Genomic DNA, 46,914 nt, shown 5'->3' with positions numbered 1-46,914 from the left:
TGACAGTTAAAATTTAAAGTTAGAAAATTCTAATTTTAAGCTGTCCTATTTTTAGGGAAGGCTTCAATGTTGTTATTGCAATTTGCTGTTTAAAAATTATGTATCATTCAGCATTTTTAGGAAAAGTAATTAAATCAACATCACAGCTTTTACTTTTTGAAGGCAAATTTATGGATGTCAATATGAAAAGAGAACGAATAATGAAATTTGAAGTATACGCAGCAAAAAGATAAGAAAAGGCAATATGCCCCTGTGATAAATGAAAAAGGAGAAAAAGAAATATGGATTAATTTTTTCTGTAATCATTGGGAAAGCGATGATTGGAAAAAAAGATTTGATGATTGTACACGATGGAGGAAATGGTTATTTTAATCTAAAAGTAAATTTGACAAATAAAACATATTCAGAATTAAGTATTAATGGATATGCTTAACATGAAATTGAAAACCGTTTGGTAACAATGTATAACTACAATTTACTGCCGCCAGTTTGCTACCCTTGTGTTAGCAATTCTACTACCTTTTGATTACACTCAATAGACGTTTCCAAAAATCTATTGATTACTTAGCCTGTTAAGGGGAGCATAATTCGTTTTTAACCAGCACCAAAGGTTTTTTTGTATTTAAATCCTATAGAAATAGTAATCAATAATACAAGCGCATAGATCTCAGGTATAATCTCTTGTAAAGCAAAAAAAGATAGTACTATAAAAAGTAAATTAAAGAATATTACTAACTGCATAACCCTTTTTTTGAATGTTGAACCAGAAACCCATAGTAATATATATAAAGGGTTTGCCCAAAGAATATTAAGGTTGTTTTTAGCGTGTATATGTTCAGAAAAAAACCAAAAAAATAGTATAAAACCAGAAATAGTAAACAGGCAAATAAAAACAGTAGTATAGAGAAAACTATGTATTCTATACTGTTTTACAATACTAATAATCATTAACAAAAAGAAAACCGTAATAACAACCATAGGAGTCGTGAGCCCGTGATACCATTTCAAAGTTTTTCTGTTTGTAATGTCTAATCTGGCAGGTGTATCATTCGTGGTTAAATAGCTGTGATAAAACAATGGTAAAAACAACCTTTCCTTGTAAGAGAGTTTTTTATCTGCCGGCATTCCCAGGGCTATATTCATTAAGAACCTAAGCCATTGCTGGTTGTAAAGGCTTTTGTTTAACCCTTTTCTATAAGTATCTGGTATGTTTTTTCCCGTAAATAAAGTACTATCTACAGAAAATAAGCTAGATATTTTAGTAGTGCAATTGTTAGCAAAGTAATCATACCTGTATATTTTTTTTTCAAGATCAATATTAATGGTAGTAATAAGCCGTCTCTTTTTATTAGGAGCAGTAATATTTAGTTTATTTTCTACCACTTCCCGGCCTTCTTGCCTATACGCATTAATAAACCTTTTAGTATCAGTAATCCCTACACGATAATTTAGTTTTCCTAATAAAAAGTTAGTAAAGAAATTTTCTTCTTCAAATGAAAAAATACCATAATTAACCACAATATCTTCAGCAGGGCTTTTTAATCTAATGGCAGAGTGGCCAAAAATACTGTAAAGTTCTTCTCCGGGAGCACAGGTAAGCAAACTAAACTCATAGTCATTGGGAGTTTGCCCTTTAAGAGAAGTTATTAGGAGTAAGAAAAAGATTGAGAGTCTAAGTTTTTGCATCGCTTTTTAAAAATACAAGTACGAAGATAAAGATTAAAAAAAAGCATATTTAAAAACAATATATTGTTGGCTTACAATGAGTAAAACCACCCAACTGCTCACAGCCAAGATCGTTAAGCTTGTAAAAGGGAGGTACCCTAAGCCTGCCGAAGGGTAACGTGCCAAAAGCTTTTTAGAAAGCTCTCCTTTTCCTCCGGGTAGTACGAGAAAGCGCTGGTGGTACACCAAAAGGAGGAGGTACTCCTTTTGGGCAGTGTTTCGAGTACGGTTTGCGTAGCAAAACCCCTAAGGAAAAGGCGTCCTTTTTCCGTTCCTTTTTAGACGCGTAAAAAGGAACAAAACCTAAAAAAAATCAATATACCCTTTACAGAAAAACAAACAATTATTACTATATTAATAGGATTATTTAGATAACTATCATAATTAAAATATAAATAACCACAATGGGTATATTTTAGTATTGTGTCAAATACAAAAACCATTATGCAATAAATGAACATTAAAACAATCCAAATTGAAGTTGATACGCAATCTATCAACCCAATGTTGAAAATATGGGTAAATTTAGAGTTTGATTATTCCAACGAAATTCCAGTCTCAATATCCGGAAAACTGTGCCACCAAAATGGTCAAATATTATCTGTTCTTTCGGAATACCAATTGAATACTGATAGCAGATATGGGTTAACTCTAAGAACCGAACAACAAAAAGAAGAAAGAGGAAAAAATACAGAAATACATAGTGTACAACTAAGCGCATTGCTCACACCTAAAGCGATTGAATCCATTGAGAAACAGCGTGAAAAGGCACAAAACAAATCAGCTGAATTCTATATGGAATTTGTGTTAAAAACAATGAATATTCCTGTAGATTTTAACAATCTCCAGAACAACCATCTCGTCCGCTTAAACATTGAGAAAAAGAGTGAGAGATATTCAATTGAACAAAGTGATTGGGTTGCTAATTTTTCACCAAAATTGGGAATTGGTAACTTTCTTTTGCTTGAATTAAACATTGCAAAAAACCAAACGTCAGAATCTTGGACTGAACTAATTGATTTGCTAAAGACTAACATCTTAGAAATGGAAAGATGCATAATGCTTGGCGAATGGAAAAAAACTATTGAATATTCGAGGCAATTTTTTGACGGTTTGAATATTAAAAGCTCAGGTAGAACCAACCCAACATTTGAAAATAAATTGAGAGAGGTCTTACTTAATGAGCAGCACAACGAAGAAGGAATTAATGACTTGCTCAAAGGAATAAAATCTCTTTTTGACTTTACATCAAAATACGTCCATCCCAAAGATAGAGCTGGAATATTGAAACCATATCCAAATTCCGGAAAAGAAGATGCATATCTTGTTTATACGTTATCCATTGGGCTGTTTAATTTAGTAACGAGTAAATTACAAAAATGATGTAAAAGTACGAGGCACAACAAAGAGCTATAATTCATTTTGGCAGATTTCTTAAGCGGAAGTTCCTACTGTAAGCTAAAGTTAGTTTTGGGTAAAATATTCATTGTGTGAAGTCCTACCCCTAATCATAACTAAGATTGTTCTTACTCTGAGCTTGCCAAAGGGCACCCTCCCAAAATCTTTTTAGAAAAACACCCCCTTTTCCTCCGGGTAGTACGAGAAAGCACTGGTGGTACACCAAAAGTAGGGGAGTACTCCTTTTGGGCAGTGTTTCCAGTACGGTTTGCATAGCAAAACCCCTAAGGAAAAGGCGTCCTTTTTCCGTTCCTTTTTAAATACTTAAAAACAGAAAAATCTTATTTACAGCATATCGTTATATTTTATTTAAACATATAACCTAAAGAGAAGATGTGTAAGCCTACAACATAAGCGTTCTGCGAGACAGCAATGTTTATTATAAGTACATTATATAAAATATTTCCAGAATTGAAAAACTCAGTTTAAAAAAACAAAAATAGAATACAGAAATAAAAAAGTGGCTTAAAGCCACTAATTTCAAATGATTTCGCGTTAAGTATCAAAGAGTACATCGCCCAAAACTATTAACATAATATGGGTAACGACACTCTCGACCATCACGATCGCTGTCACATCTTGGATCAAAAGATGTATCAGAATCAAAATTTCTACAAAATTCATCATCTAACGTATCCTGCCACCTACCACCAATATTTTTCATCTCTGTAATTGAAAGAGATCTGCCAATAAATAAAATGTTTTTTAACATAATATGTTTTTAAATAGTTAATAATAGAGTAAATATACTAAACCCAGCACGAGGTATTAATGGCGGTACTTTGTAGTATATAAATTACAATTTAGTAAAAATTTACTTAATTAGTAAACAATATAAAAACTATATAGTTGATTAAATAGCTTGATGAAAAAATGTTAGAGTAATCTGGCTGACTCACCATTAGAGCGAAAAAAGATTAAAAAAGCTGAACGTAACAAAAACGAATAATAACATCAGGGCCATCACCATATAAAATCAATTGTGCGGGCTGCTACCCTTTGATCGCACTCAGTATGGGCATCTGAAAACCTATTGAGGGCTTAGCCCGCCCAAGGTACCGTACATAAAGCAAAGCTTAACGGCTTACTCTTTAGCCTCCAACAGCTTTTCAAGCCTGCTAAGGCGTTGTTCCTGCGCTTTTATTTTTTCCTCCTGTTGCAGCGTGTAAAGCGTAAGTTCTTCAATTTTTTCAAGCAGTTGTATATTCATTTCCCCCAGTAGTATGCCGTTTTCTTCCATTTCTTTGGCAGAAGGAATATTGGGTAAATGCCTATGTTTTTTAATATGGTTTTGTACCTCTTCCAGAGATCGTAAAGGGTATTCCGGCTCAAAAACATAATCGGCTCCCGCATCTACCGTTACTTTTACCTCGCGTGATTCTATTTTACCTGCTACAATAATGTTTCCTGTAGAGGTTACTCCCCAAAGCCATTGAGAGTTGCTATTTGTAGCCTTTATAGGAGTAGGGGTAGCATCTGCAGCAGGGCCTTTTATTTGTTGGTACAAATAGCCTGATTTTATAGGGGAATCAGCAGGTAATGAAGCGGCAGTTCCGTGATTGCCAGAAATAACCTCCATAAACATACGGGGAAACCAACCCTGGCTGTAAAAACCATAGCCCTGGTTATTATAATCCAGATAACCCCCATAAACAGAACGGTATGAAAAGTAGTGTGATACCCAGCCAGAATTTCCATTAACATAACTACTCCCTGCAAAAGACCTATATACATTAGAAGTTAAATAATCAGATGAAGTTAAGTTTCCAAAAGAAGTAATTTGAGCAGATTGTACATCTGCAGGGCCCAGTACCTGAAGTTTGGCAATAGGTGTAGTAGTGCCTATACCTACGTTACCGTTAGGGTCTTCGTGAATTTGGCTAAAAGAAGCAGTGCAAACCAGAAGCAGAGTTCCCAAAAATACTTTTTCAATGTTTTGATACATAACTTTGTTTATAAAAGGTTTTAATTTTTAATAGCCTTAAGTAAGATTAGGGCTATTTTATAATTGGTGTATTACGATCAAAAATACTTAAATAACACATAAGAAAATATGCACTAAAATAGTTTAACATTTTTGTTTTTGTATTCTTTTGTAAGAGAGGGTTTTTGCTATTGCTACTCTTTATACAAAGTATTTTAAAAACCTCCCATTTGCCACCGTGTTTAAATATAAAAATTGGCCAAATAAATACGTAAAAGGGTGTTTTACTACGTACTTTTACTCTTTTTATTGTACAAATACTTCCGTATTTTTGTATGAAATACATAAAGGCGTAATCCGAAAAGCCTATAGTAAACAGAGTAGGAATTTTTAAAATATATATGTTATGGCCCATTCATTTGTACCAGGGGGTAGTTACAAAGAAACGAGTAAAGACATACAAAGCAACTTGTTTTGTACAGCTCAAAAGCGAGATCACTCCTGGATTCCCGCCACACTTAATCTAACAGAGCTGGAGACTACCAGCATAAGCAATGAAGACGGTTTTTTAGTAAATAACGGAGATGGTACCACCCCGGTCGGGTATGTGCCACATGGTAGTTATTTAGAAACCTGTAAAGATGTAAGTGTCATACTATCGGCTTCCTGTAAAAAAGAAGATGGTACCTGGCAAATATCTACGCTAGATATTACCGGTTTACGGGAAGACGCTACCATTTCTAATATAGACGGTGTTCTTACCGCAGACTCATAATACTTTATCAAGTATATTATACTCTTAAAAAAGCGGTGGCATACGCTCCACCGTTTTTTTATTGTATTGAATAGCTATCGCAGTTCAGTAACATACATGGGCCCTTTACTGGTTTTAACCCCTTTGAGATACGTACCTTTTCTCACTCCTTCCCCCGTGCCAAAAGTTTCGTCCAGAAACTCGCTCGTAGTGCTTTTAGGGTGTGCCTCTTCATGCAGGTTCACATGTAAGGCCCGCTCAATAAATGCCGTAAGATCCTGAAGCATTTCAGCTACATACCCGCCAACGGCCACGGAAGGATCCGGGCCCTGTTGTTGGGCCCTTTCCTGTATAAGCTGTTGTTTAGCTAGTTGCATGGTAGCCATTCTATCTTGTGCCATCTGTGGATTTTGTTGTATAAGTAGTTGCATACGTGCACCTATTTCCGGTATGGTAGGATCTTGAGGTGGTGGAAGCCGTACATCATTTACAAATTTTTGCCCGGCAGTTTCAAAGACCTGTAAAATAGGTTGCCGTGCCGCAGCCAGTGCTATATGAAAAGCTTCCATATTCTCAGGGTCTTTGAGAAGATGCATTAAAAGGTTCAGAGGGTCGGTTTTTACCCATACGCCCAGCGTTTCCTTTACTTGAGTGGCCATGTTATCCTTTCTTTCATCGTTATCCTGGCGGTGGCGTAAACTGGGAATAGCCAGTACATTAGAAGCATAGCGTGAAAACACGGCAATGGCCTGTTGCACAGCCTCAGCAGGTGCCGGTTCTTCAGGCAGAACCGCCAAAAAGTGTTTACGCACCAGTCGCGCCACATTAGTAGGATACGTAGCCGCTGCCAGTGACACCGCAGGTGGTTCCAGTTTATCCTCACCCCTAAATTTCTCTTCAAGCATAGATCCTATTTCCTCAGGATACAGCGATACATTTTGCTGAGAATATACACCACCCGATTTTTTATTGGTGGTTACAAGGAAATTTTGATAGTCGGGGTTAACTTTCCAGCCAAAACCTATATGCGCTTGTGAAAGTGCTCCAGCCGTTTGAAGTAAGGTATATGAATGCTGACTGGCAGTAATGGCAAGAGTTCCGGTTTCTTTTTCCAGTTCACGACGTATAGCGTACGATTTAGTTTCTCCCTGTTTATTTCTGGAAAATACAAAAGGCGGACTTACCAGCTCAAGAGTATTCTTAGAATCAGATTCCAGTCGCCAGGATAGGCCAAAGTAATTACCTCCTATTGCAGATTGGGCCATGAGTTGGTGTGAAGGAATAATCTCATTTGCTGTATATACACCATCAGGCCCGGTAAAAGAAGCAAACTCAAACTCAAAACCTATACTTTTAAGATCGTCCATACTGCGCATGGCCTGTTGAAAAAGGTGCTGCGCGAGTAAAAACTTGGAGAGGCTCTTTTCTTCCATAACACTATGTATGGATACTTGAGATTGTTTTACCAGAGCTTTACTGATTTTCTGCTCCTGCGGCCCCAAAAGGGCTTTGTGAGGTTGTGGCGTACGTATGGCCGAAAAATTGGTAATATGTATAGAGAGATCGTGTGAGAAATAAAAACTACCCCCGTGCCCCTGGGTAACACCTAACAGATTACCTAAAAAATCAGGATTTAACTGTAAGAATTGTGCCTGCAACTGGCGAAGCGGGGGCTCCTTATCCTCTACATAATCCGGCCCCATCAGTGCAGGTGCCTGCTGTTGCATCAACGTATTTATTACCGTAGTACTGTGGTTTAATGCATGTAGAAAATCTAATTGCTCTTCGCGGGAAAGCTCAAAAAACTGTGGAAATGTACTATATCTGAGTAAAAGCTTCGCTTCGTTGCTAAGTTCTCTATAGGCCTGCCAAACCTCATTGGTTACATTAAGACGGGTAATTTCTACCCGTTGTACCGGGGTAGTGTTGGCAGGAACAGTTTTTGGAGCCCACGCAAAAAGATCACTTTTCACTCTTTGTACGGTTAAAGGGCCCGCAGATAAAAGCGGTTTGTTGCTTTTAAGAGTACCCTTACTTTTCATTTGCAATGCTCTGGCCCACATAACATCCGCTTCTTTTTCTAATGAAACATCGTCATTTACAGGAACCTTACCCTGCAGTTGTGCTGTTGGCTTTACACGCCCCTGCTTTTGTTGTACCACGTGCCATGCTTCATGAGGTAAATGCTTTTCCTGTCCCGAAGCCAGATGAATTTGAGTACCCTGTGCATATGCGTGTGCCTGTAGTTGAGAAGGTTTTGATGAATTGTAATGCACTTTTACATCATCCATACGGTGGCCGGAGAGAGTTTCAATACCTGTTTTCAGGGTATCTGGCAGGCCGGTGGTATTGTGTTTTTTTTGAACAGGGTGTAATTGCCCGGTAAATCCATCAGCCATATATTGTAGCTTGCGCATTTGTAATGCCTCAGGGCGTGTATCCTGAAATTTTGATGCTTTTATAGAATTACTTTCACTGCCACTTTTAGAACCATATAAAGTTTCACGACTCTTTTTAGGGTTTTTTTTTTGATGCGTATGCATATAATAGAATTATAAGGCCTTATCAAATATACAAATATAGATTGATTGAAAACAGCGTGTTTGTATGTAGTCTTTTTACTTCAAAAAACAGGTCTATACAAAAAAAACCCGGGTTGATATCCAGGTTTTTTTTGTATAATAAGTGTTGATCTTCAAGAAACTAGCCATCACTAGGGTTATTTTTTACGGCAACTATTTCTACCTCATCAAGATCACCATCTTCGTCATAATCAAAGCGATAAGAAAAAATAAATTCACTATCTGTTATAGAGACTACCTGAAATGCTATTATAAATCGTTGCGCGGAATAGAAATTTATAAGACCCTGGTTTACTTCCCATTTTAGAGATATACCCCTGGCACCACATTCGTTGTTTACATATATTATTTCTTCATACTCAAAAGGTTTTTCTGTACTGTTGAAAAAGGCAAAGATATCTTTAGGACATCCAGATCTGTGTTCGTATTCAGATTCATTACCATTGAGAGTAATAGTCTGGTAGGTCCAGGTTCCTATCATTTTATCCGTATCAAAAGTAGCATTGAAAATACCACCGATTTCTCGTGTTTCTCCATCGTCATCTCCTGAACAGGCTACCAACAGCAGAGAAATAAGAACGTATAGAATATTTCTTTTCATAAGGTTTGTTTTAAGCTGCTTTTAATCTACAAAAATATAAGTATTTCAATTAAATATATTTGTTAATTGTTTTTGTCAAATTACAACTTTACTTTCAGTAAGTAAGGGTGTGACAAAATTTTCCGGGATGCCAATCACAAGTGTTTCCTTCAAAGAACTATAAAAGAGTTTTTTAACAATCCTTTTATATAAAAAGCTTACAGCACCTTGCTTATATCCACTCTTCCTGATAGGCAAGCTCTATAGGCTGGTAATTAATATATTGTACAATTCTGGGAAGCCGGGAAGTATTTGGGCTACTGCCATGCGGCAGGCACTGGTTCCATATAATGAGATCTCCGGCATTGCCGGCAATAGGTTCTAATACCATTTTGTTAAGCATTGCCACATCTCTGGGGTTAGCATCCTGAGGGAGATTCTCCAGCCAGTGGTCAATTTGATTGTGAAAGCCCGGGACTACCGTAAAAGCGCCTTGATCTTTTAAGGTATCTGATACATACAATAATCCCTGTAGCCCAAATGGAATGGGTCTTTTAAGGCTTACATCCCAATGCAGGTTGGGCCCGGGAAATGTATAATCAGAAGTTTCGGGAGGGTTAAAGCTTACCCTATCCATATCAACCAGCAAATCGGTACGCTGCCACAATTGCTCAAAAGCACCTTTAATACGCGGTGAAAACCGGTTTTTATCAAGTATATCATGTTGAAAAAACTGTACCATGATACCTTGCTTTAAAGGGTGGGGCTTATACCAGGTATCCGGTTCATTAGGGGTTGCCCCGAGTGTCTCATAAATAAGGGCTTTTGTTTTTTCACAATCTTCCTTAGAAATAGCATTTTTTACAATCACATACCCTTTTTCTTCCCAATGGCGCAAATCAACTTCACTTAAAACAGTATGTTGCTTAAAAGCAAGAATACCATCTTTCTTAGAAAGGATCACCGAGTTATAGTTTTTTAGATGCTGTGGAGAAACCCGGCCGTTTTTTAATATCCAGTTTTCAAAGGTTTCAAAATCAGGCGATTTATTCAACAGATATTTAATAGTGGGTTCGGTACCTATACCTAACGTATTAAACAAGGCATTTATGTATTTCCAGGGCACTTTGTTTTTCTCTGCCTCGTGTGCAGATGTTTTAAGACTTAAGTAATAATACCACACACGTTTTAAATAGTAGGCTTCTATTTTCCCGGTTTCCCTAAAATCAACAATAGACATAAATTTTGGTATAAAAGAGATAGGCTATTCTTACAAATCTAACAGATTTTTTGATAGAATGAAAAAGAAATAAAGATTGGAAAAAGATTTTACATTCGGTAACAGAAAATAAAGCATATTACTTCAAAAGCGTTTCAAAACACTATGGCTTGATTATTGTTATATTTACAAAGCAAATACACAACCGTGAATAAAAAATTATCACTTAGAAACCGAATCTTCCTTATGATGATCCTGCTGGTGGTAGTTGCTTTTATTCTTATAGCCGGAGTGACGTTGTATCAATACAAAGAACAGTCTGAAGATTATCACCGCGACCGTCTGGAACGTAAAGAAGAACAGGTTAAGGCCAGTATAGACTATGTGCTCATGAGTACTACCTACCCGGTAGAAACCGAATATCTCGACCTTATATTTAAAGATGAGATCTACCAGATTGCCGATGTTCAAAATGTAAATTTCAATATTTATGATCTTGAAGGAGGGCTTGTAAAGAGTTCCCGCCCTAAGTTTGAAGAAGACAGTATTTCACAATGTTTGAGTGCGCTTGTACTCAATAAGCTTTCCATGAGTGCCGATAAAAGATTTGTTGAGAAAAAAATTGCGGCAGGCGGGCGTTTTCAGTCTTCATATACCTATATCAATGATAACAAGTTTAAGCCCATAGGTATTCTAAACCTTCCATATTTTGAAGACGATACCTTTAATACCATGGAACTGCGGGAGTTCCTCATTCGTTTGGGAGTGGTGTATCTGTTTATGCTTATCATTGCCATTATCCTTGCGTATTTTATCTCTCGCTATATAACACGATCTTTAAAAACCATATCAGATAAAATAGATAAGACACGCCTGAGCCATCGCAACGAAAAAATTATACTCAACGGGGCCAGTAAAGAAATAGAAACCCTGGTAGGTGCTTACAACAGTATGATAGATGAATTGGAGGAAAGTGCAGTGAAACTGGCACGAAGCGAACGGGAACAGGCCTGGAGGGAAATGGCGCGGCAGGTGGCACATGAAATTAAAAACCCTCTTACCCCCATGCGTTTAAGTGTACAGAGTTTTGAACGAAAGTTTGACCCTGATGACCCCAATATTGTTACTAAAGTAAAAGAGTATTCAAATACACTCATACAACAAATAGATACTATGAGCAGTATTGCTTCTGCTTTTTCCAACTTTGCCAAGATGCCGGCGCAACAAAATGAAACACTTAACATTGTGAAAGTAGTAAAGCTGGCACTCGATATTTTTAATGAAAATTATATTTCACTGGTAGCTCAGGAAGAAGAGATCATTGCTAAATTAGATCGCACACAGCTTATACGGGTAGTAACCAATTTGGTAAAAAACGCTATTCAGGCTATGGATGAGACCAGTGAACCTAATATTGTAGTTTCAATAACAACAGAAGAGAACCTCATTAAAATAACAGTTGCCGATAACGGAAAAGGAATTCCGGACGACTTTAAAGATAAAATATTTGAGCCTAAATTCACAACAAAAACCAGTGGTATGGGACTTGGCCTGGGAATGGTGAAAAATATCGTGGAAACCTACCAGGGAAATATTACCTTTACATCTCAAACCGGAAAAGGCACTGTTTTCACGGTTACCTTTCCGAAAGTAAAAACATAACTAACATGAATTACGAAAATATCCTGATCCACAAGGAGAATGCCGTGGCTTTAGTAACCATTAACCGCCCGTCTAAACTCAATGCTCTTAATAAGGCAACTATTGAAGAATTGCACCATGTCATGTGTTATCTGGAAACCGATATTGAAACCAAAGTAGTGATCATTACCGGCAGTGGCGAAAAGGCTTTTGTAGCCGGTGCCGATATCGCAGAATTTGCCGGTTTTTCTGTAAAAGAAGGTGCGCGCCTTGCCCGCAAAGGGCAGGAAAGTCTTTTTAACCTTTTAGAAAACTTTCCCAAACCGGTCATCGCTGCAGTTAATGGTTTTGCTTTGGGAGGTGGTCTTGAGTTAGCCATGGCCTGCCATTTCAGAATTGCCAGTGACAATGCCCGTATGGGGCTGCCGGAAGTATCACTGGGAGTAATACCGGGATACGGGGGCACACAACGCCTTCCGCAATTGGTTGGAAAAGGAAGAGCGCTTGAAATGATTACTACCGCAGGTATGATCGACACAGAAAAAGCATTGCTCTACGGACTCATAAACCAAATGGTAGCCCAGGAAGAGTTGTTACCTACCTGCAGAAAAATAGCAGAGAAAATAACAAGAAACTCTTCAGTAGCCATCGCAAAAGCCATAGAAGCAGTAAATGCCGGATACCAGCAAAATATAGATGGCTTTGAAGCAGAGATCAAAGCATTTGGAGAGTGCTTTGGAACAGAAGATTTTAAAGAAGGCACTACCGCTTTTATGGAAAAACGAAAAGCCGTTTTTCCCGGAAAATAAGAATAAAAAATATACTTTTTCGTTTTGTTAAGGATGAGAACCCCATCACATCCTTTACCGTTGTAACTTAACCTATGCAGCCATGAAGCTATCTTTTTTCCTCATTGCCTTTATTTCGTTTACCTGTACTTTGTACGCCCAATCAATCACAGCTTCTTTTTCAAAAAGTGAAAGTTTGCCTGATAAGCATAAGTTCTCCCGTATTATTGCTATGGAAAATGATCAGGAAGGAGGCGTGGTGATTATAAGAGCCTACTACGGAGGGTTTATTCTTAAACTTAAAGGGTATTATTTAGAACATTACAACAAAGATCTGGAACTCATAAATGAATATACCTATGAGGCTCCCGATGCTGAGGTTATGGGAGTAATTACTGCCGGTAATTACAGTACCATTATAGAGGTACTGTATGATACTGAACAGGAACATTATATGTATCGCGCACAACGTATTGATCTAAAAAACTTTGATTTACAAACAAAGACACTTTTCTCGTTTAAACGCGCACAAGAAAAGAGTATTAATTTTCTCACCAACTATTCGGTACCGTTTAATGACAAATTGTATTCACAATTATTGAAAGACAGTTCAGGTTCCTATTTTGCCATAGCAGTAGATAGTAAAGAAACCGGGAAAGACACACACCAGGTTTGGTTTTTTGATGCCGATTTACATGTACTTCAGCAATACGATCTTAAAAATGAAACTAAAACACGACATTTTGTGTTTGAGAATTTTGAAAGTGATGCATCGGGCAAGACCTTTTATCTCCTGGGAAAAGCCTATGAAAAAGGAAAACGTACCAGATCTGTTTCTTTAAAGTACCGGTATGAACTTTTAAAGATCACTGAAAATGAAGACGCTGTGAGGCAGTATTTTGAGAAAGAAGACGGCTACCCCAGTTCCTTGAAAATGATAATTACCGGAAATACCCTAAAAGCCGTAGGTTTTTATTCAAATACAAGCGATCGTAAGTATCGCGGGTTAGTATATCTGGAACTTGACCCCAAAACACTGGCAATACGGGAGCAGGTTTTCAACCCTTTCTCAAAACAGTTCATGGAAGATAAATACGGAGCCGAAACCGATAAAGAACTGAAAAACCTCGCATTTAGAGGGATCTATCATACCGAAGAAGGTGATATTGTTTTTAATGCAGAAGAAGAGTATGTTACCTCACGATTTAAACATACCTCTTCAGATAACAGAGTACAGGTAAACCAGTATCATTACAATGATATTGTATGTGCACGTCTCAATGCCAGTGGAAAGATGGAATGGGCACGTAACATAAACAAGGCTGAAATAACCCTGGGAGATGAGGCTTTTGTTTCATATCTGTCTGCCGTGCAGGGAGGGCAGGCCTTTTTCTTTATAAACTCAGGAGCAGAGCCTCAGCGCATTTCCGGAGAGCGTATACTCTTTAAAAAAGGATATTCAAAAAACCCCGAAATGTTTATTCTCAATATTGATAAGAAAGGTACACTTTCTTACGCCAAAGTAACCAGTAAACAAGAAGTGAGACTTCCTATAATGGTTTCAAAAGGAGTAGTTTGTAAAGATGGGGCCAATGCTTTTTTTCTAGCAAGACGAGGTAGTAGAAAGCAGCTAATTAAAGTTCATTTTGAAACGGTTAATTAACATTTTTTAGCTGTAATAATTGGATAAATTCCTTAATTTTGGAAAAAATCCAATTGTCAAAAAAGAACTACATACAGGGGAGAGGTGCTCAGAAACAGGCGGTAAATCGCTTTGATGCCTTTCATTATGAAATGCGAGAGGACTTTCTTGAGTACTGCCGACTTGAAGGAGAGGTGGCAGATACCAATAAAACACAATATCTGGAAGTATTTCCCAAAACTATTGTGAACAAAGTGACCAGTCCTGATGTAGGGATGGAATACTCCATGAACCCTTATCAGGGTTGTGAGCACGGGTGTATTTATTGTTATGCCCGTAACACTCATGAATACTGGGGTTACAATGCCGGATTGGATTTTGAGAGAACCATTCTGGTAAAGAAAAATGCGCCAAAATTGCTGGAAGCAAAATTAAAAAGTAAAAACTGGGAGGGGCATACCATAGTACTTTCAGGCAATACAGACTGTTACCAGCCGGCAGAACAGAAATACAGAATAACCAGGGCCTGCCTGGAAATTTTCCTAAACTACAAACACCCTGTAGGCATAATAACAAAAAACGCTTTTATTTTAAGAGATATAGATATCTTAAAAGAACTGGCGGCAAACTGTCTCACCGGAGTAAATATTTCGATCACCTCCCTTTCAGAAGAAACCCGCAGAGTGCTGGAGCCTCGTACCACGACCATAAAAAAAAGATTTGAAACCGTATATACGCTCGCCAAAGCGGGTGTTCCGGTTAATGTTATGATCGCCCCGGTAATTCCCGGAATTAACAGCCATGAAATACTTCCGCTGGCCAAAAGAGCTGCCGATAACGGTGCCTGTTCCATAGGGTTTACCATAGTGCGCCTCAATGGTGCCATAGGTGCTGTTTTTACTGATTGGATACGGAAAACTATGCCGGACAAAGCTGAAAAAGTACTTAATCATATCAAAGCCTGTCACAATGGTAAGCTCAATGAAAGCAGGTTTGGTCTGAGAAACAGGGGAGAGGGTAAAATAGCCGAACATATGCACCACCTGTTCAGGCTCGCTAAAAATCAGTATTTCAAAAACAAAAGTATGCCCAAACTTACGTCATCGTTATACACATTGCAAAAAAACGGGCAATACCCTCTTTTTTAGAATTTCAGGGAATTTTGAAATGAGTAAAGAAGTGTTCTGTTTTTTCCTGCAGAGCCGGCAAAACAGAATCAGGAGCTTCCAGATAGTCATCTGCAAACGACCAGAAAGTAATACGGGGAAGAAATTCCGGGAACGTATCCTGTATCATAGGCAGGTGCTCATCACGATCCATTCCAATAAAATAATGCGCTTGGCTAAAATGAATAGCTTCCAGAGTTTGGGGATTGCGGGGAGTACCCATCGGGATACCCATTTTTTCAAAATAAGAAAGTGTATGAGGAGATAAAGGGCCTTTGTTTCTGTCAGAAAGTCGCAATCCTTTTGAAAATGCCCTCACATTTACCTGTTCTTTCTCTGCCAGATGATTAAAATACAACTCTGCAAAGCGGCTCCGGTAATAATTACCGGTACAAAAAAATAAAACCGAATAAGGAAGCATTTATTACTATTTTAAAAGTTATACCTCTCCGTTCCACTCTTTGTAAAACTGAGCTAAAAAAGACTCCATAAACTCATGTCGTTTTTGGGCCAGTTTTTTACCGGTTTTTGTATTCATAAGGTCTTTTAACAATAAAAGTTTTTCGTAAAAATGGTTAATCGTAGGAGCCTTTGATTTTTTATAGTCTTCGGGAGACATTCCTGGTTTTGGGGGTATTTGCGGATCATACAGAGCCCTGTTTTTAAAGCCTCCGTAATTAAAAGTCCTTGCTATGCCAATAGCTCCCATAGCGTCAAGCCGGTCGGCATCCTGAACTACCTCCAACTCTTTTGAAGTAAAAGTTACCCGTTTTTGTCCGCCGCGAAACGAAATATGTTTTATAATATTAACCACATGTTCAATGACAGGGCTTTCTAAAGGTAGGGAAGAAAGAAAGTCATGGGCCATTTGAGGGCCCACCGTTTCATCTCCATCGTGAAATTTTGCATCGGCAATGTCGTGTAAAAGAGCTCCCAAAGCAACAATAAAGGGGTCACATTTTTCATCCTTGGCAATAAGAAGCGCATTATTAAATACACGTTGCGTATGGAACCAGTCGTGCCCGCCTTCAGCATTTTTAAGAGTTTCTTTTACAAAAAGAACAGTTTCATCTATAATGTCGCTTGTATTCATGTATTATGAACAGATGAGGTTATTGCAGTTTCTATTTTTTTAATAAGCTCTTCTGTCGAATGCTCGCTCACTTTTAAAGGGGCATGGGTTTTTAAGGTTACGTGTGCACCAATTCCCATGGGAAATTTTCCATAGCGGAGTAATTTCCATGAATTGTTAATGGTTAAAGGTATGACAACGCCGTCTGGAATATGTTTAAAAAGTGTTTTAAGGCCTTTTGTGGCAAATTTTTTAGGAACACCTGTTCTGCTTCGCGTACCTTCCGGGAAAATAACTGCGGCGCGTTTGGTTTCCTGAATGTATTCGGCAAATTTTTGAAGGGCAGGAAGGGCCTGGGACGGATCTTTACGATCTATAAGTACCGAGCCTCCATGCCTGAGATTAAAAGAAACGCTGGGAATTCCTCTCCCCAGCTCTATTTTACTAATAAACTTAGGGTGGTATTTGCGCATGTACCATATAATAGGAGGAATATCATACATACTTTGATGATTGGAGACTATAATTATGGGGTATCCTTCCGGTATATGGGTTTCATTCTTAAAGGTATATCGGGTACCTAAAAGGCCCGTACATGCCATGATCATTAAATTAAGCACACTCACACTGCTTTTGTGTGCTTTATAGCCTAATACACGTAAACAAAACCACTGTATAGGGTGAAAAAAAAGAAGCAATATTAAAAAAGTAATGGCGTAAAGTAAGGTTAGCGGATATGCCAGTAGTTTTCTCATGCACCAAAAATATAAAACCCCTTTGAGAATCTAAGACCTTTTTATGTACTTTCCTTACCTAATCTTCATAAACCGGTACACATTCGTTCTCAACGCATTCAATTCTGGTTGGTGGCAGTACCATCTCACAATCTGAAACAAGATTCCATTGTATATTAAATGCTTTTTCCCGGGCATTATACGAACGCACCATTTGTTCCAAGCGATCTGTATTTATAGAAGCAGAATACACCAGATACGACCACGGCCCCCCACAGGGTTTACTACCAAAAGCAATACTACGACATTGTGAGACACCATCACATCTGGAAACCCTGGCCATAGCTTCTATTTCCTGTGCAAAGGCATTGAGTTCTGCCTGTTGTTCCTGAAAGGTTTCATTATTGTCATCGCATGCATATAACGAGAGAAATAATGCGATACATACCAAAAAAAATACGTTGTTTTTCATCCTGTTGCTTTTCTATAGGATGCACAACAAGTTAAATGGTTGCAGAAATCAAAAAAAGCCATGGGAAACCATGACTTTTTAAAAATGAAATATGTAATGTTAACAATGCTCGTTATACGCCTCCTTAAGGTTTTCTGCAATAATCTCTGCAGGTCTTCCTTCAATATGGTGACGCTCAAGCATATGTACCAGTTCTCCGTCTTTAAAAAGTGCGATACTTGGAGAAGAAGGAGGGAAAGGAACCATATAGCCCCTTGCCTTATCGGTGGCATCTTTATCTACTCCTGCAAAAACCGTTAACAGGTGATCTGGCTTTTTGTCATTTTGAAGGGACAGGCGTGCTCCCGGACGCGCATTGGCCGCGGCACAGCCACAAACTGAATTCACCATTACCAGAGTGGTACCTTCCTTGGTCATAGCAGTATCTACTTCATCTGCGGTATGTAATTCATGAAAACCTATTTTCGTAAGGTCTTCTCTCATGGGCTTTACTAATTCTGCTGGATACATAACAACTTTTTTTTTCTAAACATGAATTAAAGGACAAAGATACATAATTATTTATCGAAATGGTATGAGAATAACTCTGGAGCCATGTACGTTTTTATGTAAAAATGTATCCTCTCTTTTTGTTAAAATAATATAAACATGAGTTTTTATTCTAAATAAGATACTAATTTTCTTATATTTATGTACAATATTTTACGATAATGTAAGTTATTAAATCTAAAATAAAGCATCATGAAAAAAAGATATTTAAAAAAGCTAAACTTAAACAAGACCAGTATTAGTAACCTTGAAAAAAGTGTAGTAAAAGGAGGGCTGACTCCTGACTTTACAGGTGACAGAACTTGCCCGCAACCTTTGGTGGAAACCATAAATATTACCTTCTGTTGGGGTGGTATGATTTGCGAAATACGAGATAATGGATGTTAAGTATAGTATTTGGTTACCTTTAATTTAACAGTACCATTTTTTTATGAATGAATGTAAAAGCCGGGCTTTGCTCTTTGATACGATAAATAAAAGTTAAAAAGTAGTAAAAAGACTACTTTTTTAGTATCTTTAAAAATGTAAGAAACATTAAAAACCGTCATGTTATGAAAAAAAAGAATTTAAAAAAACTTTCGCTTAATAAGAAGCGAATCAGCCAGTTTAGTGTAAGCATTAGTCTGGGAGGAATAAGAAGAACTGTTGGAGAATTCTCTTGTGTTCAGGGGGGTACCTGCTTGCCTACCCAAATGATTACCATTTGTTTTACTACGTGTGCAAGGCCTGATCCTTCAGGGTGTAATGCAATACCTTAAATATTTAAGATATAAAGTATAATTTTAAAATTAGAAAACATGAAGAAAAAACATATAAGCAGACTTTCACTTAATAAGAAGTGTATCAGCAATTTGGTAAAGGAAGTTAATGGAGGTAATAATTCTAACTCTCCTACCTGTACCATAAATATAACTCTTGAATACACAATATGTTATACCAATTGCAATTTTAGACCTTGCAGGCCTTTTATTCCATAGAGACTTTCATATCAAATCATAAAAGCCCGGCTAAAAACCGGGCTTTGTTGTAAAATATCTTGTTAAAATACAGAAAAACGTATGTTAAAGTAGGTTTTTTAACACAATAAAAATAGGCTTTTTTGTAAATTACCTTGCCTTACATTCTAAAATGGTTTTAAAGGTTGAACCGTAAAGCTTTTTTAAGGCATTTGAAATAACAGAATGTAAGAACAAGTGATGTGTTAATTAAACTGAATTATGAAAAAGCCATCATTTAAAAAATTAAAGCTGACTACTGTAAAAATCAGTAACCTGAAGAAAGCAGGCCTTTTAGGTGGCGGTAATTACACAGACGGCTGCTCTACAGAGTGGCGTTGCGATACATTTGCATATACTGAATGCCAGAGAATATGCCTGAAGAAAGATTATAGCAATACTGTTTATTAATAGAGGAAAAAAGTAAATTTTTCAAGCAATACTTTTTAGGCAATATAAAAAGCTCACAAACCATGAAAAAAAAACATCTAAGAAAGCTAAACTTTAACAAAACCAGTATTTGCAGAGCAGACCAGAAAGCTGTTAATGGTGGGAACCATCGTGATTTTGGTAACCAGGTGGTTTCTGTTTACTGTACTATATGTTTTAACGAGGGTTTATGTATTCCTTGTCCGTTAACTGATACAGAAACGTAAGGCTTATATATCAATGCTTCTGTTGTATAACAAGCGTAATTTAAATGGTTTTGTTTATTGAAAGAAGCATCCATCTTAAAAGTATAGGGCCTTAAAGCTAATGATACTGCATTCTATACACCAATTGAAATACAAAAAGCTATGAAAAAACGTAAGAAAGCTAAACTTAGCCCAAAAGCATATTAGTGCCCTGGAGCAGAATGCAATTACAGGGGGGTAATCGCGGTACTCTTATTGCCACTTTAGAGGTAACTATTTAGACACACCGCCTGTTATGGAAATCTTTATTACCAGGCTTACCAGATCAATAGATTACTAGGCAGATTCATAAGGTATGATCCATGCATTTTGCTAACCACGAATAACAAAAACATTTATTAATATATAAAACCTGTTAAATCATGAAAAAAAAGAATTTAAAAAAATTAGCTCTTAGAAAAACCTGTATTAGTGCTTTGGAGAAAAGTGCGGTAAACGGAGGTATTGATCTTACCACTATACAGACAGAAACCATTGAGTTCACTGCCTGTTACGGAGCACAACAATGTCAGTTCTTTCAAACAGCAGAAGACTGTGGAGGTGGAACCCGCAGATGTTAAAATAATCATTTCAAAGGTTTTTCAGGATCTTATTTGAAAAGCCCTGTTTAGCTAAATTATTAATCCTGTATAAATGTAAAACGATGAAAAAACAACAAATTAAAAAACTGAGTTTACAAAAATCACGTATTAGTGATCTAAAGCAAAGCAATGTAAAAGGGGGTGATTTTACCTGTCCCACATTTGAGGAAACAGTCTGTTTTACTTTTTGTTTTCCGGGTCAGGCCTGTCAGTTTCCTGCTGGGTGCTAATAAATTTCTAAAGACTTTTAACCTCAAAGGTTAAAAGTCTTTTCTAAATTAACAATAATCCAAATATATTCAGGATCATGAAAAAAAAGAATTTAAAAAAATTGGCTCTTAGAAAAACCTGTATTAGTGCTTTGGAGAAAAGTGCAGTGAACGGAGGTATTGATCTTACCATTCAGGAAACTATTGATTTCACTGCCTGCTATGGTGATCAACTATGTCAGCTATATCAAACCGCAGAAGACTGCGGAGGTGGAACCCGCAGATGTTAATTGAGTGTTTTCGGAGGCTATACCTTCGGTGGATCACAAAAAAAACTTATTAACTTTTAAAATTTAAAAATCATGAAAAAAAAGCAAATCAAAAAGCTGAGTTTACAAAAAACACGTATTAGTGTTTTAGAGCAAAGAGCTGTAAGTGGAGGGAACAATTTTACAAATGATTGTGTAACGTTTCAGGAAACTATATGCTTTACCCGTTGTTACGGAGAGCAAAATTGTCAGCTCTATCAAACCGAGCTCGATTGCACAGGTACAAGCAGAGCATGCTAAACCATGAAATTTTGAAGGCTTATCAAGCACAAAACCTGGTAGGCCTTCTCTTATTGCTATACCCCTTATACATTTTTAAACATCATGAAAAAAAGAGTTTAAAAAAATTAGCTCTTAGAAAAGTACGTATTAGTGCTTTAGAAAAAAGTGCGCTAAACGGAGGTATTGATCTTACCACCATCCCGACAGAAACCATTCAGTTTACGGCTTGCTATGGAAATCAGCAATGTCAGTTCTATGAAACGGGTTTAGATTGTCAGGACAGAACCCGCAGATGTTAAAATAATCACTTCAAAGGTTTTTCAGGATCTTATTTGAAAAGCCCTGTTTAGCTAAATTATTAACCCTGTATAAATATAAAACGATGAAAAAAAAACAAATTAAAAAACTGAGTTTACAAAAAACACGAATTAGTGATTTGGAACAAAGAGCTATGCATGGAGGAAACATATTTACCAATGATTGCGGTGCAACTCTCCAAATAACTGTTTGCCAAACTATATGTGGCGGACTTCAGTACTGCCGCTTTACTATCGGTATTGATTGCAGATAAGATGAGATATGACATAACTATTTAAGGGTTTTAAATCTTTGATGTATAAACACAAGATTCTATCATGGTAATTCTAAAACATAAAAACGATGAAAAAAAAGCAAATTAAAAAGCTAAGCTTACAAAAAACACGCATTAGTGATCTAAAACAAAATAATGCAAGGGGAGGACTGGATTTTAGTCTCGATTGTCCCACGGTAGTAGAAACTATATGTTTTACCTTTTGTTTTCCAAACAAGCCGTGTAATATTTTTCAAACTAATGAAGATTGTCATTAAAAAATAATATAAAGATGAAAAAAAAGACCATTAAAAAATTAATGCTTTCTAAAGCATGTATAAGTAAACTTCAAACTCAAAACGCAGTTAAAGGCGGTAATGACACCAACAACCGGCTTTGTTTTGTAACTATTCAATTTACCGATTGTTTTGGTAATGGTGATTGCAGTGTATTAACACGTCCTTGTCCGTAAATATTAAAAAAATATATTATGAAAAAAGCACATTTAGAAAAACTTACATTAAAAAAGAAACGTATTAGTAGCCTTACCGGGAACAAAGTAAAAGGCGGAAATCCTACACTTACTACTTTTCAACCGGAATGCCAGCCTACTAGAGAGCTTACTTGTTTTGAGACTATTTATTTTACTGATTGTTTTGGTAACGGACGTTGTGAGTTTGGAAATCAACCTTAGTCATACTCCGTAACTTTTGACCAATAAATTCAATAAGTTTAGTAATCAAGACTGAAATCATGAAAAAACAAGAATTTAAAAATCTAGTTTTTAACAAAACCAGTATTAGCAGACTGGCCCAGAAGGAAATACACGGAGGAAACGGCCCCGAAGATAGTAATCTTTCAGGTTGTTGTACCGCCTGTTTCGATGAGCAGGGGCTCTGTATATTTTGTTTTCCCAATCAACCTTAATGAAAAATCCCGGTAGCAACTACCGGGATTCTTTTTTTGTTATTTGAAATACTTTCTATTTGTTGACCGCTATGGAATTGGAATTGCTCCATTTCGTAACGCCTACAATTCTGCTATCCCGGTAATCAACTTCATTTAGTTGACCACCACTCCAAAAAAACCATTTTCCGATTTTTTTTCCTGTATCGTATTCACCTATGGCTACTTTTTTTCCATTAGCATCATAACCAATCCATTCACCGTGTGGTTTACCTTCTTTATAAAATCCTGTTTGGGCTATCTGCCCGTTATCGTGAAAGAAGGTGGCTTTTGTAAGGCCGTTATCCTGACTCTCCATAACTGGCTTTATTTCCTGAGCGGTTAAGGTGAAGGAGAAGAGTATCGCTAAAGCTAAAATTACATTCTTCATGTTCAATATATTTTTGGGTTATTACTTCTTATTGTTATACTGGCTATACAAAGATACATAAAATTTACGTTAATCAAACATTGAGATAACATTTAATTTACATTAAATTAACATAAGAGATTTATGTAATTGATTTTCATATAGTTATATAAATGTGTATGCTTGCTTAAATCATTTTATGACACTTTACTATAGTTTTCAATACTTTCGGTGCGCTTTAACCTGCATTAACTTTCTTACCTTTGCACTTTTAAACAAAATACCATTATGTACAGAAGCCATAATTGTGGACAACTTACCATAAACAATATACATTCAGAAGTACTTCTCGCCGGCTGGGTGCAAAAAGTAAGGAATAAGGGTTTTATGATATGGATCGATCTCCGTGATCGATACGGTGTGACCCAACTTATTTTTGATGAAGAGAGAACACCCGATACCATTTTTGAACTGGCTGGTGAATTGGGAAGAGAATTTGTTATCAAAGTAAAAGGAACGGTTATTGAAAGAGAGTCAAAAAACCCTTCCATTGCTACAGGAGAGATCGAAATACTGGTCTCAGAAATGGAGATCCTCAATGAATCGCAGCTTCCTCCTTTCACTATAGAAGATGTTACTGATGGAGGAGAAGATCTCCGGATGAAGTATCGCTATCTGGATATACGTCGTAACCCTTTGAAGAACAACCTCATATTTCGTCATCAGGTAGCTATCGAAGTTCGCAATTACTTATCAAAAGAAGGTTTTATAGAGGTCGAGACCCCTTACCTTATTAAATCTACCCCCGAAGGAGCCAGAGACTTTGTGGTGCCTTCCCGTATGAATGAAGGGCAATTTTATGCATTGCCTCAATCGCCGCAAACCTTTAAGCAATTATTAATGGTCGGGGGGCTTGACAAGTACTTCCAGATCGTGAAATGTTTTAGGGATGAAGACCTCAGAGCAGATAGGCAACCCGAGTTTACTCAAATTGATTGCGAGATGTCGTTTGTTAATCAGGAAGACGTACTCCATACATTTGAAGGGCTTACCCGATACCTGCTCTCAACACTTAAAGGTGCAGAAACAGGTAATTTTCCCAGAATGACGTATGATGAGGCCATGCGTACCTATGGAAACGATAAACCCGATATTCGCTTTGGAATGAAGTTTGGTGAACTCAATGAAGCAGCCCAACATAAAGATTTTAGTGTTTTTAACAATTCAGAGCTAGTAGTAGGAATAGCAGTTCCCGGTGCCGCTTCCTATACACGTAAACAAATAGATGCACTTATAGACTGGGTAAAACGCCCTCAAATAGGTGCTTCGGGAATGGTATATGTAAAATGCCTGGAAGAAGGTACTTATAAATCATCAGTAGATAAATTTTATGATCAGGAAGATCTGGCGCGATGGGCCGCTATAACCCATGCTACACCAGGCGATCTTATTCTTATTCTCTCCGGGCCGGCAGATAAAACCAGAACCCGCCTTAGTGCCTTGCGCATGGAAATGGCAGAACGCCTGGAACTGCGTAAGCCTGATGAGTTTGCACCGCTATGGGTAGTTGATTTTCCTTTGTTGGAATGGGATGAGGAAACCAAACGGTACCATGCCATGCATCACCCGTTTACATCGCCTAAACCAGAAGATATTGAATTACTGGAGACCCAACCCGGTAAAGTTCGGGCAAATGCATATGACCTTGTACTTAACGGTAACGAGATTGGAGGAGGTTCTGTTAGGATCTATGACAAAAAATTACAGGCACGCATGTTTAATTTGCTGGGCTTTACTCAGGAACAGGCAGAGGCCCAATTTGGCTTTCTTATGAATGCCTTTGAATATGGAGCACCTCCTCATGCAGGTATCGCGTTTGGTTTTGACAGACTTGTGGCTATTTTGGGTGGACAGGAGACCATACGTGATTTCATTGCATTTCCAAAAAACAATTCGGGCAGAGATGTAATGATAGATGCACCATCACCCATAGATGCCGAACAACTGGAAGAACTTCATATATCAGTTCGTTCAGGAGAAACCTCATAACAGGTTATTGTTTAATCCGGAGTAAAGGCGTAAAATTATGAAACGCCCCCTGTTAATAGCGCTATTTTTAGTATTTTCGTTTAAACAATCAACAGCTATGATATCTACTACAATTGAAGCAGCGTTAAATAAACAAATAAAAATGGAAGCAGAAGCCTCCATGCATTATCTGGGTATGGCCGGTTGGGCAGAAGCTAACGGATTTAATGGTGTAGCCCAGTTTTTTTACCAACAGGCAGAAGAAGAGCGTATGCATATGGTGAAGCTTTTAAAATTTGTAAATGAAAGAGGAGGAAAAGCCAAAGTGCCTGCAGTAAAAGAAGTTCCCGAAGAATATGAATCTGTTCACATTTTGTTTTCTGCTTTCCTTGAAAGCGAAGAGAAAGTTACCGAGCATGTAAATGAGATCGTTTTCCTTTGTTTGGAAGCCAAAGATTATAATGTTCATAATTTTATGCAGTGGTACGTTGCAGAACAATTGGAAGAAGAAGCTTTGGCAAGAACGCTTATCGATAAACTCACTATAATAGGTGACGATAAAGGAGGCCTTTATCTGTTTGATCGTGATCTCAATCAATACGAAGGAGATACCAATCAAGCATAGCTGTTTTTCAGCTCTGAAAATACTATAAACTCAAAATATCCTGCCCGGGCGGGATTTTTTAAATTTTAGACCATGCCCTATCAGAAAAAATCACTTATTACCCGTTTTCTGATCTGGAGAGCCAAGCATATCTCCCAAAGGCAGTTTGTTTATATATTAAGTATATTAATTGGGTTTATAGCAGGTATTGGGGCCCTTATTATTAAAAACTTCACCCATATTATACAACACCTGCTCGAAGGCAGGCTGGTGCAATACTATTATCATGTTTTTTACTTTGTTTTCCCCATAATAGGTTTTGCTTTAGTATATCTGTGTATAAAATATGTGGTGAGAAACAAAGTAAGTCACGGTATTCCCTCTACACTATATGCTATTTCCAAACGAAAGGGTATCATGAAGCGTTTTCAGATGTTTGGATCTTTACTTACGGCGCCCATCACCGTTGGTTTTGGAGGGTCTGTAGGGCTGGAGGGCCCTACGGTGGCTACAGGGGCCGCAGTGAGTTCCAATATCGCGCGAATGTTTCATATGAATCAGACCACACGTACCCTTTTAATAGGGTGTGCGGCTGCCGGTGCGATGTCTTCCATTTTTAAAGCACCCGTAGCAGCTATCATTTTTGCGGTTGAGGTATTTAGTCTCGATCTTACATTCGCATCTTTGCTCCCTCTTTTACTGGCTTCGGTTTCAGCTATTATTACATCCTATTTTTTCTTCGGATCAGATATTCTGCTGCCTTTCCGCATTGAAGATAAATTTGTAATTGCAGATATTCCCTTTTATTTATTATTAGGAGCTATAGCTGCTCTTGTTTCTATTTATTTTGCATTTGTATATGAGCGTATTCAATCTTTTTTTGATAAAATAAAGTCGCCCGTAAAAAGACTGGTTATTGGTGGGTTGGGTATTGGCCTGCTTGTATTTTTGATCCCTCCTCTTTACGGTGAAGGCTTTGATGTGATCAATGCACTTATAAAAGGGCATCCTGAAGAAGCGCTGAACACTAATTTTTTGGACCCTCAACTTTCCAGTGCCTGGGTAATAATTGCCCTACTGGCAGGCCTTGTATTTTTTAAGGTTATTGCCAGTTGTCTCACATTTGGTGCCGGGGGAGTAGGAGGTATTTTTGCCCCGGTACTTTTTATGGGGAGCATGATGGGGAATTGTGTGGCTAAAATACTTAATACAATAGGCCTGGGAATCGAGGTTTCTGAAAGCAATTTTACCCTTGTGGGTATGGCAGGGCTTATGGCCGGAGTGCTCCATGCCCCATTAACGGCTATTTTCCTTATTGCTGAATTAACCGGGGGGTATGAACTTTTTATACCGCTTATGATTACCGCAGCCCTTTCATTTGCCATTACCAAGTATTTTTCTCCCCATTCAGTTTATGCAATGGAACTGGGAAGACGGGGAGAACTCATCACTCACAATAAAGATCATGCGGTACTTACCCTAATGAATATTGAAAGAGTTATTGAAACCAATTTTACACCCGTTTACCCTGAAATGGATCTCGGTGAAATAGTTCATGAGGCTGTGGTAAAGTCAAACCGTAATATTTTTCCAGTAATAAGCCGTAAAGACGGGGTACTGTTGGGTATTATTCTTTTAGATGATATAAGGCCGGTAATGTTTGATAGCAGTTTGTATAAAGAAATAAAAGCCAGTGACATCATGCAGCATGCCCCCGCCGTTATTGATATAGGTAAAGATAAAATGACAGATGTTATGAAAAAGTTCCAGGATAGCAGTGCCTGGAACCTTCCGGTAGTTGAAAACAATAAATATTCCGGTTTTATTTCCAAATCCAAACTGTTAACGGTGTACAGAAGAAAATTAATTGAAGTAACTACGTAATATGAAATGGATTATACGCATACTTTTTCTGGGTATTCTTAGTGCTATAATAGCAGGGTATATCCTCAAAAACTTAGGAAATCACCTGGCAGGAGATCGTACTATAGGGATAGCCGTGTTAGTATCTGCATTTGTTTTAATGCCAGTATTCATTTATCATCGTGCTAAGGGCAGGAAATTGAAAGATTATATGCTTACTAAGGAAAACCTTAATAAAATGAATAAAAAAAATGGAGAAAGGCCTGAAAATCAATAATTTTTAAAAGAAATTTGTTTACTTTTCTTTTTGCGTATATATAAAGTGTACCTTTGTGTTTTAATTAATTACAATTTTTATAATGACAGGTACAGTTAAATTTTTCAATGAATCCAAAGGATATGGATTCATTACCAATGACGAAACGGGAAGAGACATCTTCGTTCACGTATCAAGTTTGAACGGAGTAGAGCTAACAGACGGAGACAAAGTAGAATATGTTGAAGAAGAAGGCAGAAAAGGGAAGATTGCTTCCACGGTGAGGGTAATCGGATAACCATAATATTTTATTTTGAGGAAAAGCGTGATAGTATCACGCTTTTTTTTATGAATTAATTGAGGTTTCTTTTTTGAATAAAAAACTGTTTTAAAAGAGTAGCGGCTTCCTTTTCCAATACTCCCCCGGTAACTATCGTTTTAGGATGCAGTTTAGTTCCCATTTTGTTATAGCCTCTGTGTTCATCGCCCGCTCCGTAAACTATTTTTGAAATTTGACTCCAATACAGAGCTCCCGCACACATTTGGCAGGGTTCAAGTGTTACATAGAGAGTACAGTTTTTAAGATATTTGCCCCCTAAAAAATTAGCAGCAGAGGTAATTGCCTGCATCTCTGCATGGGCTGTAACATCGTTAAGGGTTTCGGTCAAGTTATGGGCTCTGGCGATTATACGGTTTTCAGTGACGATCAAAGCACCCACCGGAATCTCTCCTTTATCAAAAGCAATTTCAGCCTCTAGTAAAGCCTTTTTCATGAAATAAACGTTGTCAAAAATGTTTTCCATTAAAACAAAATTACAATTTCATAGCGTATTTTTGCGGTATGCCGGAAAAACTGTTCACAAATATTAACCTTCCCTCAGATCTCAGAAAACTGTCAGTAGAACAACTTCCTGAGCTCGCCGGTGAATTAAGAGATTTCATAATTGATATAGTCTCGGTAAAAGAAGGACATTTGGGGGCAAGCCTGGGCGTTGTAGAACTAACCGTAGCACTTCATTATGTTTTCAATACACCCGATGATCTACTGGTATGGGATGTGGGTCACCAGGCATATGTTCATAAAATACTTACCGGCCGTAAAGAGCAATTTCATACAAATCGCCAGTTAAACGGCCTTAGCGGTTTCCCGAGAAGAAGCGAAAGTGAATTTGATACGTTTGGTACCGGACACAGTTCAACTGCTATTTCTGCTGCTTTGGGAATGGCTATTGGTTCGATGCTTCAGGGAGCGTATGAAAAACACCATATTGCTGTAGTGGGTGATGCCTCAATAGCCAGCGGAATGGCTTTTGAAGGGCTTAATCACGCCGGGGTTACCAATGCGAACCTATTGGTAATACTCAACGATAACTCTATAGGTATAGACCCAAGTGTAGGGGCATTGAAAGAATACCTTACCCGGGTAAAAACGCAGGAGAATGTAGCTGCGAACGTGCTTATTGAAGCATTGAATTTTGATTATTCCGGTCCTGTTGACGGGCATGATATAAAAGCGTTAATAAAGCAACTGCGAAAGCTTAAAAACAAAAAAGGGCCTAAGCTTTTACACATAATAACAACCAAAGGAAAAGGTTTAAAAAAAGCTGAAGAAGATCAGGTAAAATACCATGCTCCCGGGAAGTTTGATAAACATACAGGAGAACTTATCCCTAAAAACGATGAACATCTGCCTTCCAAGTATCAGGATGTGTTTGGACATACCCTCGTAGAACTGGCAAAAAAGAATTCCGCAATAGTAGGGATCACACCGGCAATGCCTACAGGTAGTTCACTTAAGTTTATGATGAAAGAAATTCCCGAGAGGGCTTTTGATGTGGGTATAGCCGAACAACATGCAGTAACGCTCGCGGCAGGAATGGCTACACAGGGTCTTATTCCGTTCTGCAATATTTACTCCACCTTTCTTCAACGTGCCTATGACCAGGTAATTCACGATGTGGCTCTGCAAAATTTGCCGGTTATTTTTTGCCTTGACAGAGCCGGACTGGTGGGAGAAGACGGCGCCACACATCATGGCGTTTTTGATCTTGCCTACCTTTCCTGTATTCCTAACCTTACCATATTTGCACCAAGAAATGAAATAGAACTGCGTAACGGGATGTACTCTGCTCAAAAACAGAGGTCGGGCCCCATTGCCATAAGATACCCCAGGGGAAGAGGGGTGCTAAAAACCTGGCAATACCCATTTGAGGAGATCGCCTTAGGGGAGGGGGTTTGCCTTAAAGACGGCAGCCGTCTGGCTATCCTGAGTCTTGGTACGATATCGGCAAATGTAGATATCATGCTGGAAAAGAGTTCTCCTGAGGCAGAGATCGGGCATTATGATATGCGCTTTTTAAAGCCTTTGGATGAAAAACTGTTGCACCATATTTTTCAAAAATATCCCAAGATACTTACGGTAGAAGACGGTGTAATACGAGGAGGGTTTGGAGAAGCGGTTACCGCATTTGCCGCAAGAAATAATTACCAGAACAGTATAAAAGTTTTGGGGGTGCCGGATGTGTTTATAGAACATGGTACGGTTGCACAACTTCAACAAGAAGCAGGTATTGATCCACAAAGTATTGCATTTGCAGTGATGTCGCTTTTAAACAAAAGTAAAAGGCCGTAACTAAGTTACGGCCCTGAGGAGCACATTCTTAAAAATTATTCTATCAATTTGTCTTAAACTGAAATACTTCAGATGTAGATACATTATCTGCGGCATCTTTAGTACGTACTCTCCAGTAATACACGGTATCGGGAGCTACATCTACTTCTAAAGAAGTTTCGCTCTGTGTTGCCAAGATGGTGGCCGGTGGATTACCTGTACCAAAAAACACATCATATTCTGTAATATCATCATCAATATCATTTCCGTTCCAGGATAATGTAACCTTTCCGGAAACAGGGTTTACGGTAGCTCCCATGGTGGGAGTTAACACAGCTGCCGGAAAAGGCGCATAATTATCTACCGGCTCTCCCGCATTGTAAAACCTGAAAATACTACTTTGAGCAGTTTCTGCAGTACCATTGGCTCTGGATTCTACCTGCCATGAATAGGGAGTTCCTCTGGAAATAGTGATCTCGAGAGAATTGGTAGATGCGTTTCTTCGTACTGTCTGGTTATTTTGAAGATTGGTGAGTATTACTATATACGAATCTGCATTGGCAGCATCACTCCATCTAAATACTACTGAGCTTTGAGAAGAAGAAATAATGGTTCCTTCATTGCATTCTGTATTATTCTCTGGAAAAATAAGAGTAGCTGCCGAGGGAGGGGTTACGGGCTCGCCACCGCCACCGCCGCCACCGTTATCATCTCCGCTGCCACCGCCACAACTCATCAGTACGAGTGAGAAAAACAGGTTGAATATGGTTATTCTTTTCATTGCTTAACAATTTTATGATTGAATTTGGAATTGTTTTTGGTTGTAATAGTCATTACATATACTCCGGCAGGGATGGTAGCTGCAGGGATCTCGATACGGCTGTTAGTCACCTCATAAGTACCGGATAATACTTGCTGGCCTGTAACAGAAGTAATACTTACATCTACCTGGCGGTCTGTAAATCTGCCCATATTAACAGAGAGCTGGCTGCCGGTAACAGGGTTAGGGAATACCTGTATTTCATCGTTAAGAAGAATACGTTTGTTAAAGGTGCCCTGGCAGTCTTTATCTGTACTTACAGAAAGCAGGTTCTCAACACTGGAGAGTGTTAATGTTATTTCTGCGTCACGGGTTACTATATTAGTGTCATTGAGCGTAATGAAATATACGTCTCCGCCTCTTAGTGAAAGTTCTACCTTACTTTCTGTTGTATTGACCCGTGAGGTAACAGAGAGGTCTTCTGGCTCTGAGATGGTTATATCAAAACATTGTTCATATCCAGGTGCTTCTTCAAGGGTAATACACACATCATAATCGCCTGCTTCCAGATTCTGGAGTTCAAATTCTGTAGTGAAGGCTATGGTTTCATTTACTCCGTTCCCGGTCACTATGGCAGTATAGTTAAAAGTAGTGGCTGCAGATAACTCTATTCTTCCGTTATTGGATGATCGGCAGGTCTCACTAAAGGTTTGCAGGGAGAAGTTATTAAAAGGTAATGAGAATATTTCACATCCGGTTACGTCAACAATGGTGCCCGAAGGTGTATTGGGACAAAGGTCGTTGTCATTAGAGACCCCGTCGTTGTCATTATCGTCATCACACACATCACCTATACCATCACCGTCTATATCGGCCTGATCAGGATTGGGTGTATCGGGACAATTATCAAAAAAGTCGGGCTCTCCGTCATTGTCGGTATCCGTAGTAACATCGGCTTCAAAGCTGGAAGTAAAGAAGCCCCGGCCATAGGTAACGGCCATAACGGTACCATCGGTAGGGCGATAGTCAAGATCGAGTACGGGAACGTTGCTCATCCCGTTAAATGAAGGTTCCCAGACAGGGGTATTGTCCAGGAAGGAGGTTGTGCGCCAAACCCCAAATTGTGTACCTACTAAAACTTCATTACGATTTAATGGGTTTTGCAGTATCGTATAAATGGGAATATTGGGAAGGTTTCCGTCTTTTTGTGCCCATGTAGCACCGTTGTTCTCGGTGTACCAGACATTGTTTACGCCAAAATTATAGATACTTACCAAAAATGTTTCCGGGTTTTCACCAAAATCAATATCTGAGATGCTGCCTACAAAATCGGGAGTAGGGATCTCGGTCCATACGGCGTTGTTAGCATGGGCATTCTCCACATTAATGATCCTGCTACGCTCGGTACCAATGAGCAAACGGGTAGAAGTGGTTTCAAAAGGAGAAACCTGAATTTTAGAAATAAAATCATTATCCAGAAGCGGATCAGAAATAAATACCTGTACCACATTTGCCTGGCCATTGGTAAGATTGGAAAGCCTGACAATACGCTCATTTCCGTCATTGCTGGCATTAAAATACAACATATCTACATTAGAGTCAAGGTCTGCCGCATTCACAAAATCACCACCTTCCGGGGATGGTAGTAAGTATATATCAGAAACATTGTCTATAAAAGGTAGTTCAAAATAAAAGTAGTCAATAAACTGGCGGCCACCCAAAAAATACTGCCCCTGTTCATCAAATTGGCCATAGGTACCATCACCCCCGGAGAGATCAACCAAAGGGTTAACTCCAGGGGCTATATTTAGCTCAGACAAAACCCCGTTATCCTGGGTACCTCCAACAAAATCATCACCATTATCAATATCCTGACTATTTATGGAGCCTATATAAAATTGGGTAATGTTATGATTGGTTTTACGAGGTTGAATTCTTTCATTAGGAGGAATACCACTAAAAGCGGCATTATCTGTATAATATACGCCTCCATCGGTACCGAAAACCATTTCATTTGAATTTCCGGGACGAAAAATAATAGCGTGATGATCGGCATGCACTACGGAAACCTCAAAATTTCGCAACTGATTATTTCGGTCCGTCCATCTTGAGATCTGTGCCCAATCTACAGTGGTATTGGTTTTGTCAACAATCCCCCTGAAAAGATCGATACCGCCAATATAGAGTATGGTATCGTCATTGGGATCTACTTCAATCTCAAGGTTGTAAAATGCCTGTCTTCTTGCAAAATCAGTAGCAGAAATATCAGTATCCACATCATCGGGTTCGGGTAAAGGAGACAGATTGGCAAAACGGTCTGTGGTAATAAAAAGGTCGGCTTCATTGTTTACTTCGGCAGCAATGTAAAATACATTGGGGTCTTGCGAAGATACTTCAATTTCGGTACGCTGTGCGTTAGGGATGGTCCTGCGAAGATTAAAAGACTGACCGTTGGTAGATTCTAATATTCGTCCTCCGGGATCATTCAGGATATCTGAGGTGGTAGCCAGCCATATATTATTATTAATATCGATCTCCAGATCATTGGGGTTTACATTATTTCCACCAATAATAATATCAACACGCTCCCAGGTATCTCCGTTATCAACAGATCGATATACGCCTCGCTCATCAATACCGAGCAGGTTGAAAGGAGGTACGCTAAAACCGGTATTGGCAAAAGGGCTACTGGCCACTGCAATATATAATTCGGTATTTCCGCCTACATTTCGTGCAATGATATCATTTATATAAAAAATACCTCCAATGAATAAGATATTTCCTTGCTGAGTTTGAGTACCGTTGGGTCCGCCAAAAATGCGCTCCCAGTTTTGGCCCCCGTCTGTAGAACGATATACCCCGTTACCAATAACATCTCCCTGAACATAGGATTCTCCGGAGCCCATATAAAAGGTATTTGTGTTATTAGGGTCATATATAATATTTTGTACGGCAACATTTTCAGGAACCCCTTGAATAAGTGTCCATGAACCATTGGGGTCGGTAATATCTTCATTTACCCATAGACCGCCGCTTACCCCTCCCGAAAAAACGCGTTTGTTATCAGGATCATTGGGGTCAAACATGATGGCACGGGTTCTTCCGGCAATATTGTTAGGCCCTCTCTCTACCCAGGGTTTGTCATTATCACCGGGTACTCTGGCAAAACGTTTGCTAAAACCGGGCATTTTTTGCATGTGCTCACGTACTTTTTCGGCTGCAGGATAATCTGGGATTCCCTTAGAAGGGTCCATAGTTCGGTGCATAACCATCTCATAATACGCATTGGGAGGCATTCTCTTCGCTTTCCTTTCTTTTTTGGTTAATGAGCGATACTTATGGTAAGCGGTTTGCTCCAGGAATTTTATGTGCTTTTCTCGCAATTCTTCGGCAGAAGATGCGATCTCTTTTTTGGTTTGGGGTTCACTTTTTTCTATAAAAAAGGTAAAAGGTACTATGGCTGCCAGTACCAGGGCAAGGAGTAAAAGTCTTTTTTTCATTTTAAAGTATTGAATCAGCGAGGTTAATTAGTAGGGAAATTTAACCGTAACTTACGACATGTCAAAAAATTATTGTCAAAAAATACATTTTTTCGATGTAAAAAGCTATTTATTAATTTTTTTATACAGGCGGGAGACTTCCCCATCGGTAAGACTGGCTACAAAACAGCATATGTTAAGAATACAGAGGTATGTTGAAGATTGTGTTTTTAGGAACTTTTCAGGGATAAGTCTTAACAAAAGTTTATCATAGCTACCGGGAGTGCCTTTTTGCTCATTTACAGCAGCATTTACAAAAACATCCAGCAGTTTTTCAATAATGGCATAGCCGGTAATCTCTTTTTCAACTACTTCTACAGAGCGATATATTTTGTCCACACTCAGTTTTAAAATATCGTCTATTTGCGCTTTATATTCCGATTTTTTCAGGAGCGCGCAATGAAATTCGTTATGCAAAATAGCTTCTTCATTACTTACAAATATGGAAACGGCTTCTTCAATAAGGGTGCTTATAGAAAGTGCTCTTAAATAGCCCAATCGGTCTTCGGTAGTTTTTAGGGATGCATATTTTTCGCGTTTTATACGGTTTTTAACCAGTTTAATGAGGTATTCAAGGGCGTATGATTCATCTACTAATCCCAGATTAATACCATCTTCAAAATCAATGATTGTATAGCAAATATCATCTGCGGCTTCTACCAGATAGGCCAGGGGATGTCTGGCAAATGAAAGGTCATTACCCTGGCCTGTTGATAATAGACCGAGTTCCTGTGCAAGGTCATTAAAAAACGGTATGTCTGACTGGAACACTCCAAACTTCTTGTCAGCAATCCTTTTTGTAGGACATTTAGGTAACGATTCCTTAGGGTATTTCATAAAGGCTCCCAGAGTAGCATAGCTTAATCGCAATCCTCCGGGAATACCTTCCCGGCTTTCTGTAAGTATTTTAAAACCATTGGCATTTCCTTCAAAGTCAATAAGATCCTGATATTCCTTAGCAGTCATAAGATCTTTAAAATACTGTCCGTTCCCATTGCTAAAATAAGCGCCTATGGCTTTTTCCCCACTATGGCCAAAAGGAGGGTTCCCGATATCGTGTGCGAGTGCTGCAGCGGCTACAATAGCACCAAAATCATTAAACTTATATCCGTGTATATCCTGTAAATAGGAGTGTTTTTTGAGTAATTGTTGTCCGGCCATTCTTCCAAGACTGCGCCCCACTACAGAAGTTTCCATACTATGGGTGAGCCGGGTATGCACAAAATTAGTTTGCGAGAGAGGGATTACCTGCGTTTTATCTTGTAAACTACGAAAAGCAGAAGAAAAAATGATACGGTCATAATCTACTTCAAAACCCAAACGGGTTTCGTCTTGTGTATTGCGCGGGCGTTTTTGGGTGTCGCCTTGTCGTTTAAGTGAAAGTAATTGTTCCCAGTTCATCATTAATACCGTTTTTAGAAGTTTGAAAAGGTTAAACTGTTATAATTGTAATAGTCCATAGCAAGTATGATCAGGTTATGAATACCGTGAATGATCATGCCGTACCACAGCGTTTTATATTTATTTCTAATATAGCCTAAAATAATCCCGAAAGGAAAAAGCCACACAATTGAGATTATGGAAAAATGAACAAAAGCAAATAAAAAAGCGCTGCCAATAACGGCTATATGGGGAGAGGTAATTTTTAGTAACTGTTGTTGCAGAAAACCTCTAAAAGCAAGCTCTTCAACCAGTGGAGGCAGTATGACTACGAAAAACAGGGACCAAAGAACGGGATGTTCATAGTTTGTATAATCCATATAATAATTGGGGTTTATATACCCTAAAAAGCGGTTTAACTTTTCTATGGAGATGCCTACTACGGGTGCCGAAACTAGGGGAAATAAAAAAGAGAAAAGCAGGATTTTCCAATTACTACGCGGTATTTTATACAGGCTTAGCACTGAGGTACGATCAAAAAGAACAAAAAGTACGGTAAGGCCCAGAAAAAGAAGGTTCCCTGTGATCTCATACCATAACCCGGTTTCATTGTATTTGAAATAAATAGTATCTACGGCTATAAAACCAATGATGAGCAGATAAAAAATAAGAACCAGATAAAGGGCTCGCGACTCTGTTTTAGGGTTAGGTTTTAATTTCCGGCCACACTTTGGACAAAAGTTTTTTACACTTTTCAAATGGGTATGGCAGAAAGGGCATTTGAGATCCATAATCCGGTGCATTAGTTGCTTTTGCGATATTCCCGAGAAGAATAGAGTGCTTTCCCCAGAAAAAACACGATGACGACTTTAAATATAACGCCTCTTGAAAGAGAAGTAGGATCTGCTACTGCGGCGATGAAGATAACGGTAAGAAACAGGAGTAAGGCAAGTAAAAGGGCCATGAAGGGCCTGTGTTTTATCCAAAGGGCCAATCCCAGATAAATAATGGCTAAAACAGAATTGGTAATGAATACATCTAGGTTGCCATGCTGTATATAAGCTGTATAAATGCCCGCTAAAAACATAAGTCCTGCCAGAAAAAACAATGTATTCCCTCCTGAGCGAATGGATTTTTTATTTTCTCTCCTTTGGTTTCGGGTTAGAATATGTGCGGCAATAAACCGGGACTTTTCATTATCGGTACCTCTTTCGGGATAACCGCATTCTGAACAGTAGTGATCATCTGCCTCGACCGGGGCATTACACTTGCTACAGGAGATGGTATTTTCGGGATGGTTTTCCACAAGGGTAATTTTTTTTAAATAAAAAGGGAAGTTGTTACACTTCCCTTTTCTGGTCAAGTTCAAACAGATTAAAAATTAAGAACCACACATAAGACAATCATCATCCTCGCTTTGGCGGGATTTTGCCAGCATTTCCTGCAACTCCTGGGGCGTGAGAGGTTCTACTGCTACTTTAGGTGCCTGTACACCCAGAGTGGCATTTTGCATTTGCGGTACCGGCGCTTCTTTCTTACTATTATCAAGGGTAAACTTAATAGCATCTACTGCTGCTTTTGTTCTCAGATAATACATTCCGGTTTTCAGGCCACTCTTCCATGCATAAAAATGCATAGAAGTTAGTTTGGCAAAGTTAGCATTTTCCATGAAAAGATTAAGCGATTGTGACTGATCTATAAAATATCCTCTTTGGCGGGACATATCTATAATATCTTTCATGCTTAATTCCCACACGGTTTTATATATTTCTTTGAGATCTTCAGGAATGCCATCAATATCCTGAACAGAGCCGTTAGCTCTCATAAGTTGTTGTTTAAGGTCTTCACTCCACAGCCCAAGACTTACCAGATCTTCCAGCAGATATTTATTTACTACAATAAATTCTCCGGAAAGTACCCTACGGGTATAAATGTTGGAGGTATAGGGCTCAAAACACTCATTGTTCCCAAGTATTTGGGAAGTGGAGGCTGTGGGCATAGGTGCTACGAGCAGTGAATTACGTACGCCGTGTTTCAGAACAGATTTTCGCAGTTTACCCCAGTCCCAACGACCGCTTAGCTCTTCGTCTTTTATACCCCAGAGATTATGTTGGAACTGGCCTTCTGAAATAGGAGAGCCTTTATAGGTTTCGTATGCACCTTCTTCTTTAGCAAGTTCCATAGAGGCAGTTACAGCGGCATAATACAGGGTCTCAAATATTTCCTGATTGAGTTTTTTAGCTTCGTCACTGGTAAAGGGAAGACGCAGCATAATAAAGGCATCTGCAAGTCCTTGAACGCCGAGCCCTATGGGGCGGTGCCTGAAGTTGGAACGCCGGGCCTCTTCTACCGGATAAAAATTACGGTCTATGACCCTGTTGAGGTTTTTAGTAACACGTTTGGTTACTTTAAAAAGCTCTTTATGATCAAATTCCGATCCTTTCACGAACATAGGGAGTGCTATGGATGCCAGGTTACAAACGGCTACTTCATCGGGAGAGGTATATTCGAGTATTTCGGTACAAAGGTTGGACGAACGTATGGTACCCAGGTTTTTCTGGTTGGATTTTCGGTTGGCCGCGTCTTTATAAAGCATATAAGGGGTACCGGTTTCTATTTGAGATTCCAGTATTTTTTCCCAAAGCTCACGGGCTTTAATGGTTTTTCTGCCTTTTCCGGCCTTTTCGTATTTTTGGTAAAGTACATCAAATTCATCGCCATATACATCAAAAAGGCCGGGACATTCATTGGGGCACATAAGGGTCCAGGTCCCGTCTTCTTCTACTCTTTTCATGAACAGATCGGGTGTCCACATGGCGTAGAAAAGATCTCGGGCGCGCATCTCTTCTTTTCCATGATTCTTTTTGAGGTCAAGAAAATCAAAAATATCAGCGTGCCAGGGTTCTATGTAAATGGCAAAACTGCCTTTTCGCTTACCACCTCCCTGATCTACATATCGGGCGGTATCGTTAAATACCCTGAGCATGGGTACAATACCGTTTGAGGTACCGTTGGTACCACCAATGTATGATCCGGTGGCACGTATGTTGTGTATAGAGAGGCCAATACCACCGGCCGACTGTGATATTTTGGCGGTTTGTTTAAGGGTATCGTAAATACCGTCTATACTGTCTTCTTTCATGGTAAGCAAAAAACAGGACGACATTTGTGGCTTGGGCGTGCCGGAATTAAAAAGGGTAGGAGTAGCGTGGGTAAAATATCTTTTTGACATGAGCTCATAGGTCTCGATGGCACTTTCAATGTCATTGAGATGAATACCCAGGGAAACTCTCATGAGCATGTGTTGCGGGCGTTCGGCAATTTTACCGTTTAATTTAAGCAAATATGAACGCTCGAGGGTTTTAAACCCAAAATAATCATAGCCAAAATCACGATTGTATATGATGGTAGAATCCAGCATATCTGCATTATCTGCAATTACCTTGTACACTTCATCAGAGAGCAGAGGTGCTTTTTTACCGGTTCTCGGATTGACGTATTCATAAAGGTCGGTCATGGTTTCTGAGAACGACTTCTTGGTATTTTTGTGGAGGTTGGAAACAGAGATCCGCGCTGCCAGCTTTGCATAATCAGGATGTGTAGTGGTCATGGTAGCGGCGATCTCTGCTGCGAGATTATCTAACTCTGAAGTGCTAACGCCATCATACAGCCCTTCAATAACCCGCATGGCTACTTTAACAGGGTCAACAAGGGAATTTAATCCGTAGCAGAGCTTTCGTACTCTTGCTGTGATCTTATCAAACATTATGGGCTCTTTGCGGCCGTCTCTTTTTACTACGTACATAGATCTTAATTATTTTTTTAACCTTTGGGTAATGTTAAGTAAGGCAGCTTTCCAGAAAAACAGGAAAGGCGGTATTTTTTAATCCAGGTAATGCCCGGGGCAACCTGTTACAGGATTAAAAATCAGCATCGAAACTAATTTTCTTCCCGGTATCACTTTCTTTATTGAGTACGCCTGCTTTTTGGTATTCAGATACTCTTTTTTCAAAGAAATTGGTTTTTCCCTGAAGAGAGATCATATCCATAAAATCAAACGGATTGGTTGAATTATAAACTTTTTCACATTGCAGTTCAACCAGAAGGCGGTCTGTTACAAACTCAAGGTACTGTGTCATTAGCTTAGCATTCATGCCAATAAGGCTTACCGGCAGTGACTCAGTTATAAATTCACGCTCAATATTAAGCGCATCAATGATAATATCTTTAATACGCTCTTTGGGTACTTTATTTACCAGATGGTTATTATGCAAATGAACCGCAAAATCACAATGCATACCTTCATCACGGGAAATTAGTTCATTAGAGAAGGTGAGCCCGGGCATAAGCCCTCTTTTCTTTAACCAGAAAATGGAACAGAATGCACCTGAAAAGAAAATACCCTCTACGGCTGCAAAAGCGATAAGGCGTTCTGCAAAGCTGGGAGATTCGATCCATTTAAGGGCCCATTGTGCCTTTTTCTTGATAGCGGGAAAGTTTTCAATGGCTTTAAAAAGTATATTTTTTTCTGCCTCGTCTTTTACATAAGTGTCAATAAGTAGTGAATAGGTTTCAGAATGAATATTTTCCATCATGATCTGAAAACCGTAAAAAAACTTAGCCTCAGAATATTGAACCTCATTTACAAAATTTTCTGCCAGATTTTCGTTAACTATACCATCTGATGCAGCAAAAAACGCCAGTATATGTTTTATAAAATAGCGCTCATCATCACTTAATTTATTGGTCCAGTCATTAAGATCCTGATGCAGGTCTATTTCCTCTGCCGTCCAGAAACAGGCTTCCTGTTTTTTATACCACTCCCAGATATCGTGATGTTGAATGGGGAAAATAACAAACCGATCTTTATTTTCTTGTAAAATGGGCTCAACTGCTACAGACATGATTCTAATTTTTAATAAGTTGACGATTATTTTGGCGAGGTGATCTTGCTTAACAAAGATTCAAAATTGTCTTCAAAATTGAAAGGGTGTTTGGCAGTTAATACTACAAAGTTTTTAACATGGGTTGTTGAAATGTGAACTCTCCATTGATAAATATTGATGTTGTTAAAAAATTGTTAAGTGGGCTGCTGTGTGTTAAAAAATATAAGGCATTAAACAAACACCTGTGAAATGAAAGAAAAAACGTTAGGTTGCTTTAACTGTACAAAATCTGTTTGTGTTAAAAAAACAGACTCAGGTTTTAAGATCGCGGGCCACGATTTCCAGTTGTTTATACCACGCTTCACCAAATTTACGTATCAGGGCTTCTTTTACAAATCTATAAATGGGCATCTGCAGTTCTTTACCCAGGGCACAGGCGTCATCGCACAGGTGCCAGCGGTGATAGTTTACTGCGGCAAAATCACGGTATTGCTTTATACGAACCGGGTACAGGTGGCACGAAACAGGTTTTTTCCATGAAATGGCCCCTGCATGGTAAGCTTCTTCTATACCGCATTTGGCAATACCTGCTTTATCAAAAGTTACATAGGCACATTCTTTTTGATTTACCAGAGGGGTTTCCCACTCGCCGTCTGCCCCTTTCACAAAAAGGCCCTGTTTTTCTATAGCAGCTACCCCTTCTTTTCTTAGAAAAGGTTGTATGGTGTCATATAGTTCTTCGAGTATTTGCATTTCAGAAACTTCCAGCGGTGCACCGGCATCGCCCTCTACACAGCAGGCACCTTTACAAGCCGAAAGGTTGCACACAAAATCATTTTCAAGGATCTCTTCAGAAACAATAGTTTTTTCCAGTTGAAACATGACGCAAAGGTACGTTCAAAAAGATGAAAAGGAAAAGTTAATGCATATAATTATATGGTATAATAATGTACCTTTGCACACATTAAATACGCAGTATGTTCCAGACTTTTTTTAGCAAAATAAGTTTTAAAGAAACTCTTTCTGCCACCATGATCCTTTTTGCGGTTATTGATATCATAGGGAGCCTTCCCGTAATAATAAACTTACGCAAAAAAGTGGGTCACATACAATCCAGAAAAGCTTCTATTGTTGCCGGGATTATCATGATCGCTTTTATGTATGTAGGAGAAAAGATACTCAAGCTTATAGGGATAGATGTATATTCTTTTGCAGTGGCAGGATCTTTTATTATTTTCTTTCTGGCTATTGAAATGGTTCTGGGAATTACACTTTATAAAGATGATATTCCTGAAACAGCTTCTATTGTTCCCATTGCTTTTCCGCTTATTGCCGGTGCGGGAACTATGACTACTTTAGTGTCCATACAGGCTGAGTTTGCAGATATAAATATCATTCTGGCCGTGTTGTTAAATGTTATTTTTGTGTATATTGTTCTTAAGTCGTCTCATCGTATTGAGCGTTTTCTCGGAAGAGGAGGGATTAGTATCGTGCGGAAGGTTTTTGGGATCATATTATTAGCCATAGCGGTTAAACTTTTTACTGCGAATATTAAAGGTTTGTTTTAGTTATGAGGATTTTTACTATCGTTTTATTGATACTTGCTGTAGTACTTATTGGCTATAATGCCACTGTGGTAAACTTTAATGCTCCTTTTGAGGGAGACAGCGTAATAGCGCTTATAGGTATTGTAGCTTCTTTATGTGCGGTGCTTTTGCTCTTAATTATGAATGTTTCAAAAAAAATACAGCAAAAAATCAATAATAAAGAGTAATGTTTGATGTATTGATCATTGGAGGGGGTGCGGCAGGTATGCAATGTGCCCTAGTTTTGGGTTCGGCCCTGGAAAAACCCTATGCAGAAAACAAAAAAACAGGCATCATTATACACCAGAGGGCTTCACACTTACAGTCTGCCCTTTTTAATAACGCATTGGGAATACCTCCCGGTACCACAGGTGCCGCAATACTAAACAAGGGAAAAGAACAATTGGCAACCCTGTATCCTGCAGTTGAGCAAATAGAAAAAGAAAAAGTATTGGCCGTTCAACAGCAGCCCAATGGTTTTAGTGTGGTCACAAACAAAAATACATACCGTTCTGCCATAGTGGTCCTTGCTGTGGGGTATGCCCAGCCGTTTACTATAAAAGGACTGGAAAACTATCTGGAGCCGCATCCCATGGCACCGGTTGAAAAGAACAGGGTATGGGTAAAAAATGAAGGGTACAAAGTTGGTGACGGACTCTATGTTGCAGGTACACTGGCAGGAGGAAGGAGCCAGTTTTCTATTGCTGCAGGAAGCGGGGCACAGGTGGCAACAGATATACTCACACTCTGGAACGAAGGAAAACACACCAAAGTTCATGATAAAGCAGAAGGGGTGTAACTTCTATGGAATATAAGCATGAACACGTATGTAGTTTTGTTGAGAGGGATCAATGTGAGCGGGCACAAGCTCATAAAAATGGATTTTTTACGTACGCTTTTAGGTGAGCATGGCTTTAAAAACGTACGCACATATATTCAAAGCGGGAATATAGTACTGGAAACTCCTCACTATAGTACCTGGATACTGGAAACAGAACTCCAGTCGGTTTTTGTGCATACATTTGGGTACGAAATACCTATGATCCTGTTTCCTTATAAAACATTTGAAGCGTTTCCCGATAAAAGTCCATATCAGGAAGCTACCCTAACCGATACTCAAAAAATATACGTAACCTTTCTTAAAGAACCCCCTTCTGAAAAACAGATAGAACAACTGTATGCATATAACAATCAGAATGAGCAATTTACTGTAATAGACAGGGCGGTTTTTGTTTGTTGTGAAAAAGACGGACGAAAACTAAAATACAGCAATCACTTTTTAGAGCGATTATTCAAAACCAAAGCCACTACCCGAAACCTGCGAACTGTACAGCGCATAGCCCGGCTTTAAGAGGTTATTCAATTTCTACGGTATCACTTATTTCCAATACTTTCTTCAGCATATCGTCATCTTCATTTTGTATCTGGTAAGACGCATTAGAACCAAATAGCTGCTCGGCGAGGTTTGCTTTTATATATTTCTTAATAACAGGGTAGTATTTTTTGAAGTCGAGGCCAATATTACTGGCCTGTGCATATTCTATAAAATCAGTTACGAGAGCATCCTCCACATAATAGTTGTTCATAAAGCTTTCTTTGGTATATGCGTTATAGGGCTCCCTGCTTTTATCCAGTTGCTCAAAGACAAAATAGGAGAGGAACCCGGATTGTAACAGGTAAATAAGAGATTCTTCTTCCCGGTTGGTTCGCAGAGGTATAAACACATCGGGTATGATGCCGCCCCCTCCGTACACCACTTTTCCTTTGGGAGTTGTAAACTTAAGTGAATCGTCAATTTTAATACTGTCCTGAGATCTTAATTCGCCATTTTGAAAACGATCGTAATAATCGTTGTAATAGTCTTCTATACCTTTTTTGTAAGAGCGCTGTATAGAGCGGCCTGTTGGTGTGTAATAGCGTGATATGGTAAGGCGAACGGCAGAACCATCGGGCAGGGGCATTTCACGTTGAACGAGCCCTTTGCCAAAAGAGCGTCTGCCTACAATGGTGCCTTTGTCATTATCCTGTAAGGCACCCGCTATGATCTCACTGGCTGAGGCCGATTTTTCATTGATAAGTACATAGACATACCCATTTTCAAAATCGCCTTTACGGGTGGCAAAGCTTTTCTCTATAGTACCTTTTTTATTTTTTGTAAAAAGAATGAGTTTATTATCCTCCAGAAATTCATCACTTATCTGTTCTGCGATGCCCAGGTACCCCCCGGGGTTGTCGCGCAGGTCAAGTACCATTTCAGTGGCACCTTCCTGTTTTAAAAAGGTAAGTGCCTGTTTAAATTCCCGATAGGTGGACTCTGCAAATCTGTTGATTTTTATATACCCCATACGGTCATTAAGCATATAAAAAGCATCTACGCTTTTAATGGGAACATGGGTCCTTTTTACCGTTACATTAAAAATATCATCAGTGCCTTTACGGTAAATACCCAGAGAAACCGGAGTGTCCGGTTTTCCTTTTAACCTGCTTACTATAGCTTCACTTCTCAGGTTTTTTCCGAAAAGGGTATCTTCGTCTGCAAAAAGTATGCGGTCTCCCTGCCGTATGCCCGCTTCTTCACTGGGGCCTCCTTCAATAGAGCGTATTACGGCCAGCGTATCCTTATACATGTAGAAACTTACCCCTATACCCACGAAATCTCCTTTCATGTTCTCTGATTCCCGCTGCATTTCCTTTTTAGGTATATAGACCGAATGAGGGTCCAGTTTATCCAGTATATTATTTACGGTTACATCTACAATACTATCTGTATTTACATCATCTACATATTCATAATCAATATAATCGATAAGGCGGTTTAGCTTGTCTTTCTTAGAATTGGTGGTAAAAAGTTTTTCAGGGGTATCGTGAAACCTCAGTTTGCCTCCAATAAAAATGCCCAGTGCTACCGATGCGGCAATGACCAGGGGTATCCAGTAATAATCTCTTCTCTCCGGCATGTTCTCAAAAATCTAAATCAGAAATGTGTACTAATTCAACGCCCGCTTTAGCAAGAAATTGTAAACCGGAGTCGTCTTTATAACTATTAAGGTAAACTACTCTCTGTATTCCTGCCTGGTGTACCAGTTTACTGCATTCGCGGCAGGGCGAAAGTGTAATATAAAGGGTAGCTCCCAAACACGATTGCGTAGAAGAGGCTACTTTTAAAATAGCATTGGCTTCGGCATGGAGCACATACCATTTAGTCTGGTCATCTTCATCTTCACATTCATTCTCAAACCCTGTAGGAGTACCGTTATAGCCATCGGAAATGATCATACGGTCTTTTACGATCAGGGCGCCTACCTGTTTTCTCCGGCAATATGAGAGTTTTCCCCATTCAAGTGCCATTCTCAAATAAGCTTTATCGTACCGTAATTGTTTTTCGTAAGACATTTTTTTGGTTTTTGGGAAACTACGGGAAATGCTCCCGTTTTCAATCTCTCAGTAATACCGGTGTGTTTTCAGAATATGTGAACGCTGACTTCTACTAAGAACGAATATAGAAGGTTTGTGACGGTTTTACAATAGAAAGAGGTTAAAATTAGTGTAAAATTGATCGCTGTTTTTACAGAGGTGTGAACTTCCCGAAAATTCTAAAAAAATACTCCCTTTATTTTCAGTTTAAAAAGAAGTTTCTTAAAGCTTCTCGTAGTTGTCTAGCTGTTTTCGGGCGGCTTTGTGTATTATCTGCCTACTTCTGCTTTCTTATAAATGTTAAAATTTTAAGGATCTCAAAAAAAGAGATGTATGGTAAACTGCTGTTAATGAATATTTTAGCAGTATTTATGGTGTTTAGTGTCTAAAAATATCGCTCGTAAATTTGTGATTTCGTTATGAAAATACCGTTTTAGCGCGTATATTTATCAGAAAATAAAACGGTTTTATAACTTATTTTCGATAGTAAAACCGTAGCTAAAATCTAATAAATAACGCCTATGTATCGACTTTACATTACATAATTTTTCATTTGGTGTTCGTTAGAGAACGCCCGGTTAATTTTTTTCTCCCTCACCTGCCCAAACTTCAAATAGCTAAGTATATGAACATGTTTTTGTATGTTGCCTTAAGGCGACTTATATTTCTATGCAGTATAGGTATAGTATCATTTAGCGGACACGCCCAGGGCGACCCCGACCCCATTGGGGGCGGAGATCCTCTACCGGGGGGCTGCGGGCTGA

The 46,914-nt window shown here is 38.7% G+C and carries 52 protein-coding genes; 30 read left to right on the top strand and 22 right to left on the bottom strand.

The window, feature by feature from the left end; all coding sequences use genetic code 11:
• Positions 1 to 259 precede the first annotated feature (259 nt).
• A complete protein-coding gene (locus tag WAO84_RS16630; protein ID WP_340067234.1) occupies positions 260 to 433 on the top strand; it encodes a hypothetical protein in 174 nt (57 codons plus the stop codon).
• Positions 434 to 594: 161 nt separating this feature from the next.
• Here WAO84_RS16630 and WAO84_RS16625 read toward each other — a convergent pair whose 3' ends face one another.
• Complete coding sequence (locus tag WAO84_RS16625) at positions 595 to 1,686, bottom strand: lipoprotein N-acyltransferase Lnb domain-containing protein (RefSeq protein ID WP_340067233.1); 1,092 nt, start codon at positions 1,684 to 1,686, stop codon at positions 595 to 597.
• Positions 1,687 to 2,178: 492 nt separating this feature from the next.
• On the opposite strand from WAO84_RS16625, the gene WAO84_RS16620 reads away from it, so the two are divergent.
• Positions 2,179 to 3,108 carry a hypothetical protein gene (locus WAO84_RS16620; RefSeq protein ID WP_340067232.1) on the top strand — a complete coding sequence of 310 codons (930 nt, stop codon included), beginning with the start codon at positions 2,179 to 2,181 and terminating at the stop codon, positions 3,106 to 3,108.
• Between the two features lie 1,159 nt (positions 3,109 to 4,267).
• Here WAO84_RS16620 and WAO84_RS16615 read toward each other — a convergent pair.
• The gene (locus WAO84_RS16615; RefSeq protein ID WP_340067231.1) at positions 4,268 to 5,128 is read right to left on the bottom strand and encodes a hypothetical protein; all 861 of its coding nucleotides are present in this window, start codon (positions 5,126 to 5,128) and stop codon (positions 4,268 to 4,270) included.
• A gap of 385 nt (positions 5,129 to 5,513) precedes the next feature.
• Here WAO84_RS16615 and WAO84_RS16610 point away from each other — a divergent pair, with 385 nt between their 5' ends.
• On the top strand, positions 5,514 to 5,882 hold the full coding sequence (locus tag WAO84_RS16610; protein WP_340067230.1) for a hypothetical protein: 369 nt from the start codon (positions 5,514 to 5,516) through the stop codon (positions 5,880 to 5,882).
• Between the two features lie 74 nt (positions 5,883 to 5,956).
• On the opposite strand, the gene WAO84_RS16605 is transcribed toward WAO84_RS16610, so the two are convergent.
• The 3 genes from WAO84_RS16605 to WAO84_RS16595 all read right to left on the bottom strand — a co-directional run bounded on the left by WAO84_RS16605 (position 5,957) and on the right by WAO84_RS16595 (position 10,263).
• Positions 5,957 to 8,404 carry an eCIS core domain-containing protein gene (locus tag WAO84_RS16605; protein WP_340067229.1) on the bottom strand — a complete coding sequence of 816 codons (2,448 nt, stop codon included), beginning with the start codon at positions 8,402 to 8,404 and terminating at the stop codon, positions 5,957 to 5,959.
• A gap of 160 nt (positions 8,405 to 8,564) precedes the next feature.
• Complete coding sequence (locus tag WAO84_RS16600) at positions 8,565 to 9,044, bottom strand: lipocalin family protein (protein ID WP_340067228.1); 480 nt, start codon at positions 9,042 to 9,044, stop codon at positions 8,565 to 8,567.
• A gap of 211 nt (positions 9,045 to 9,255) precedes the next feature.
• Positions 9,256 to 10,263 carry a phytanoyl-CoA dioxygenase family protein gene (locus tag WAO84_RS16595; protein ID WP_340067227.1) on the bottom strand — a complete coding sequence of 336 codons (1,008 nt, stop codon included), beginning with the start codon at positions 10,261 to 10,263 and terminating at the stop codon, positions 9,256 to 9,258.
• 228 nt (positions 10,264 to 10,491) lie between these two features.
• Here WAO84_RS16595 and WAO84_RS16590 point away from each other — a divergent pair, with 228 nt between their 5' ends.
• The 4 genes from WAO84_RS16590 to WAO84_RS16575 all read left to right on the top strand — a co-directional run bounded on the left by WAO84_RS16590 (position 10,492) and on the right by WAO84_RS16575 (position 15,461).
• The gene (locus tag WAO84_RS16590; RefSeq protein WP_340067237.1) at positions 10,492 to 11,904 is read left to right on the top strand and encodes a sensor histidine kinase; all 1,413 of its coding nucleotides are present in this window, start codon (positions 10,492 to 10,494) and stop codon (positions 11,902 to 11,904) included.
• 5 nt (positions 11,905 to 11,909) lie between these two features.
• Entirely contained in the window at positions 11,910 to 12,692 is a 783-nt protein-coding gene (locus WAO84_RS16585) for an enoyl-CoA hydratase/isomerase family protein (protein ID WP_340067226.1), read from the top strand.
• A gap of 82 nt (positions 12,693 to 12,774) precedes the next feature.
• Positions 12,775 to 14,334 carry a hypothetical protein gene (locus tag WAO84_RS16580; protein WP_340067224.1) on the top strand — a complete coding sequence of 520 codons (1,560 nt, stop codon included), beginning with the start codon at positions 12,775 to 12,777 and terminating at the stop codon, positions 14,332 to 14,334.
• 53 nt (positions 14,335 to 14,387) lie between these two features.
• A complete protein-coding gene (locus WAO84_RS16575; RefSeq protein ID WP_340067236.1) occupies positions 14,388 to 15,461 on the top strand; it encodes a PA0069 family radical SAM protein in 1,074 nt (357 codons plus the stop codon).
• A 4-nt stretch (positions 15,462 to 15,465) separates the two neighbouring features.
• On the opposite strand, the gene WAO84_RS16570 is transcribed toward WAO84_RS16575, so the two are convergent.
• The 5 genes from WAO84_RS16570 to WAO84_RS16550 form a co-directional block, all read right to left on the bottom strand.
• On the bottom strand, positions 15,466 to 15,900 hold the full coding sequence (locus WAO84_RS16570; protein WP_340067223.1) for an arsenate-mycothiol transferase ArsC: 435 nt from the start codon (positions 15,898 to 15,900) through the stop codon (positions 15,466 to 15,468).
• A gap of 18 nt (positions 15,901 to 15,918) precedes the next feature.
• A complete protein-coding gene (locus WAO84_RS16565) occupies positions 15,919 to 16,572 on the bottom strand; it encodes an HD domain-containing protein (RefSeq protein ID WP_340067222.1) in 654 nt (217 codons plus the stop codon).
• Positions 16,569 to 17,306: a lysophospholipid acyltransferase family protein gene (locus WAO84_RS16560; RefSeq protein ID WP_340067221.1), complete on the bottom strand. Its 738-nt coding sequence runs from the start codon at positions 17,304 to 17,306 to the stop codon at positions 16,569 to 16,571. Before WAO84_RS16560 ends, WAO84_RS16565 begins: the two co-directional genes overlap by 4 nt.
• 58 nt (positions 17,307 to 17,364) lie before the next feature.
• Positions 17,365 to 17,757: a hypothetical protein gene (locus WAO84_RS16555; RefSeq protein WP_340067220.1), complete on the bottom strand. Its 393-nt coding sequence runs from the start codon at positions 17,755 to 17,757 to the stop codon at positions 17,365 to 17,367.
• A 99-nt stretch (positions 17,758 to 17,856) separates the two neighbouring features.
• Entirely contained in the window at positions 17,857 to 18,267 is a 411-nt protein-coding gene (locus tag WAO84_RS16550) for a BrxA/BrxB family bacilliredoxin (protein ID WP_340067219.1), read from the bottom strand.
• 231 nt (positions 18,268 to 18,498) lie between these two features.
• On the opposite strand from WAO84_RS16550, the gene WAO84_RS16545 reads away from it, so the two are divergent.
• The 13 genes from WAO84_RS16545 (at position 18,499) to WAO84_RS16485 (ending at position 22,835) form a co-directional block, all read left to right on the top strand.
• The gene (locus WAO84_RS16545; RefSeq protein WP_340067218.1) at positions 18,499 to 18,693 is read left to right on the top strand and encodes a hypothetical protein; all 195 of its coding nucleotides are present in this window, start codon (positions 18,499 to 18,501) and stop codon (positions 18,691 to 18,693) included.
• Positions 18,694 to 18,857: 164 nt separating this feature from the next.
• A complete protein-coding gene (locus WAO84_RS16540; protein ID WP_340067217.1) occupies positions 18,858 to 19,064 on the top strand; it encodes a hypothetical protein in 207 nt (68 codons plus the stop codon).
• A gap of 459 nt (positions 19,065 to 19,523) precedes the next feature.
• Positions 19,524 to 19,712, top strand: a complete 189-nt coding sequence (locus WAO84_RS16535) for a hypothetical protein (RefSeq protein ID WP_340067216.1) — start codon at positions 19,524 to 19,526, stop codon at positions 19,710 to 19,712.
• Positions 19,713 to 19,774: 62 nt separating this feature from the next.
• Positions 19,775 to 19,957, top strand: coding sequence for a hypothetical protein (locus WAO84_RS16530; RefSeq protein WP_340067215.1), 183 nt, complete (start codon positions 19,775 to 19,777; stop codon positions 19,955 to 19,957).
• Between the two features lie 401 nt (positions 19,958 to 20,358).
• Positions 20,359 to 20,556: a hypothetical protein gene (locus tag WAO84_RS16525; RefSeq protein ID WP_340067214.1), complete on the top strand. Its 198-nt coding sequence runs from the start codon at positions 20,359 to 20,361 to the stop codon at positions 20,554 to 20,556.
• Between the two features lie 328 nt (positions 20,557 to 20,884).
• Complete coding sequence (locus tag WAO84_RS16520; protein WP_340067213.1) at positions 20,885 to 21,076, top strand: hypothetical protein; 192 nt, start codon at positions 20,885 to 20,887, stop codon at positions 21,074 to 21,076.
• A gap of 72 nt (positions 21,077 to 21,148) precedes the next feature.
• Entirely contained in the window at positions 21,149 to 21,355 is a 207-nt protein-coding gene (locus WAO84_RS16515; protein ID WP_340067211.1) for a hypothetical protein, read from the top strand.
• An 11-nt stretch (positions 21,356 to 21,366) separates the two neighbouring features.
• Positions 21,367 to 21,636, top strand: a complete 270-nt coding sequence (locus WAO84_RS16510) for a hypothetical protein (RefSeq protein ID WP_340067209.1) — start codon at positions 21,367 to 21,369, stop codon at positions 21,634 to 21,636.
• 83 nt (positions 21,637 to 21,719) lie between these two features.
• A complete protein-coding gene (locus WAO84_RS16505) occupies positions 21,720 to 21,908 on the top strand; it encodes a class I lanthipeptide (RefSeq protein ID WP_340067208.1) in 189 nt (62 codons plus the stop codon).
• Positions 21,909 to 21,997: 89 nt separating this feature from the next.
• Entirely contained in the window at positions 21,998 to 22,186 is a 189-nt protein-coding gene (locus tag WAO84_RS16500) for a hypothetical protein (RefSeq protein ID WP_340067207.1), read from the top strand.
• 14 nt (positions 22,187 to 22,200) lie between these two features.
• Complete coding sequence (locus WAO84_RS16495) at positions 22,201 to 22,380, top strand: hypothetical protein (RefSeq protein WP_340067206.1); 180 nt, start codon at positions 22,201 to 22,203, stop codon at positions 22,378 to 22,380.
• Positions 22,381 to 22,398: 18 nt separating this feature from the next.
• Complete coding sequence (locus WAO84_RS16490) at positions 22,399 to 22,602, top strand: hypothetical protein (RefSeq protein ID WP_340067205.1); 204 nt, start codon at positions 22,399 to 22,401, stop codon at positions 22,600 to 22,602.
• A 59-nt stretch (positions 22,603 to 22,661) separates the two neighbouring features.
• On the top strand, positions 22,662 to 22,835 hold the full coding sequence (locus WAO84_RS16485) for a hypothetical protein (RefSeq protein WP_340067204.1): 174 nt from the start codon (positions 22,662 to 22,664) through the stop codon (positions 22,833 to 22,835).
• Positions 22,836 to 22,890: 55 nt separating this feature from the next.
• Here WAO84_RS16485 and WAO84_RS16480 read toward each other — a convergent pair whose 3' ends face one another.
• Complete coding sequence (locus WAO84_RS16480) at positions 22,891 to 23,244, bottom strand: toxin-antitoxin system YwqK family antitoxin (protein ID WP_340067203.1); 354 nt, start codon at positions 23,242 to 23,244, stop codon at positions 22,891 to 22,893.
• A 267-nt stretch (positions 23,245 to 23,511) separates the two neighbouring features.
• Here WAO84_RS16480 and aspS point away from each other — a divergent pair, with 267 nt between their 5' ends.
• From aspS to WAO84_RS16455, 5 genes are all read left to right on the top strand, one after another.
• Positions 23,512 to 25,272: an aspartate--tRNA ligase gene (aspS, locus tag WAO84_RS16475; RefSeq protein WP_340067202.1), complete on the top strand. Its 1,761-nt coding sequence runs from the start codon at positions 23,512 to 23,514 to the stop codon at positions 25,270 to 25,272.
• Positions 25,273 to 25,369: 97 nt separating this feature from the next.
• Positions 25,370 to 25,876, top strand: coding sequence for a ferritin (locus tag WAO84_RS16470; RefSeq protein ID WP_340067200.1), 507 nt, complete (start codon positions 25,370 to 25,372; stop codon positions 25,874 to 25,876).
• A 72-nt stretch (positions 25,877 to 25,948) separates the two neighbouring features.
• Positions 25,949 to 27,739: a chloride channel protein gene (locus tag WAO84_RS16465; protein ID WP_340067198.1), complete on the top strand. Its 1,791-nt coding sequence runs from the start codon at positions 25,949 to 25,951 to the stop codon at positions 27,737 to 27,739.
• 1 nt (position 27,740) lies between these two features.
• A complete protein-coding gene (locus WAO84_RS16460) occupies positions 27,741 to 27,995 on the top strand; it encodes a hypothetical protein (protein WP_340067197.1) in 255 nt (84 codons plus the stop codon).
• 82 nt (positions 27,996 to 28,077) lie between these two features.
• Entirely contained in the window at positions 28,078 to 28,272 is a 195-nt protein-coding gene (locus WAO84_RS16455; RefSeq protein WP_340067195.1) for a cold-shock protein, read from the top strand.
• A gap of 55 nt (positions 28,273 to 28,327) precedes the next feature.
• On the opposite strand, the gene WAO84_RS16450 is transcribed toward WAO84_RS16455, so the two are convergent.
• Positions 28,328 to 28,777, bottom strand: coding sequence for a nucleoside deaminase (locus WAO84_RS16450; protein ID WP_340067194.1), 450 nt, complete (start codon positions 28,775 to 28,777; stop codon positions 28,328 to 28,330).
• Between the two features lie 38 nt (positions 28,778 to 28,815).
• On the opposite strand from WAO84_RS16450, the gene dxs reads away from it, so the two are divergent.
• Positions 28,816 to 30,606, top strand: coding sequence for a 1-deoxy-D-xylulose-5-phosphate synthase (dxs, locus tag WAO84_RS16445; RefSeq protein ID WP_340067193.1), 1,791 nt, complete (start codon positions 28,816 to 28,818; stop codon positions 30,604 to 30,606).
• Between the two features lie 43 nt (positions 30,607 to 30,649).
• On the opposite strand, the gene WAO84_RS16440 is transcribed toward dxs, so the two are convergent.
• The 8 genes from WAO84_RS16440 to WAO84_RS16405 all read right to left on the bottom strand — a co-directional run bounded on the left by WAO84_RS16440 (position 30,650) and on the right by WAO84_RS16405 (position 42,032).
• The gene (locus WAO84_RS16440) at positions 30,650 to 31,366 is read right to left on the bottom strand and encodes a hypothetical protein (RefSeq protein WP_340067192.1); all 717 of its coding nucleotides are present in this window, start codon (positions 31,364 to 31,366) and stop codon (positions 30,650 to 30,652) included.
• Positions 31,363 to 34,845 (bottom strand): thrombospondin type 3 repeat-containing protein, encoded by a 3,483-nt coding sequence (locus WAO84_RS16435; protein ID WP_340067191.1) that lies wholly within the window; start codon positions 34,843 to 34,845, stop codon positions 31,363 to 31,365. The genes WAO84_RS16440 and WAO84_RS16435 overlap by 4 nt, the downstream gene beginning before the upstream one ends.
• 105 nt (positions 34,846 to 34,950) lie before the next feature.
• Positions 34,951 to 36,285 carry a dGTP triphosphohydrolase gene (dgt, locus tag WAO84_RS16430; protein WP_340067235.1) on the bottom strand — a complete coding sequence of 445 codons (1,335 nt, stop codon included), beginning with the start codon at positions 36,283 to 36,285 and terminating at the stop codon, positions 34,951 to 34,953.
• A 14-nt stretch (positions 36,286 to 36,299) separates the two neighbouring features.
• On the bottom strand, positions 36,300 to 37,022 hold the full coding sequence (locus WAO84_RS16425; protein ID WP_340067190.1) for a CPBP family intramembrane glutamic endopeptidase: 723 nt from the start codon (positions 37,020 to 37,022) through the stop codon (positions 36,300 to 36,302).
• A gap of 44 nt (positions 37,023 to 37,066) precedes the next feature.
• Positions 37,067 to 37,570 carry a zinc ribbon domain-containing protein gene (locus WAO84_RS16420; RefSeq protein ID WP_340067189.1) on the bottom strand — a complete coding sequence of 168 codons (504 nt, stop codon included), beginning with the start codon at positions 37,568 to 37,570 and terminating at the stop codon, positions 37,067 to 37,069.
• 75 nt (positions 37,571 to 37,645) lie between these two features.
• Positions 37,646 to 40,069, bottom strand: a complete 2,424-nt coding sequence (locus WAO84_RS16415) for a ribonucleoside-diphosphate reductase subunit alpha (RefSeq protein WP_340067187.1) — start codon at positions 40,067 to 40,069, stop codon at positions 37,646 to 37,648.
• A 115-nt stretch (positions 40,070 to 40,184) separates the two neighbouring features.
• Positions 40,185 to 41,168 carry a ribonucleotide-diphosphate reductase subunit beta gene (locus WAO84_RS16410; protein WP_340067184.1) on the bottom strand — a complete coding sequence of 328 codons (984 nt, stop codon included), beginning with the start codon at positions 41,166 to 41,168 and terminating at the stop codon, positions 40,185 to 40,187.
• 294 nt (positions 41,169 to 41,462) lie between these two features.
• Positions 41,463 to 42,032 carry a DUF3109 family protein gene (locus WAO84_RS16405; RefSeq protein ID WP_340067182.1) on the bottom strand — a complete coding sequence of 190 codons (570 nt, stop codon included), beginning with the start codon at positions 42,030 to 42,032 and terminating at the stop codon, positions 41,463 to 41,465.
• Between the two features lie 95 nt (positions 42,033 to 42,127).
• Between WAO84_RS16405 and WAO84_RS16400 the strand changes: the two genes are divergently transcribed.
• From WAO84_RS16400 to WAO84_RS16385, 4 genes are read left to right on the top strand one after another with little or no spacing between them, the layout of a single operon-like run.
• Complete coding sequence (locus tag WAO84_RS16400) at positions 42,128 to 42,718, top strand: MarC family protein (protein WP_340067181.1); 591 nt, start codon at positions 42,128 to 42,130, stop codon at positions 42,716 to 42,718.
• Positions 42,719 to 42,720: 2 nt separating this feature from the next.
• On the top strand, positions 42,721 to 42,924 hold the full coding sequence (locus WAO84_RS16395) for a hypothetical protein (protein ID WP_340067180.1): 204 nt from the start codon (positions 42,721 to 42,723) through the stop codon (positions 42,922 to 42,924).
• Positions 42,924 to 43,535: an FAD-dependent oxidoreductase gene (locus WAO84_RS16390; RefSeq protein ID WP_340067179.1), complete on the top strand. Its 612-nt coding sequence runs from the start codon at positions 42,924 to 42,926 to the stop codon at positions 43,533 to 43,535. The genes WAO84_RS16395 and WAO84_RS16390 overlap by 1 nt, the downstream gene beginning before the upstream one ends.
• 18 nt (positions 43,536 to 43,553) lie before the next feature.
• The gene (locus tag WAO84_RS16385) at positions 43,554 to 44,087 is read left to right on the top strand and encodes a DUF1697 domain-containing protein (RefSeq protein ID WP_340067178.1); all 534 of its coding nucleotides are present in this window, start codon (positions 43,554 to 43,556) and stop codon (positions 44,085 to 44,087) included.
• Between the two features lie 4 nt (positions 44,088 to 44,091).
• Here WAO84_RS16385 and WAO84_RS16380 read toward each other — a convergent pair whose 3' ends face one another.
• Positions 44,092 to 45,693, bottom strand: a complete 1,602-nt coding sequence (locus WAO84_RS16380) for a S41 family peptidase (protein WP_340067177.1) — start codon at positions 45,691 to 45,693, stop codon at positions 44,092 to 44,094.
• A 4-nt stretch (positions 45,694 to 45,697) separates the two neighbouring features.
• Positions 45,698 to 46,129 carry a deoxycytidylate deaminase gene (locus WAO84_RS16375; RefSeq protein ID WP_340067176.1) on the bottom strand — a complete coding sequence of 144 codons (432 nt, stop codon included), beginning with the start codon at positions 46,127 to 46,129 and terminating at the stop codon, positions 45,698 to 45,700.
• Between the last annotated feature and the right edge of the window lie 785 nt (positions 46,130 to 46,914).

The organism is Ascidiimonas aurantiaca (assembly GCF_037646345.1).
Taxonomy (GTDB): Bacteria; Bacteroidota; Bacteroidia; order Flavobacteriales; family Flavobacteriaceae; genus Ascidiimonas; species Ascidiimonas aurantiaca.
The sequence above is the reverse complement of the archived record's forward strand: the minus strand, read 5'-3'. Positions and strand labels throughout refer to the sequence as shown.

Bases quoted from the DNA above. Each gene is read 5' to 3' on its own strand.
- aspS (WP_340067202.1), top strand. From the start codon at position 23,512: ATGTACAGAAGCCATAATTGTGGACAACTTACCATAAACAATATACAT.
- WAO84_RS16585 (WP_340067226.1), top strand. From the start codon at position 11,910: ATGAATTACGAAAATATCCTGATCCACAAGGAGAATGCCGTGGCTTTA.
- WAO84_RS16410 (WP_340067184.1), bottom strand. From the start codon at position 41,168: ATGTCTGTAGCAGTTGAGCCCATTTTACAAGAAAATAAAGATCGGTTT.
- WAO84_RS16405 (WP_340067182.1), bottom strand. From the start codon at position 42,032: ATGTTTCAACTGGAAAAAACTATTGTTTCTGAAGAGATCCTTGAAAAT.
- WAO84_RS16490 (WP_340067205.1), top strand. From the start codon at position 22,399: ATGAAAAAAGCACATTTAGAAAAACTTACATTAAAAAAGAAACGTATT.
- WAO84_RS16540 (WP_340067217.1), top strand. From the start codon at position 18,858: ATGAAAAAAAAGAATTTAAAAAAACTTTCGCTTAATAAGAAGCGAATC.
- WAO84_RS16560 (WP_340067221.1), bottom strand. From the start codon at position 17,306: ATGAGAAAACTACTGGCATATCCGCTAACCTTACTTTACGCCATTACT.
- WAO84_RS16435 (WP_340067191.1), bottom strand. From the start codon at position 34,845: ATGAAAAAAAGACTTTTACTCCTTGCCCTGGTACTGGCAGCCATAGTA.
- WAO84_RS16400 (WP_340067181.1), top strand. From the start codon at position 42,128: ATGTTCCAGACTTTTTTTAGCAAAATAAGTTTTAAAGAAACTCTTTCT.
- WAO84_RS16520 (WP_340067213.1), top strand. From the start codon at position 20,885: ATGAAAAAAAAGAATTTAAAAAAATTGGCTCTTAGAAAAACCTGTATT.
- WAO84_RS16380 (WP_340067177.1), bottom strand. From the start codon at position 45,693: ATGCCGGAGAGAAGAGATTATTACTGGATACCCCTGGTCATTGCCGCA.
- dgt (WP_340067235.1), bottom strand. From the start codon at position 36,285: ATGAACTGGGAACAATTACTTTCACTTAAACGACAAGGCGACACCCAA.
- WAO84_RS16545 (WP_340067218.1), top strand. From the start codon at position 18,499: ATGAAAAAAAGATATTTAAAAAAGCTAAACTTAAACAAGACCAGTATT.
- WAO84_RS16610 (WP_340067230.1), top strand. From the start codon at position 5,514: ATGGCCCATTCATTTGTACCAGGGGGTAGTTACAAAGAAACGAGTAAA.
- WAO84_RS16450 (WP_340067194.1), bottom strand. From the start codon at position 28,777: ATGGAAAACATTTTTGACAACGTTTATTTCATGAAAAAGGCTTTACTA.
- WAO84_RS16625 (WP_340067233.1), bottom strand. From the start codon at position 1,686: ATGCAAAAACTTAGACTCTCAATCTTTTTCTTACTCCTAATAACTTCT.
- dxs (WP_340067193.1), top strand. From the start codon at position 28,816: ATGCCGGAAAAACTGTTCACAAATATTAACCTTCCCTCAGATCTCAGA.
- WAO84_RS16470 (WP_340067200.1), top strand. From the start codon at position 25,370: ATGATATCTACTACAATTGAAGCAGCGTTAAATAAACAAATAAAAATG.
- WAO84_RS16570 (WP_340067223.1), bottom strand. From the start codon at position 15,900: ATGCTTCCTTATTCGGTTTTATTTTTTTGTACCGGTAATTATTACCGG.
- WAO84_RS16505 (WP_340067208.1), top strand. From the start codon at position 21,720: ATGAAAAAAAAACAAATTAAAAAACTGAGTTTACAAAAAACACGAATT.
- WAO84_RS16630 (WP_340067234.1), top strand. From the start codon at position 260: ATGAAAAAGGAGAAAAAGAAATATGGATTAATTTTTTCTGTAATCATT.
- WAO84_RS16375 (WP_340067176.1), bottom strand. From the start codon at position 46,129: ATGTCTTACGAAAAACAATTACGGTACGATAAAGCTTATTTGAGAATG.
- WAO84_RS16495 (WP_340067206.1), top strand. From the start codon at position 22,201: ATGAAAAAAAAGACCATTAAAAAATTAATGCTTTCTAAAGCATGTATA.
- WAO84_RS16465 (WP_340067198.1), top strand. From the start codon at position 25,949: ATGCCCTATCAGAAAAAATCACTTATTACCCGTTTTCTGATCTGGAGA.
- WAO84_RS16525 (WP_340067214.1), top strand. From the start codon at position 20,359: ATGAAAAAAAAGAATTTAAAAAAATTAGCTCTTAGAAAAACCTGTATT.
- WAO84_RS16530 (WP_340067215.1), top strand. From the start codon at position 19,775: ATGAAAAAAAAACATCTAAGAAAGCTAAACTTTAACAAAACCAGTATT.
- WAO84_RS16600 (WP_340067228.1), bottom strand. From the start codon at position 9,044: ATGAAAAGAAATATTCTATACGTTCTTATTTCTCTGCTGTTGGTAGCC.
- WAO84_RS16620 (WP_340067232.1), top strand. From the start codon at position 2,179: ATGAACATTAAAACAATCCAAATTGAAGTTGATACGCAATCTATCAAC.
- WAO84_RS16415 (WP_340067187.1), bottom strand. From the start codon at position 40,069: ATGTACGTAGTAAAAAGAGACGGCCGCAAAGAGCCCATAATGTTTGAT.
- WAO84_RS16385 (WP_340067178.1), top strand. From the start codon at position 43,554: ATGAACACGTATGTAGTTTTGTTGAGAGGGATCAATGTGAGCGGGCAC.
- WAO84_RS16460 (WP_340067197.1), top strand. From the start codon at position 27,741: ATGAAATGGATTATACGCATACTTTTTCTGGGTATTCTTAGTGCTATA.
- WAO84_RS16485 (WP_340067204.1), top strand. From the start codon at position 22,662: ATGAAAAAACAAGAATTTAAAAATCTAGTTTTTAACAAAACCAGTATT.
- WAO84_RS16605 (WP_340067229.1), bottom strand. From the start codon at position 8,404: ATGCATACGCATCAAAAAAAAAACCCTAAAAAGAGTCGTGAAACTTTA.
- WAO84_RS16500 (WP_340067207.1), top strand. From the start codon at position 21,998: ATGAAAAAAAAGCAAATTAAAAAGCTAAGCTTACAAAAAACACGCATT.
- WAO84_RS16440 (WP_340067192.1), bottom strand. From the start codon at position 31,366: ATGAAAAGAATAACCATATTCAACCTGTTTTTCTCACTCGTACTGATG.
- WAO84_RS16550 (WP_340067219.1), bottom strand. From the start codon at position 18,267: ATGTATCCAGCAGAATTAGTAAAGCCCATGAGAGAAGACCTTACGAAA.
- WAO84_RS16595 (WP_340067227.1), bottom strand. From the start codon at position 10,263: ATGTCTATTGTTGATTTTAGGGAAACCGGGAAAATAGAAGCCTACTAT.
- WAO84_RS16535 (WP_340067216.1), top strand. From the start codon at position 19,524: ATGAAAAAGCCATCATTTAAAAAATTAAAGCTGACTACTGTAAAAATC.
- WAO84_RS16615 (WP_340067231.1), bottom strand. From the start codon at position 5,128: ATGTATCAAAACATTGAAAAAGTATTTTTGGGAACTCTGCTTCTGGTT.
- WAO84_RS16480 (WP_340067203.1), bottom strand. From the start codon at position 23,244: ATGAAGAATGTAATTTTAGCTTTAGCGATACTCTTCTCCTTCACCTTA.
- WAO84_RS16455 (WP_340067195.1), top strand. From the start codon at position 28,078: ATGACAGGTACAGTTAAATTTTTCAATGAATCCAAAGGATATGGATTC.
- WAO84_RS16395 (WP_340067180.1), top strand. From the start codon at position 42,721: ATGAGGATTTTTACTATCGTTTTATTGATACTTGCTGTAGTACTTATT.
- WAO84_RS16565 (WP_340067222.1), bottom strand. From the start codon at position 16,572: ATGAATACAAGCGACATTATAGATGAAACTGTTCTTTTTGTAAAAGAA.
- WAO84_RS16390 (WP_340067179.1), top strand. From the start codon at position 42,924: ATGTTTGATGTATTGATCATTGGAGGGGGTGCGGCAGGTATGCAATGT.
- WAO84_RS16590 (WP_340067237.1), top strand. From the start codon at position 10,492: ATGATCCTGCTGGTGGTAGTTGCTTTTATTCTTATAGCCGGAGTGACG.
- WAO84_RS16580 (WP_340067224.1), top strand. From the start codon at position 12,775: ATGAAGCTATCTTTTTTCCTCATTGCCTTTATTTCGTTTACCTGTACT.
- WAO84_RS16515 (WP_340067211.1), top strand. From the start codon at position 21,149: ATGAAAAAAAAGCAAATCAAAAAGCTGAGTTTACAAAAAACACGTATT.
- WAO84_RS16555 (WP_340067220.1), bottom strand. From the start codon at position 17,757: ATGAAAAACAACGTATTTTTTTTGGTATGTATCGCATTATTTCTCTCG.